The sequence below is a fragment of the Streptomyces sp. NPDC093085 genome (genome assembly GCF_040683935.1).
GTDB lineage: Bacteria > Actinomycetota > Actinomycetes > Streptomycetales > Streptomycetaceae > Streptomyces.
In genome coordinates this window covers 113,524-170,774 of sequence record NZ_JBFBFB010000015.1, presented here as the reverse complement: position 1 = coordinate 170,774, position 57,251 = coordinate 113,524, and the positions used below count along the sequence as shown (strand labels likewise).

Sequence of the window (57,251 nt, the reverse complement as noted above, 5' to 3'; positions counted from 1 at the left end):
GCATTAGGCCCTACCCATCGGTTAGCTGCAGCACGCCTTTGTCGGTCAATGTTGGAGCGAACTTGAGTTGCAGCGTGACCCTTCACTTCCTTTGCCACAGCTGCGGTCCATCGTAGCCTTCCATGATATCGAGTGAGCAAAAGGCGTACTCCCCCAGATATATGACCGAAACAGAGCAATGGTCCCGTGTCAACGACGACCTTTTTACTCGTAGCCGAGGTCCTATTCGATACTGATCTCGGGCTGGGAACAACGCTCATGCTCACATCCCAACCGATGCGATGCGCCCTCGATCACCACGCGAAACCATCGCAGCGAGATCTGGAAGGTCAGACGCATCCTCACGGAGAGCGTACGGCTCATCCGCGAATACAGGCCACGAATCAGGAGCAAGGCGAACACAGTCTTCAAACTCAGCCACGCCATCCTCCTTGTAATCCGCGTCGATGGTGACAACCGGGCGCTCATGAGGGAGCACTTCAACGGGCCCACCATGCAGCGCAGCATATCGCTGCGCAAGTGCCTCGGGGACAGGAAGCGTAGGATCTGCTTCGACAAGTAGATCGTCTACAAGATTCTCCAGGCCGGCTCGCCACCATCGTGGTTCGACTAGACCAAAAAGATGCCCCCGATACAAACATTTACTGATTCGGCGCGCAAGGTCAGAATCAGCATTTTCGAGTATATCCCTGAACTGCGTAACACCAATCTGCAACAGAGTGGCAGCACGCAAATCAGAGATGAGGAACGAAGGGAATGGAAGAACTCGCTGCGTAAACCAGCGCAACCAGGCCGATCCCGACGTGTAACTTGCTACAACATGCTCGGGCGGACGACACACTTGGATCTCCGCCAAAGCCGCCTCCTGCCAAGGAGTTGAAGGTAGACTCAACCATTCAGATCCTTCATTCCAGCCAAATACCGCCTCTTGTGTTAGAAATGGCTCTAGCGCAGCGGTAGCATCAGCCAGTTGTCGAATGTTTCCCGCATTATCGGTTGAACCCTTCTCCAAAATCCAATCGAGACCGCTTTGCGCCGCGAGAAGAGGAACTCGCACCTGCTTCGGCAGGTCTTGAGCCAGTTCCACTACAGCTCCGGTACGAAGCACAACTGAGGCTCGGGTATGCAGACGAGTCAAATGACGCGACATTACGGCGGCAAGGGCGAGCCCGTCGACAGGCCAGTACGCTAGCTGTTCGGGGTGCGGCAGATCAGGCCACTTAAATACGTAGTCGACCGCGACAACATTTGCTTGCTCCAGGTCTTCGGCAGTTACTTCGTGCGGGCGGCGCACAACAACCTTGAGACCTTTTAGCCCCATGGCTGCCGTGTATCCCTGCTGAATTTCGGGCTCATCGTCAATAACGAGAACGACAGGACTAGCCGGCGACTTCATCGACTTCCCTTCCCGGGTGGTAGATTAATCTGCACTGCTGTGGCATAACCAGAAGACGGACGGACAAATCGAACCCGTCCAGAGTATTCAGAGACGATCCTGCGAGTGATTGGCAGACCGAGGCCCATACCTTGTCCAAGTAGAACATCCACCTCGGTAGTAGTCGACTCAAATGGGCGAAACCATCTTTCTGATTCGCTCAAGTCAACAGCGAGGCCGGTATTTTCTACCCGAAATTCAACACCGCCATCCGCCGACGATTTACCGCTGATTAGTATCCTGCCCCCGTCTCCAGCCGCTTTCACTGCATTCGTTAGCAGGTTAGTGAAAATGATGGTGAGTTCTGCAGGAAAGATCGGAGGAGTTTTCACCGTGGGTTCGAAATCTTCTACAACCTCGATGCCCCTCTGTTGGATAGCAGTATCCAAAAGTTGGAGACTCGTCCGTGCTGTGTCGGGCAACGGAATTCTCCTGCGGCGCCGCCGGGCATCGGGACCTACTACCTCTGTTAGGTAGCTGGCCTGTCGAGCCAGGGATTGACACAGAGCATCGCTACTCAGCCTCAAGGGTTTTACCAAGTCTGACGCCACGAGAGGGAGCGCCTCTGCAAGATCCCGTACCTGCTGCGCCTGACTCAATAGTCCATTTACTTCGTGAACAAACGCCGCGAATTGCAGACCCACACCAGCCAATACCTGAAGCATGGCATAGTCCGACTCTTCTTTCTCCGCCGACTCCTTAGCAGCGTCAACAGCTGCTACAGCTTCCTCAACTTGTCGGGTTACAGTCTCGGCGATGGATTTATCAACGCCCTCCAAAGACCCTCGAACCTCTGTCAGCTCAAGGCTCGCCTTCGTCAACGAGTACTTCAGATTTCGTCGACTCACTACACTTGGTGACTCATCCTCTTCCTCGGCCAGTTCACCAGTTGCTGGCGAGTCAGCGACTGGTGAATTAACTGGAGGAGTATTCGGGTTAGGTAGAGTCCCAGAATTGCGCTGTGCACCGGTTCCAGAAACCGCTGCGTCGCGACCCTGTTGTTCTGTAGCAGCCTGAGCCCTGATTAGAAGGTCTACACCGTTACGCACAAGTAGGCGAAGCGTTTCGAATACTTCGTCCTGCAGGAACCCTTCTCGGTTCACTACGGGACGTAGCGCTTCCCCACCTTCGGCAGTAAGAAAAACACCACCGATATACTGCCTATTACCCCGAATCTTGAAAGACTCTTGCTCAACCTCAGGCAAGATGTCCGTAGACCAATCATCGAGAGGGATCTGCGTAAATCCTCTGACCCTTCTGACGTAATCTCGATTCAGGCCAAGCCAGTCATCATGTGGGTCGCCATATGGAACGACCCGGAATCCCTCCATATACATGCGGATTCCAGAATGACGGTCGGCGAAATCCGCCAGGCTTCCTTTTCCGACTACAGGCCCTTCCCTTGAGTAAATTCGCGCAGTAAAGAAGGGCCCCTTTTGAGGGTCGGGGTGTTCACGACGAAGATAGTAGCTCTGCGCTTGCGCGTTACGGTTCAACTCCTGTCGGGTTGGGTGAATAGCAAACCGGACGCCGTCTGCCCGCGCATCGACTTCAAGTAGCCAATTACTCCGATCAATCAACTGCATCCACAGTGGTTCACCAGTATTCAGCTCTCCTTCCATTTTGATTTTAAACCCTGGATCATCAGAATTCTGACTCCATGGTTTGATAGTGCCCAGGGTCCAATGAGGTTCAGCAAAGTTCAGAGATGGAGCATCGAGCAGCTCTGCCGGCGGGAGACAAGAAGAGACCTCCTGGACGAATTCAACCAGTTTTTTCGGAGTCCACTTTCCCCGAATTTTTTTCAAGCTCATAACAGTCCCTGGAGACTGGCTAGCATCCAGGGGAACAGATTCAACCCGTAGTGCTCCACCTACTTGATCGAGCGTCGAGGCATTCTCCTCAAGGGCCCTCCAGTCGATGAAGGCTGACACGCCCTCTGGAGTACTCGACGGAGACGACAACGCCGAAATAGGGTAAGAGTGGACGTGCAACTCCTCAGCGAGTTTATGTGCACTAAGCCTGCCGACTCCTTTAGCGCCGGTATATTTCCTGCTATATACAGGGCTACGACGCTCCCCGGATTCTTTATATCTGCTAGCGATGCGAAGAAATGCTGACTGGAAGATCTCCGGGGTCATCCCGACACCATTATCGGTGACTGTGATCTGACCTTTTCCCCGAATGAGCCCCTCGCCTCGCAGGGTTACTTGCGTCGCGTCGGCGTCATAGGAATTCTTTACAAGCTCGACCAGGGCTGTGCTGTCTCTACCAACCAGTAGTTCACCCAGCTCTCGGAAGAGGTGGGTGTCCACCGTAAACCCAAACTCCGGCGAGTTCATACGATCTTCCTTATGCCTCGATACGGGATGTCCCTCACAGTTTACAAACCTGCTACATGCCGCGGAATAAGGACAGTTGCCAAAGAACCTGGCTCCAACTTCAGCAACCCGTCGCCATGTCGGCGCGCTCGCATACGGAGAGCTTCTTGGCCATCCGCGCTAGCTAGCCAGTCGGCCAGCCTACCAACGGCTCCTTGGACATTCCCGTTTCTGCGCATGCGCATTCCATAGAGCGTATTAGTGGGGACGGCTCCGACTGAATTAACCACGATCCGGAATCCCTGTTTCCCCATTGGGCCAATTAGCAGGTCTGGAGCCACTACTTTTTCAAGCACGAACCAAGGGCTTCTGGTTTTGCAGAGATAACGCTCATGTATCCCATCCCTAATACCTTCTCTGAGCAAAGGAACTACAGATGGATCATTGGCGCTATCCTCTGTTAGAGCCAATAGCCAGCAAGAGACACCTGCTAGGCTCAGCTCCTCATGGGCATCTAGATCTAGAACATTTGAGGAGACATCTCGAAGCCTGCTGATAGCTCGAACCGTTAGATTTGGATCTATCTGCTGGCGCTCCGGGAGACTACGCAGGAAGAATCGGTTGGCGCCAGTAGCTACACCGCGCCTAATATGAACAATCTCTCCGAGTGGAACTTCTATTGCTCGTTGCTGTGGGCGGCCACCGCTACGGTTACTCCAAGAATCCGAGTGGAATGCCGATGGCGGGGCACCTGTTCGCGTCATAGCGTGCGATGTCGAGGTCGAGAACCCATCGGTAAGGTTGCCGGCGACATGATGCATGGTCATGGGTTCTTCCTGCTTCGTCCGCGGCCCCACGAAAACAACCATTGCTCCGACTTGTGCTCCGGGAAAGATTCCTTCTTGGTTGGAGAAGAGGTGTAGCTCGACCTTTCGATTAAGTGCCTTCCAGAGGTAGTTCCGAATTGGTCGCCCATAATCGGCCTCAAGCCAATTGTGGGGGATCAAGAGACAAAGAGAATCCTGAGGACCGAGTGAGCGCAACCCCGCAGCAAGAAAGTACGTTGAGAGTCCGGCCCTCATACCTGGCGCCAGATCAGCGCAGAATTGTTGCGCTTTTGATTTGACACCGGCGCTAAGCTGCTGATGTCGCGTATACGGCGGATTGCCTAGAATTAGACGTGGCCTACCCTCTGAAGGCCAGTGCCGAGTTAGCCAGTCGAGGAAGTCTTGCTGCCTGATCTTAAGTCTTTGCTGACACTCTTTTCCGTGGATGTCACCTTTACCTTTAGGTCGAACAGCCAGGAGCCCTAGAGTTACTAGGTTTACGTCAATCGAATGGATTCTCGCATTTGGCCACCAATTCAAGGCGGCTGTTGTGAATGCCCCTACTCCCGCGCCAGGGTCAACGACAGTAGACGGTGCGGTCGGCAATGAAAGATCGAGAATTCCTTTAATATATTCCAGAACTGACGGCGCGGTGAAGAATGTCCCTAGCTGTCGGCGCCTATGCCCGGCAACGATTCTCTCGTAAATAGATGCAAGCGGATCCACAGAGCCGTCGATACGAGTGAGGAGTCTCGTTGTGAGCTCCGCGGGGGGTTCCGGCCCTTCCATGAGCCACTTGCGCACCTCAACGGGGAGCGCACGACCCATGGTCTGGACCTCAGCCTCTCTCGCCATCGCCCGCGCCATCCCGCCGAGCGCAGCAAGTTGAGACCGCTCTCTGTCGTTCGTGCCAGGCACAGCCGCGGGCGGCAGGGGGTCGGCAGCAACAGCGCGACACCATCGGGCGACGTCGCTGGCAAGGCGTTCGACTTCTGCTTGTGTGCTCGCTACCGACTCCCACAACGGCATCTCAATCTGCTGGCAGAGCTGGGCACCCGGGAGCAAAGCTGCCGAGGCGGTGTCGTCGTACGAGAGCATGCTAGGAAGTCTGCCAGACACTCCCTGCAGCCGACAGCAACTCAGCGTGGTGACCAGTCAGCACGCTGAGTCCGACAGCCTCGATTCGGTCACGGACGAGCTGGCCGCATAAATCCTTTTGGGATCCCTCGCTTTCTAAACGTTTGACGGGGCATGAATTTTGCTTTTTCGTGCTTTACCGCCCTTGAGTAACCGTGCCGAACCATCGAGATCACAGCCTGGGTGACAGCGGGAAGCCACGATGCATGCTGCCGATCCTGGCGGACATCTCGTCAGGGTGACGCGAAAAGGACCGAACGTGCGCCCGCCTCTGGACCGGTCTGAGATCCTGGAGACCGATCGAGAGGGGTCGCAGATATGGAGTGGAAGACGCACGGTGAGCGACAGATCTACACGAACAAGTGGGTGAATCTGTGTCTGGTCGACGTCCAGCAGCCTGACGGGCGCAGGTGGGAGTACCACGTTGTTCGTCTGCGGCACCTGGCCGTGGCCGCCGTGGTCAACGACCGTCAAGAAGTTCTGATGATGTGGCGGCACCGCTTCATCACCGACTCGTGGGCCTGGGAGTTGCCCATGGGCCTGGTCGAGGACGGCGAGACCCCGGAGGAGGCAGCGGCACGCGAAGTGCTGGAGGAGACGGGCTGGCGCCCCGGCCCCATCAAGCCCCTGATCTACGCCGAGCCGGCCAACGGGATCACCGACTCGCAGCACCACGTCTTCCGGATCGACGGCGCGACCTATGCCGGGCCGCCCACGGAGAAGAACGAGTCCGACCGCATCGAGTGGATTCCCCTCTCCGAGGTGCGGGGCATGATCGACCGCCGCGAGGTCGTGAGCAGCGGCTCGCTCGTCGGCCTGCTCTACCTGCTCATGGACGAAGCGATCCGCTGACCGGCGGGAGGAGTTCCCGTAGCCGCGCCTCGAAGGCCAGGGCTACGGGCTCCTGCCTGTGTGGGGCCAACTGGTCGTAGAACTCCCTGAGATGGCCTGACACTCGCTCGGAGGCCACCGCCGACGCCGGTTCCAGTGCTTGCGTGGCGGTATCGCACGCCTGGTCGAGCTTGCCCTGATCCAGTTGTGTACGGGCAAGCCAGAACGAGTGGAACGCCCGGCCGCGCTGGTTGGTGCGGGCCTCGCGCCGCAACGCGTCCGCGATCAGGGGTTCGGCGGTGGCTGCTTCGCCCAGCCGTCCGTGAGCGATCCCCGTGTCCACGATCAGCTTCGTCTCGTCGAAGTACGTCACCCAGGACGGGTCCGGATCGCTCACCCGAATCCGCTCGAAATGGCGGTGCGCCTCCCCTATTGCCTGGTGCGTAGAGTCCCGGTTGCCCAGCGTGGCGTGAGCGAAGGCTTCGCGCATCGACAGCATGGACAGGACCCGTGGGGTGGTGTCGACGGCCGAGCGGGCCTGGTCCTGGGCGGCCATGACGAAGGCCAGCGAGTCAGCGGGCTTGTCCTGGTAAGTGCCCTGCAAGCTCATGCAGGCAAGGACGTTGGCCATGAACTGGCGGTCATCGATTTCCTTGGCCAATTGCAGGGCCTCGGTGAAGTACGCGCGGGCCTGGTTGTACTGGCGGGCGTCGAAGCAGGTCCAGCCGGTCAGGCGTGCCAGCTCGGCCGCGATTCCGTACAGGCCGTTCTGGATGGACGGCGGCCGGTTCTCCTTCAAAAGACCGACGACATGCCGGAGCTGGCCGACGATGGCCGGCCGCAGTGCCTCGCCTCCGTGCTGGTCGTCTCGTCGCCAGTAGTCCTCGATGGAGGAGCGGAAGGCTTCAAGGGTGGCCGCGTTCAGACTCGTTCGCGTGGCCAGGGCCAGGATGCTGTCCACATCAGGGCCAGGTAGGGCCGCGGGAGTCTGCGGTTCGGGCTCCGGCTCCAGAGGAGCCTCTCGCTCGGTGACCACGAGGGCTTGAGGTGTCTCCCACACCCGACGGGCGAGCCCCAGCATGTGTCCTGGAATGCGCAGACCATCCGCGATGCGCTCGATGACGTCCATATGCAGCAACTGGCGCTGTCCGGCAATGACTTCGCCGACACGGCTGGGAGTCAGCTCACAGCGTCTGGCGATCATGGATGGGTAGATGCCCGCCTTCGTCTTCACCAGCCGGAAGACCCTGGCGAAGTCCCGCACTCGACACGCGTCGATCATCTCGGGATCGGTGAGCAGCCTGGCTGGCAGTTCCTGCGGCCGGTCGGCGTCGGGCATCGGCAAGCTCCCACACTGCGAGGGCTACGCAACGTCGCTGGTTCTCTACTTGCCGCGATATTACCCAAGTTGGGTAATCATCCTGACCTTTTGGCAAGGGTCCCCGGATCGCGATGCTCCTCTTCATGGCGAGCAACCAGCAGACCAGACCAGGCATCGGTGAACTGGCGAAGGACAGCGCCCGAGACCGGATCGGCGTCGTCATGGGTGCGGTCGGCGGTCGAGTGCAGATAAGACCGATCTGCGGCGGCACGGAATGGGATGCCATGCCGAACAACGTGGTGGCGCCGAGTCCACGAGAAGAACTGAGCGCGCGCCTGGCCATCAAGAACGGCAACAGTCGGGACGGGCTGTGATCCGCGCTGTCGGCCGGTACGCAGGAGTCCTGTTCGTGATCATGGTCAGCGGCTCGTGCGGCCTGGTGATCGGCATGGCTCTCGCCATGGGCCAGTAGACGGGCCGCCCCGGACGGGTGCCAACTCCCCGGCTCCCCCTTCCCCGTTCGGGGCCGGCCATCCAACCCACGCACCGCCACACACAAGGAGTACTCGCATGACGGCAACAGTGAACGATCTGAAGACCGGTCGCGCGGTGGCTGGTGAGGAGCTGTTCGAGAGCCTCGCCCACTTCGTGGTCGTCCACAACGGGCAGTCGCCCGAGCGCGCCGCGCGGATCGCGGACCAGGCGGTCGCCTTCCTGGTCACCGCAGCCACGGCCAACGTCCCCATGGTCCCGTCCGATGACGTGGACCTCGGCCTGCACGCCCTCATCCTGCACACGAAGGAGTACGCGAGGCTGTGCGAGCGGTACGCGGGCCGCTTCCTGCACCACAACCCGAAGCCGGGCGGCGGGCCCCGCGACCTGCTGATGGTCATCACCGCGGCGCGCGCCATGAAGGCGGCCGGGTTCAAGGTCTTCGACGACCTGTGGACCGTGGACGGCACGAACCTCGCGCAGTGCGACTCGGACTGCGGCCGTCCGTACGGTCAGGACTACCAGGAGTAGGACACGACAGCAGCGACGCGGCCGACCTCGACTCGTGGTCGGCCGCGTTCGCCCGGAAGGAGAACAGACGTTGCCCGGGTCACCCCCTGAACTGCCGATCGTGGTGCTCGACGCGCTCATGCCCACGTCCCAGCGCCTGGTCCTGGACCGCCGGGGCTCCACGGTGTGGGAGGTAGAAAGCCATCGCGGCCACTACGCCGTGAAAGTCGGCTACCCGATCGAGGCTACGGCCGAATGGGCCGCCCAACCCTGGACCGCCCTCGCGCCCGCACGTGAAGGGGCCGTTCTGCTGCGCCTCGGCCTGGTCGACCTCGCGTACGGCGAGTGGGAACGCGGTACCTGGAACTTCCAGCCGTGGCACGAAGGGCCGGACCTGTACCAGCTCTGGGAGCCCTGCCGTAGGCCGGACTCGTCCATCGCACCGCACACCAGCGTGGCGTTGGGCTGCGTCGAGGCGCTTGCCGAACTGCACGCCAAGGGCTGGGCGCATGGTGACGTACAGCCCGCACACTTCATCATCGGCCCGGAACGAACCCACCTCATCGACCTCGCCCTTGCCCAGGGCGGCAACGTGCCAGAGGGGTACGACTTCCCGTTCCGCGGCTGCCTCGTCCACTACGAGGCACCGGAGATCGCCCGCAGCGTGCTCGACACGGGAGAAGCCGAGCCGACGCAGGAAGCCGACGTGTACGCGCTCGGCGCCTCCCTGCTGATCTCCGCTACCGGTTGGCGGGCGATGGAGTACCCGGACGACGCTCCCCGCTCGGTGCAGCGAGAGGCCGTGGCGGACGGTCGGCGCCGGCTCGTGAAGGCGCCCGGTGAGCTGGGCGAGTTGATCGACGCCATGCTCAGCCACGCGCCAGGAGACCGACCCACCATCTACGAGGTGGGCAAGGCTCTGAGCTGATTCCGAAGCGCCGGTTCGTCGGCGCTGCTCGCACGGCTACGGCCGACAACTCAAAGACCGGACCACCCCTCAGCCTGGACAGCATTCCGGGTGGTCCGGTCGCGGAAGCCCTGATCAGGACCCCGGTGCCGATGGTACCGGGGCGGTTGGCGTGCTCGAACGTGGGTGCGGCCGCAACCCCGGCTTCGCGATGTCGAGTTGGAGAGGGTCCTGAGCTGAGCCAGCGAAAGTCAGCCACGACGGCGGGTGTGCCGACTGAGCACCCGTCACGTGTGTTTCCAGCAACCCCGTGCCGTCCTCAGCCACGCTTCTTCCATCGTCACGGGCCGCACCGCGCTCGGACCTGGACGTTGCCGACGCGGCCCGTCCTCTGGGCTCGGGCTGCGGCTCTGTGGGCCATACGGTGGCAAGCGGTGGGCGGTTGGTGGCGTGGTCACGCTTGGTCGGCGTCGGCCTGGTCCTGGTGCTCAGAGTGGTCGAGTTTCTTCCTGCTCTGGTCGTCCGCCTTGGCACGGCTGCGCGCTGAGCGGGTGGGGGCCGCCGGAGCGGTGGCGGAGACAAGGAGCGGCGGCGGCCCCTGGCCGCCAGCGCGCGCGGCCCGCCGTAGGCGGGCCGCCTTGATCCAGTAAAGAAACTCTGAACAGCTCCGCTGCGCTGGGCCCGTGGCCGGTCACACGTCCATGCGCTGGCCCCGCCCCCATCCGTTCCGCTGCTCTGACGCCATATGAACCCATGTTGAGGTATTCATGAGGGTTCGTCCCGACCATCGGCGGAATTTATCCACAGGCTGGGGGCCACATAGTTCTCGAAGCCAACGCAGCAACGCCCAGCGATTGCCGTTATGGATTCGTGATCAGGAGTGCCGTCACATGGGCGCCCCTCCCGCTCCCCTTCTGTGCGTACAGGGGCAGTTCTGGCGAGTGACCCAGGTCACGAAAGGGGGTGTCACACGAGTAGGGGTGCTCGACACCTGTAGCAAGCGAGCGAGAGAGTCCGACCCGAGATGGAGAAGTGGCACGGATCACAGAAACGGGGGTCACACCGATGCGGATTTCGACACCCCTATAGACGATCCCCGATGGACCGAGCCGCGGGGTGTAGCACGGAAGTGCCGGTTACCCAAACCGGCGATTCTCCGGACTATTGATGCTCCCGGCCGACGACTGGAAGGACGAGTGGCATGCACGCACGGAACCGCGGTTTCCCGCCCAGCGGGACGCGAACGAAGGCGCCGGACCAGTTCTGCCCGCCTGACGGGAGCGCGGTGCCGCATGCCTCGTCCGTGTCCGGCCTGGCAGATAGACCTGTCTCAACAGCTGCGGTGACGGCTTGCCGGACGGCACGGGCAAGCCCTGATCCGGGGGCGAATGGCCGCTGGGCAACCCTTCGGACAAGCCCTCGGCGGTTGGCTGAACGCAGTACGCAACAACGGCACAGCAACGAACGGGTGGCCATGACCGAGCACGAGGCAGCACGTATTGCGGCGCGACTCAAGGAGGTGGAGGACAAGGTGATGCGGTTGGAAGAGATAGCGCGTCGAATCGCCGAGAAGGCTCCCGCTACTTCTTCGGCCCGGTAGCTCCGCCGAGTTGCTGAAAGACCTGCAACAAGCTGTCGAGTCTGGCGTTTATGGCATCCAGCCGCTCGGACAGCTCGATGTATTCGGGTGTGGGCATTCGCCCGCCGCTTGCCGCCTCGGGAGTGCCGGCCTTCGCGTCGGCCTCTGAGGGCAGGGGATCGGCGACAAAGTTGCCCCGACCCGGCATGGAGTAGATCAGCCCCTCATCGCGCAGTATGCGTAGGGCGGACCGCGCGGTCATGTTCGCGATTTCGTAGGTCGCTTCGAGGTCGCGTGACGAAGGGACCCGCTCGCCCGGCTTGAGGCGCCCAGAACGGATCTGCCGCCGCAGCTCCTCGGCGACCAGGCGATACGGCGGAGTGTCGGAATCCTTGGGCAACTTCATATCCCGAGGGTAGCGGGCCTAGCCCACCTCGCGCAGTAAGACCCTGATGCACCCCCCGAAATCACCACAGAGCTAGCCCACCCTAGGTGCGATGTGCGCTAAGCGCTTGACGCACCTCGCTCACGTAGTGCACTGTTGATCACGCCCCGCCACCCGGCGGAGCACCTACCGAAAGGACGTAACACCCATGGCTCGTATCCGCGTTGGCCTGCTCCCCTCCGCGTCGTTCATGGTCGGCACCCTGCCGGTGCCGAAGTACTCGGACGCAGAGAAGACCCAGTTCGCGACCGACCGTGAGACCGGCGCGAAGCTGATGACCATCACCCTCTTCTTCATGGAGGAGGACCGCGCCGAGGCCCTGAAGATCACCGTTCCGGAGACCGGTCTTCCCAACGGCCTCAAGCCGGGTCTGCCGGTGATGCCGGTGGAGCTGTTCGCCACCCCGTGGGCCCGGATCTTCAACGGCTCGCTGTCGGACGGCATCGCCTACCGCGCCGACCGCATCGACCTCCTCACCCCCGCTACGGCCGCTGAAGCGGCGTGAGCGGCACCCCTTTCCGGTCCGGCGTCGAGCGCAACTACCCCTTGCCTCACGCCGGGCCGGAGGCCCTGCTCACCGAACCTCTCGTGAACTCGGTGGCGGCCGTACTCGTCGGCTACGGCTTCCCTCGCCTTACCGCCCCGGATGACCGGACGGCTCTCAAATCGGCCCTGGTGGCCTTCCTCTACAACCCTCAGGAGAACGGGACATGAAGGATCTCAACGACACGATGGAAGGGGCCTTCGGCTACGGCCCCCTGGTCGTCGGCGTGGCGCTGGCCGTGCTGGTGGGCTGGTCGGTGTGGTGGGTGGTGCGCTACCTGCGTGCCGACGCGATGACGCGCCAGTCCATCAGGCAGGCCGTTCGGGTCCGGCGGACCTGGAAGCGGCTCGCGCAGATGCTGAACCTGTGCGCCACGGACAAGATGCCGACCGCCATGGCGTCGCTGACGAACACGGACGGCAAGCCCATCAAGCCCCGCGTTCTGGTCCCCGCGCTGAAGGTCACGCACGACGCGTTCGGGGTGATCGCGCGGGCGAACTGCCTGCCGGGCGTCGGTCTGGCGGAGTTCCAGAAGGCCGCTCCCTACCTGGCGGACGCCTGGCGCATGACCCGTGTCTCCGCCCTGCCGGGGGACAGGCCCGGACAGGTCATGTTGCGCGGGGTGCGCGTGGACCCGCTGATCACGCCGACGGTTCACATGCCTACCGGCCGCCCGCCCAAGGAGTACGCGCGGTGGGACCTGGGGGTCGACGAGTACGGCATGCCGGTCTTCGTCCCGCTCAAGGAAGTGCCCGGAGCGGCGGTAGGCGGCCTGCCTGGCTTCGGGAAGACCTCGTGCGTGAACCGGCTGGTGTGTGACTGGGCGCCCTCGCCGGCCATCCAGTTCGCCTTCTTCGACGGGAAGGTCTCCCACGCCTACGAGGGCGACTACGCCGACCTCGTGTATCGGGCGTTCGCGTTCTGCGGTGACGATCTGGAGGAGGCGAACAAGCTGTTCAAGGAGTTGGTGGAGCTGCGCCGCGCCCGCTCCGCAAGCATCCGCAAGGTGCTGAGTGTGAAGAACATGTGGCACGTGGGCCCCTCGGCTGACTGGCCGCTGGTCGTCGTTGTCATCGACGAGGCCCACACCTACTTCCGTGACCACAAGGGCTCCGACCCGGTCACCAAGCGGCTGGCCGCGCTCGCGGCGGAGAACGCCCGCCTCGTGGAGGACCTGGTCAAGAAGGGACGCTCGGTCGGCTTCCTGACCCTGCTCACCACGCAGAAGACCACCGGGGACGCCATCCCCACCTTCATCCGCGACGTGTGCCCGGTCGGCCTGTCCTTCGCGCAGAAGACCGCGGATGCCGCCGTGGCCGCCCTCGGCGACGACATCCGGGAGTGGCCCGACGCGAGCCCGGTCAACCTCCAAGACCCTGCGTACGTCGGTGTCGCGGTCATGTCCCAGCACGGCCGCCCCGGCTTCGTCCGCATCCGTACCCCCTACGTCGCCGACGAGGACGCCGCCCGCGTCGCCGCCGAATCCTGCGATCTGATGCGCCACCCGGCCCGAATTCTGGAGGACCTGACCGGACAGGATGTCGTGGACCTCAGCAAGGACGACTCCGAGCCCCCGTCCATGGCGGCCTGACATGCGCCGCGTCATGAGGATCTACATCCGCCACATGCACAAGGCGATCGCCGTCGGGGACCTCGACCGCGCCGGCCGGATCGGCATCGCCGCGTACCGCGTCGCCAACAGCCACGAACGCCGGGTTTTGGAGACCTACCTCGGCCCGAGCGCGGCCCACATGGCCGGCCTCGCCCCGAAGCCCTGACCCACCCCTACCCAGCTTCCCCGCCGACACCGCGAAAGGAGGTGAACCCCCTATGAGTGAGGACCGGATCACCCAACGCACCGTGACCGTGGTCATGGGCATCATCGCCCTCCTGGCGTTCGTCTTCTCCTTCGGCAACGTCTGGGCCCTGGCCCTGCGCCTGGGCGTCCCCGCCCCCATCGCACCCCTGATCGCCCCCATGGTCGACCTGTCCGTGGTCGGGCTCCTGGTGGCCCTGCGCTACCTCTCCCTGCGCGGAGTCCAGCCCGAGCAGATGAAGGCGGCCACCCGGCTGATGCACGTCTCCGGCCTGCTGACCCTGGCCCTCAACATCGCCGAACCCGTCGTCGCCGGACACTACGGCCGCGCCGCCATCGACGCCGTAGCACCCCTGCTCCTACTGGGCTGGGGAGCGGTCGGCCCGCAGCTCCTCCGCTCGTTCCACACGGTCGCCACTTCGGCAGTCGAAGCAGAGCCCGCGACCGAGACGGAGGCGGCCCAAGAGCCCGCCCCTGCCCCAGCCGAGCCCGCGCATGTCACGGCGGCTGCCCCGTCCGTCACGCCGACCCTGACCCCGGCCCGGGTCATTCCGCTCACCGTTCCTGCCTCGGCTCCGGCGGCGCCTGCGACCAAGGTCCCTGAACCGCTGCTGACCGAAGCACGGTCCATCGCGGCATCGCACCAGGCCGAGCACGGAGAAACGATTACTCCGGCCCAGCTCAAGATGCGGCTGGGCATCGGCCTACCTATGGCCACGGCCCTCCACGCCGCTCTGTAAAGCCGCGCTCTCCCCGCCGGCCTTCCGGCACCACCCACCCTTGCCCGCCCCTGGGTCCGACCTGCCCTGCCTGCGGGCAGCAGCCCGAGCGCTGATCGCTGCTGCCCGCAGGCCCCCACCCTCACGCCAGAACGGAGACCCCGCCACCCATGCGCCGCCCCCTCGACCTGCGCCACGTGATCAGCCCCAGCCTGCGGGACCTGATCGAACTGGCCAACACCCACGACTTCGACCGCGTCAGCGAACAGGTTCGCGACCTGCGCGGCTGCACCAGCCCCGTCAACCTCCACGGCTGGACGGTCACCACCGACCAAGCCACCAAGGAAGTAGTCCGCTCCTACCGCTCCGAAGACGAACCCTCCGGACGCCTGCTGACCACCTGCGGCAACCGCCGCTCCTCCCGCTGCCCCGCCTGCTCCCACGTCTACGCCGCCGACACCTACCACCTCATCAAGGCCGGACTGTCCGGCGGCAAGAACGTCGCCGAAACCGTCCGCGACCACCCCCGTGCCTTCGTCACCCTCACCGCCCCCTCCTTCGGCCCCGTCCACAACCGCAAGACCGACCACGCGGGCAAGGCCCGCTCCTGCGGCTGCGGCGCCCACCACGCCGAGGACGACCCGGCGTTGGGCACCCCACTCGACCCGGCCTCGTACGACTACACCGGCGCCGTGCTCTGGAACGCCCACGCCGGACAGCTCTGGGCACGCTTCACCACCTACCTCCGCCGCGCCCTGGCCGAGCACCTCGACATGACGCAGAAGGCCCTCAACGGCGCCCTGCGCGTCTCCTTCGCCAAGGTCGCCGAGTACCAGAAACGCGGCCTGGTCCACTTCCACGCCGTCATCCGCTTCGACGGACCCGACGGCCACACCGCCGAGCCCCCGCCCTGGGCCACCTTCGACGCCCTGAGCACTGCTGTGGGCCTGGCCGTCGAGCGCGCCCGCCTCACCGTCGAGTCCGACGCCATCGGCGAACGCGTCATCGCCTGGGGCCGCCGGTTCAAGGTCGACCCCATCACCGCCCTGGGCGACGGCGAACTCACCGACGCCCGCGTTGCCGAGTACACAGACGCCAAGGTCGCCGGATACGTCGCCAAGTACGCCACCAAGAACGCCGAAGGCACCGGCACCGTAGACCGCACCCTCATGTGCCGCCCATGCACTGGACGCGGCTACGTACGCGGCCCGGACGGCTTCCACGACCGGTGCACCGACTGCGACGGCACCGGACAGGCCGAACCCATCGCGGCCCTGCCCATCCAGCAGCACGTGCGGCAGATGATCCGCACCGCCTGGGCTCTGGGCCACCTGCCGGAATTCGCCGAACTCAAGCTCTGGAAGTGGGCTCACATGCTCGGCTTCCGCGGCCACTTCTCCACCAAGTCCCGCGCCTACTCCACCACCCTCAGCGCACTCCGCGACGTACGCCGCGCCTGGCGCCTCGCCCAGGCCGAAGCCGCCCGCGCCCGCGCCGGCCTCCCCACCACCGACGAGAACACCACCCTCGTCACCGCCTCCTCCTGGAGCTACCTCAGCAGTGGCTACCGCCCCGGTGAGGAACTTCTCGCCGCTCAGGTCCGCCACGACATAGCCCACACCGCACGCCTCAAGCACGAAGGGTTGGTGCCCGCATGACGACCGCCGTGCTCACCGTGGACCAGGTCGCCGAGCGTCTCGGCATCAGCCGCTGGAAGGTCCACGACCTGATCCGCTCTCGCGAACTCGTCTCCTTCAAGATCGGCCGCTGCCGCCGTATCAGCGAATCCGCCGTGCACGCCTACATATCCCTCCAGACCGAACAGGAAGCCGCCTGATGGCCGCCAAGCCGAAGAAGAACCCGAACAACGAGGGCACCATCTACGAGCGCAAGGACGGCCGTTGGGAGGGTAGCGCATACGTCCTGACGACCGACGGCACGTACAAGCGGCGCAGCGTCTACGGCAAGACCTGGGACGAGGCTCACGAGAAGCTGACCAAGCTCAAGGCCGACTCCCTCAACGGCCTCCCGGTCGCCACCAGCAAGATGACGATCGCCGAGTACCTGGCGTACTGGCTGACGAATGTCGCCAAGGGCAAGGTCCGCAGGACGACCTACGTCAACTACGAATCCCTCGTCCGCAACTACGTCACCACGGAGTTCGGCAAGAAGAAGCTGGTCCGGCTCACCGCCCGCGATATCCGCGCCTTCCTCGCGAAGACGGCGGTCACCTGCCAGTGCTGCGCGCAGGGCAAGGACAGGAAGCGGCCGGAGCACAAGCGGCGCTGCTGCGCCCTCCGGAAGTGCTGCAAGAAACTCCCGTCTGACCGGACCGTGCGCTTCCTGCTGGTGATCCTGCGCGCCGCTCTCCAGCACGCCGTACGCGAAGACGAGTTGCCCCGCAACGTGGCCCGGAACGTGGAGCTGAGCATGGGAACCAAGCGCGAGATCGAGCCGCTCACCGCAAAGGAGGGGCGTCAGCTCCTGACGGCGGCCAGGGACAACAGGCTGTGGGCCGCGTACGAACTGGCGGTCCGCATCGGCCTCCGGCGCGGTGAGCTGCTGGGACTGCGCTGGTCGGACGTGGACCTTCACGAAGGCGTCCTCACCGTTCGGCAGGCCCTACAGCGCGTCGGCGGTGAGCTGCTGATCGTCGCGCCGAAGACTCAGCGCTCGGCCCGTCGCGTGGCCCTGCCCGCCGAGTGCGTCACGGCGCTCCGCGCCCAGCGTGCCCAGCAGATCGCCGACCGGAAGGGTGCGGGGGACAACTGGAAGGGCACGGGTCATGGCCTCGTCTTCACCACCAAGAACGGGACCCCCATCGAGCCGCGCAACCTGAACCGCTCCTTCGAGGTGCTGAGCGTCCGCGCCGGCGTCCGCAAGGTCCGCTTTCATGACCTACGCCACACCTGCGCCTCGCTCCTCCATGAACAGGGCGCCGACGCTCGCATGATCATGGAAGTCCTCGGCCACAGCTCGATCCGCGTGACCATGGACATCTACACCTTCGTCCGGCTCGACTCCCAGCGCTCCGCCTTCGATCGCGTCGGCGACGCGCTGAGGGGTGACGGCAACGATCCGGACGACGATGACGGCGCGGCCGGTGTCCCGGTAGCCGTCTGATCGGCCTCCGAATCCGGTTGCCGTCAAACACTGCCGTCAAGGCATAAAGCAGAGGCCCTGTGGATCACTCCACAGGGCCTCTGACGTGCTGTGCACTCGGCAGGATTCGAACCTGCAACCTTCTGATCCGTAGTCAGATGCTCTATCCGTTAAGCTACGAGTGCTTGGCGTTCCGGGCTTTTCTGCCTGGTCGGCGTTGCGGGAACAACATTACATGACCTGCGGCGTCAGGTGAAATCCATTGGCCGCACCCCTTCTGAGCTGCGTAAACAGCGGTCGGAGCGGGGAAGGGGGCAGGAAGCGCCGAAGCCCCGGCCTGGGAGAGGGCGGGGCTTCGGCGGGTGGGCGGAGGCGGAGGGATTTGAACCCTCGATGGGCTTTAAGACCCAAACCGCATTAGCAGTGCGGCGCCATAGACCGGACTAGGCGACGCCTCCAGCGCTCCGTGTCGCGCGGGCGCGAAACGTTGCGAGCCGATGATGACACAGCCAGGTGGGCTGCCACCAATCGCTCCTCACGGTACTAGGCGGGCGGGGTGCCGGGCAAAGGACATAGCGGAGGACAGAGCGGGGGACAGAGCGGGGGGCATGGCCGAGGACAGAGTGGGCGCAACGGTACGGGCTCGGGCGCGTTAGGCAGGGGGCCGGGGCGTCGGGTCCCGGGGGTGGCCGGGTGTACGGCCGCTCGGGTGCCCGGGGGTTCCGGGCCGTTGTCAGGAGTCTCATGTCGTCTCGGAGTCCGCGCCGCCCGTGCCTTCGTCCGCGTCCGCGTCTGCGTCCGCCTCTGCGTCTGGGGCTGGCCGGGGCCGCCGTGGCTGCCGTTCTGGTCGGTGCGCCTGCCACCGCGGCCCCGCTCGCGCCCGTACCCCTGCCTCTTGGGGAGGAGGTATGGCCTCAGGAGCACCAGGAAGCGCCGGGTGATCAGCTCAGCGTCACCGTGGCCGACTCCGGGGTCGCGGGGGCGGACGGTACGTACCGGCTGACCTGCCGGCCCGTCGGCGGGACGCATCAGCAGGCGCGTGCCGCCTGTGACCGGCTGGCGGAGCTCGCCGCCGGGGCGCGGGATCCCTTCGCGCCGGTCGGCCGGGACACCCTGTGCACCCTCCAGTACGGCGGCCCCGCCACCGCCCGGGTGCGCGGGACCTGGCAGGGGCGGTCCGTCGACGCCGCCTTCGACCGGAAGAACGGATGTGAGATCTCCCGCTGGCGGACTCTGGAGCCTGTGCTGCCGCACGCCGCCGGGTAGGGAGAAGGGGTGGGGTGGGGAGGGGCGGGAAGGGGGAAGCGGGGAGAGGTAGCACTCATCGCCGCCGCCGGGGGGCTCCCAGCCCTTAGACTCCCATCAGTGACAGGCCGGGAGCCGAGAGGCAAGATGGGTCCGGCCGTCCGCAAGGTGCAGTGGTTCAGGGAGGAAGCGTCGTCGTGAGCAGCAGGCCATCCCGAGGCGCTGCTCGCCTCGCGGCGATACTCGACGCACTCCCCGACGGTCTGGTGCTCGTCAACGCCAACGGCACCATCGTCAACGCCAACACCATCGCCCTGGAGATGTTCGAGGCCCCGGGCACCGCGCTCGTCGGCCGGGGGCTGCTCGACCTGCTGCCCGAGTTCGATTCGAAGTTGATCCCCGGCTCGATGCGCCGCCCGGCCTCCGCCGACGCCCGCGGCCGTACGAAGCCCACCCGGATGATGGCGCGGCGTACGGACGCCGGCTCGTTCCCCGCCGAGGTGACCAGCGCGAGCCTGGAGGACGGCCGGGACGCGTACAACGACTCGCACAGCTACACCGGCGACGAGCTGCTGATGCTCGTCGTACGGGACCTGTCGGGGACCATGGACACCGAGGCCGAGCTGGCGCGCTCGCAGCGGCAGACCGAGATGATCCTGCGGGCCGCCTCCGAAGGCGTCGTCGGTACGGACACCGAAGGGCGGGTCGTCCTCGTCAACCCGGCCGCCGCGCAGATCCTCGGCCACCGCGCCAGCGACCTCGGCGGCCAGGAGCTCCACCCGCTGATCCTGCACTCCCGCGCGGACGGCGAACCGTTCCCGTACGAGGAGTCGCCGCTCGCCGACACCCTGCGCTCCGGCCGCAAGCACCGGGTGCGCGGGCAGGTGCTCTGGGCCAAGGGCGGCAAGAAGGTGCCGGTCGACCTGACGACGGCCCCGGTGCGCGACGGCGATCAGCTCGTCGGCGCCGTGATGACCTTCACCGACCGGCGCCCGTACGACGAACTCACCGAGCAGCACGCCGCCGAGCTCGCCGCCGCCGAGGAGCGCCGCGCCGCCGAGGTGGCGGAGAGCGAGGAGCGCCGCGTCGCCGAGGTGACCGAGAGCGAGGAGCGGCGTACCGCCGAGGTGACCGGGACGACCGACCGGCTCACCGCCGAACTCACCGCCGCCGAGGAGCGGCACGCGGCGGAGCTGGCCGACCGCAGCGACCGGTACGCGGCCGAGATCGAGGAGCTGACGGAGCGGTACGGGGATGTCGCGGGCCGGCATACGCAGCTCACCGCCGTGCTCGGCGAGGCGCTGCGCGGGCCGCTGGAGGAGCTGCGCGGCGAGCTGACCACCCTCGCCGCCGACCCGGCCGGACACCTCTGGCCCGAGGCCAACCAGATCCTGCACCATCTCGCCGCCGGGTACGCCCGGATGACGACGCTGGTCGACAACGTCCTCGGCTACCAGCGCCTCGACGCCGGTGCGGAGCAGCTCACCCGGGCGAAGACCCTGCTCGACGGGGTGGTGGCGGCCGGGGTCGAGGGCGCGGTGGAGCTGATCGGGCCCGGCCGGGCGCAGTTCGCGGTGCACGCGCCGCCGATCGAGGCCGAGGTGGACGGCGTACGGCTGGCGACGGCGCTCGCGCATCTGGTCGCCGACGTGGCCGGGGTCGACTCCACGGGACGTACGAAGGCGGTCGCGAACGGCGGCGGGTACGTCGACTCGACGATCGTGGTGGCCGCCGCGCAGCGCGGGGATGTCGTACGGATCGAGGTGCGCGGTCCTTTCGCGGGGGGCGACCCGGTGCACGAGCCGATCGTGCGCGGGATCGTCCGGGCGCACGGCGGGGTGCTCCAGACACACGAGGTGCCGGGGACGAACGGCAGCGCGTACGTGCTGGAGCTGCCGCTCGGCGAGGGCTCGGGCGCGGTGCCGTCCCCGGCGGCCGCGCCGCAGTTGGAGCAGGGTCCGGGGGCCGGAGCGGGATCGGGGGCGGGGTCGGCCCCGGAGCAGGGTCCTGTGACCTCGGGCGGGGGGCGGCGGCGGGCCCGGCGGGCCACGACCGACGCGTTCCTGGAGTCCCCCGTGGAGGAGACGGGCGGAGCGGCGGAGCAGCGGCAACAGGCGGAGCAGCAGCAGGCGGAGGGCGCGCGTGCGGCTGCTTCCGGGCCCGCGGCCGCGGCTGCTTCCGCGGCTGCTTCCGGGCACGCGCTCGCGCCCGCGCCTGCTCCGGCGCCTACGGGGCGGCGGCGTGCTCGGGCCATTGAGGCGGGACCTGCGGGCGCTGCCGCCCCTGGGGGAGACGTTGCCGGGGGTGTTGGTGCTCCTGGTGAACCCGGTGGGGTCGGTGGTGCCGGTGGTGACGGTGGGACCGACGGAGTCGGCGGTACGGGTGGAGCCGGTGGTACGGGCGGTGGGGGTACGGGGCGGAGGCGCGGGCGGCCCAGCCCGGCCGAGGACGTACCGCCGGGTGCCGGGAACGCCGTAGCGCCGCCCGGTGGCGTGCCCTCCGAGGGCGCGGTCGTCACGGCCTCCGAGGGGGCGCGTCCGACCGGGCTGCCGGCGCTCGGGCAGGCGGTACCGCCGCAGGGCGTGCCCGTCGAGCCGGGCACGGGGCGGCGCGCGCGCCACAGCGGGCCGCAGAGGGCGCTTCCCGCGCTCCCCTCCGGGCCGACGGGCCCCGCTCAGGCGCCCGCGCCCGCACCGGTGCCTCCCGCGCCCGTTCCGGCGGCTGCGGCTGTTCCTGCTCCGACTCCTACTCCTGCTCCTGCTCCTGCTCCTGCTCCCACTGCGGCGGCCCCCGTGGCCCCTCCTGTCCTGCCTGCCGCTCCGGCCTCTCCTGTCGCTCCTTCCTCCCGTGTCGCACCCGCCTCTCCGGTCGCTCCGGTCGCCCCCGTCCCGTTGGGCGCGGCGGGGGCCGGGGGGCCCGCCGCGTCCGCGCAGCCGGTGGCGGCCCAGCAGAACCCGGGGCGCCGGGCGCGCCGGGCGCTCGCGCCCGCGCAGGACCGGCGCGTACCGCCGCCGGGCGAGGCCGGGAACGACGCCCGTGACGCCTTCGCGCTGCCCCCCGCCGACGCCGACCGCCGGATGCCCCCGCCCATGAGCGAGGTGCCCGGGGGCGTGGCCGGACCGGTCCGGGGCGGGGGCGCCCCGGGGCAGCACGACGCCGTACGGACGGCGCCGGACGAGGACCACACCCCGCCGCAGCCGCACCCCCTCCCCGCGACGGCCCGGCGCCGGGCCCAGCCGGGACCCGTCCCGGGGCCGGTCCCCGGGCCCATCCCGGCCCCCGCTCCCGCGCCCGCCGCCGAGTCGGCCGCCGCCCCGGACCCCGACGGCTGGGGCAGCCCCGTACCCGCCGCCCCCGTCAGCGCGTTCCCGCGCCAGAACACGGGCCGGCAGGCCGGGGCGACCAACGGGCAGGGGGGGGAGACGACCTCCGGCTTCGGGTTCATGGCGCCTCCGCCGGGGTGGCCCGACGAGTCCGCCCCCGCCGAGCCCCCGGCGCAGGCCCAGCCGCCTGCCCCCGCCGCCCCGGCGCCCCAGCCCGTACCGCCTCAGGCCCCCGTGCCCGTCCCGGCGCAGGTTCCCGCGCAGGCGGCGCCCGCGCCCGCTGCCTCCGTCGCCGCTTCGGAGCCGTCGGCCGAGTCCTCCGTACCGCACCCCCGGCGCGGTGCGCACCAGCCGCTGCCGCCCGCGCAGCCGCTGCCCGAGGAGGCGCCGATGGCACAGGCGCCCGCCCTGCCGGCGGACTCCACCCAGGGGCGCGCCTTCAATGTGCGCACGCTCGGCCAGGGCGTGCCGTTCGCCCAGCAACTCCCCCAGCAGGGACAGCAGCAGCCCCAGCAGCCCCAGCCCGGGCAGCCGGCCGCGTCCCCGCCCTCCGGGCGCCGCCGCAAGCTCGGCACCCCGCCCACCGGCACCGAGCACCCGGACCTGACCGCCACCGGCGCCGCGCCCCAGCTCCCCCAGCAACCCCGGCAGCCCCAGCCGCAACCGCAGCCCCCGCGTCACCCCGGGCAGCAGCCCCAGCACCAGACCATGGGGCGCCTCGCCACCGGCCAGGTCCCCGCCGGCGCCACCCAGGGCGGCGGCCTGCGCCTCCCGGCCGCCCCGGCGGCGGGGCGCTCGTACGCGATCGGCGCGCCCGACGAGGGCGCCGAGGGCCCCGAGCCGCTGGACGGCCCCGGCGGCGCGGTCGAGGTGACCAACCGCCCGCAGCCGCAGCCCGTCGACGACGAACTCCCCCCGGAGCCGCTGGACAACCCGCGCCGGCTGCTGGTCTGGCCCGCGCCCGACGTGCAGACGCAGCAGGCGCTGAGCGACCGTGGCTACCGGCCGGTCGTCGTGCACTCCCGCGAGGAGGTCGCCGCCCAGATCGCCGCCTTCCCCGCCGCCCTCTTCGTCGACCCGCTGACCGGCCCCATCACCCGTACCGCCCTCCAGTCGCTGCGCCAGGCCGCCGTCGCCGCCGAGGTGCCCGTCCTGGTGACGGCGGGTCTCGGCCAGGCGACCCGGGAGGCCGCGTACGGCGCCGACCCGGCCGTCCTCCTCAAGGCCCTCGCCCCGCGCGACAGCGAGCAGCACCCCTCGCGCGTCCTGGTGATCGAGGAGCACGAGGAGATCGCGCTGGCCCTGACGGAGACGCTGGAGCGGCGCGGCCTCCAGGTGGCGCGGGCCGCCAACGACAACGACGCCGTCAACCTCGCCGCCCAGATGCGGCCGAACCTGGTGGTCATGGACCTGATGCAGGTACGGCGGCGGCGTGCCGGCATCATCGACTGGCTGCGCGCGAACGGCCAGTTGAACCGGACCCCGCTGGTCATATACACCTCGGCCGGTATCAACCAGGCGGAGCTGCCCCGGCTCGCCTCCGGCGAGACCGTCCTCTTCCTCGCGGAGCGCTCCACGAGTACCGAGGTCCAGGACCGCATCGTCGACCTCCTCGCCAAGATCGGCACCAACTGACCGGAGCCACCCGCTACAGCTTCGTCACCTCCAGTTCGCCGTCCGCGTACCGCTTGCGGATCACCTTCTTGTCGAACTTCCCGACGCTCGTCTTCGGCACCTCCTCCACCAGCGCCCACCGCTCCGGCAACTGCCACTTCGCCACTCTCGCCGCGAGGAACTCGCGCAGTTCCGGGTAGCCGACGCTCGCGCCCTCCTTGAGGACGACCGTCGCGAGCGGCCGCTCGCCCCACCTCTCGTCCGGTACGGCGACGACCGCGGCCTCCGCCACATCCGGGTGCGCCATCAGCCCGTTCTCCAGCTCCAGGCTGGAGATCCACTCGCCGCCCGATTTGATGACGTCCTTCACGCGGTCGGTGAGCGTGAGATAGCCGTCGGGGCCGATGAACCCGACATCGCCGGTGCGCAGCCAGCCGTCCGGGCTGAACTTGTCCTCCGGCCGGAGCGGTTGGCCGTCCGCGCCCCCGTAGTAGGCCGCCGCGATCCAGGGGCCGCGTACCTCCAGTTCACCGGCGGAGGCGCCGTCCCAGGGCTGGAATCCGCCGCCGGGCGCCGCGATCCGCGCCTCCACGCCGGCCGGGAAGCGGCCCTGGGAGAGCCGGTAGGGCCACTCCTCCTCGGCGGTGAGCCCGGCGGGCGGGTGGGCCATCGTGCCGAGCGGGGAGGTCTCCGTCATGCCCCAGGCTTGGCAGAGCCGTACGCCGAGCTTGTCGTACGCCTCCATCAGCGACGGCGGGCAGGCGGAGCCGCCGATGGTGACGGTGGCCAGGGAACTCAGGTCGCGCGGGCGGGCGGTGACCTCGGCCAGGAGGCCCTGCCAGATGGTGGGGACGGCGGCGGCGTGGGTGGGCCGCTCGCGTTCGATCATCTCGGCGAGCGGCCCGGGCTGGAGAAAGCGGTCGGGCATCAGCATGTTGATACCGGTCATAAAGGTCGCATGGGGCAGACCCCATGCATTCACATGGAATTGGGGCACGACCACCAGGGTGGTGTCCCGGTCCGTCAGCCCCATCGACTCGGCCATGTTGACCTGCATCGAGTGCAGATAGAGGGAGCGGTGCGAGAAGACGACGCCCTTGGGATCGCCGGTGGTGCCGGAGGTGTAGCACATCGCGGCCGCCGACCGTTCGTCCAGCTCGGGCCAGGCGAAGTCGCCGAAGGAGGTGGGACGGCCGGCGATCAGCTCCTCGTAGTCGTGCACCCGCACGGGCGCGCCGGCCGCCGTGCGCGCGGCCACGGCGGCGTCCAGCGCCGCGCGGTCGCCGGGGCCCGCCAGGACGACGTGTTCGACGGTGGGCAGGTGCGGGAGGAGCGGGGCGAGCAGCGGCAGGAGGGAGCCGTTGGCGATGATCACGCGGTCGGCGGCGTGGTTGACGATCCAGACGAGCTGCTCGGGCGGGAGGCGGAGGTTGAGCGTGTGCAGCACCGCGCCCATGGCCGGGATCGCGAAGTACGCCTCCACATGGAAGGAGTTGTTCCACATGAGCGTCGCGATCCGCTCGTCGCCGGTGACGCCGAGCTCGTCGCGGAGGGCGCCCGCGAGCTGGACGGCGCGCCCGCCGGCCTCGGCGAAGGTGCGGCGCTGTGGCTCGCTCTCCCCGGTCCAGGTGGTCACGTGCGAGGCCGCGTGGATGGTCATCCCGTGGCCCAGGATGCGGGTCACGGTCAGTGGGGCGTCCTGCATGGTGCTCAGCACGGCTCGTCCTCCCGGTGGGCGTGGCATCGCGGTCACGTCGCGGTCCGTCGCGACGCGGTCTCGCCGCACAGATTCTGCGTGCATACCGCGTGGTATGTCACTACCCGTGCGACCCCCGCTTACCCGGGGTTCCCAGACGATCAGGGAAGACTCGGGGAAACGACGGAGGGCGTCTCAGGGACCGGCCCTAGGGGAAGGAGGGGCGGGTGGGGGTCAGCGGCCGGGGGAGAGTTCCGGGTCCTCCCGGAGTTTGCCGAGCGCGCGGGAGACGGCGCTCTTGACCGTGCCGACCGAGACCCCGAGGACCTCGGCGGTCTGGGCCTCGCTGAGGTCCTCGTAGTACCTCAGGACGACCATGGCCCGCTGGCGGTCGGGGAGTCTCAGCACCGCGCGCCACATCGCGTCGTGCAGCACCTGGCGTTCGGCGGGGTCGGGCTCCGGCGTGCCGGACGGCTCGGGCAGCTCCTCGCAGGCGAACTCGTCGACCTTGCGCTTGCGCCACTGCGAGGTGCGGGTGTTCACCAGGGCCCGGCGGACATAGCCGTCCAGGGCGCGGTGGTCCTCGATCCGGTCCCAGGCGACGTAGGTCTTGGTGAGCGCCGTCTGGAGCAGGTCCTCCGCGTCGGAGGGGTTGGCGGTCAGGGAGCGCGCGGTCCGCAGCAGCACGGGCCCCCGCGCCCGTACGTACGACGAGAAGGAGGCGTAGGGGCGGTGCGCCGGGGGCGCCGCGTGGGCCGGGGGCGCCGCGTGGGGTGTGTGGGGCGTGTGGGCGGCGTACGGCGGGTGGTTGGCGTACGGCGCCTGGGCGGCGTACGGCGGGCGCTGCGCGGCCGGCTTGGCGGCCGGCTGGGCAGGGGGCCGGGTGATCGGCTGAGCCGTCGGCTTGGCGGCTGTGGAAGCGCTCGGGCAGACAGTCGTGGTCATGGCTCCACGCTAGAAGTGGGGCGTGTCCAGGGGATCGGCCCCAGGTCCCGAAGGCGTCTCCCCCTCAGGGTGTAGGGAGGGGAGGGGCTCCACCTCCTGAAGGTGGAGAGAAGCGTGCGCGAACGGTAGGGGACGCCCCTGGGGGCCGTACCCCCGCCGTACGACCGCCCCCGTCTCCGGCGCCGGACATACCGCTGCGCGACGGTGCCGGAGCACCGCCGCGCAGCGAGCATTCACCCCTCAGTCACGCCCCCCGTCGGGCCGCGTCACCACCAGAGGCCGTGGAAGTTCACCGCGATGTTGTGGTTCGACTGGTCGATCGAGGTGAAGCCCGAGCCCACCACACTCGCGGTGTTGTTCTGGTTGGACGCCCCGGCCCCCGTCGCCACCTGCTGCGTGGTCGTCGAGTTGCCGAAGTTGTGACCGCCCACCCCGCTGCCGCTGAGCGACGCCGCGCTGGCGTTCGACCCATTGTTGGAGAGAGCGCCGTTGTCGGCCGAGGCGACCCCGGTGAAGAGCGCGGCGGCCAGGGGCAGCGCGGCGACAGCGGCGAAGGCACGGGCGGTACGGAAGCTTGCCATGTCATTTCCTCCAGGAACCAGAAGTACGGCGGGAAGTGCTTGTCGAACCGGGGCAGTTGGCCGACCCCCCGGTCGTGGTGGCGACGTCGCGACCTCAGAATTGCCCAGCGAATCCCCCCGGAACCACCCCGGAGGACCCGATTCCCTCGCAAGCGTGATGACAAGTCGCTAAACCCGCAATGCGCCCCCAAAGCCCCGTACCGCCAAGCCGGTTCGCGACCGGCTCCGGCGCCCGCCCGCCGGAGCCCCCGCGCCGCAAGAGGTGAAGCGTTTCTCCACCCGCTCAGGACCGGTCGCGGAGGGGACGAAATCGGGGGCCCGGGCATGCGCCGGGGACGGCTCGAACCGCCCTCCCCCTTCCTTTCTTCGAACACTTGTACGAACATGGAGCCATGGCCACCACCGTCCGGCACACCGCAACCCTGGCCCTCGCACACGCCCTGTCCGCCGCCGAGCGCGGGCTCCCCGTCTTCCCGCTCTCCCCCACCAAGCTCCCCGCGGTGCGCTCACCGCACCGGGACGAGCCCGGGCCCGTCACCTGCCACGGCGCGTGCGGGCGCCCCGGCCACGGCGTGCACGACGCCACCACCGACCCGGCGGAGGTGCGCGCGCTCTTCGCCGCCGCGCCCTGGGCCACCGGTTACGGGATCGCCTGCGGCCGGGCGCCGCACCACCTGATCGGCATCGACCTCGACGTCGCCCCGGGACCGCACCCCCACGGCCAGCACGACTCCGGCCAGCACGACTCCGGCCCGTACGACTCCGGCCCGTACGACTCCGGGGCCGCGCTCCGGCAGCTCGCCTTCCAGCATCTCTTCACGCTGCCGGAGACCGTGGTCGTGCTGACGCCCAGCGGGGGCCGGCACATCTGGCTGACCGGTCCTTCGAACGTCGTGGTGCCCAACTCCGCGGGCCGCCTCGCGCCCGGTATCGAGGTGCGCGGCGCCGGCGGCTATCTCGTGGGCCCCGGCTCGGTCACCGCGCGCGGCGCCTACCGGCTCGCTGCGGGCGCGGAGGGACGCCCGCCCGCCCCCTGCCCGCGCGCCCTGCTCCGGCTGCTCACACCGCCGCCCGGGCCCCGTCACGCCCAGGAGGCGCCCACGCGCGGTCACGGGCTGGTGCGGTTCGTGCTCGCCGCCCACGAGGGGCAGCGCAACACCCGGCTGTTCTGGGCCGCTTGCCGGGCGTACGAGCACGGCTTCGGCGACGCGCTCACCCGCGACCTGGTCGAAGCGGCCGTACGGACCGGCCTGCCCGAGCACGAGGCGCGCGCCACGATCGCCTCGGCGGCCCGCCTCACCACCCGCCCCTGAGGCGGCGCACAAGAGCGCGGGGCAGGACGGACCCCGGCGGCCGGGCCGGGTTCGCGAAATGAAGAATGGAATTCGTACATCCATACGGCAGTGCCAGGGGTCTTCTTCCCGGATCCCTTTCGCGAACCCGGAGTGTTTCCTTGATAACCAGCCACCCGCGCGTGCGCAGGTCCGCCGTGATCGCCGTCAGCGCCGGCACCCTGCTCTCCGTCGTCGCCCTGGCCGCGCCCGCGCAGGCGGCCGCCGCGCCCACCGTCACCGCCAAGGGCGCGTTCCTGCTCAACAATGCGTCGAGCGCCACCGTCTACAGCAAGGCCGCCGACACCCGGCGCCAGATGGCCAGCACGACCAAGATCATGACGGCCGCCGTGGTCCTCAGCACCAAGAACGTCGATCTCAACCGCAAGGTGACCGTCAAGCAGGCGTACCGCGACTACGTCACCAAGCAGGGCGCGAGCACCGCCGACCTCCGTACCGGTGACAAGGTCACCGTCCGCCAGCTCCTGTACGGGACGATGCTGCCCTCGGGGTGCGACGCGGCGTACGCCCTCGCGGACACGTACGGTACGGGTTCCACCAACGCGGCCCGTACGAAGTCGTTCATCGCCAAGATGAACGCGAAGGCCAAGGAACTGAAGCTCACCAACACCAGGTTCGACTCGTTCGACGGCATATCGGGCGGCGGAAACAACTACACGACACCGCGCGACCTGGCGAAGCTCGCGCAGTACGCCATGAAGAACGGTGCTTTCCGGGCGGTCGTCAAGGCCACCTCGTACAAGAGCACCGCGCCCACCAGCAACGGCGGGACACGTACGTACACCTGGTACAACACCAACAAGCTGCTCGGCTCCTACCAGGGCGCCATCGGCATCAAGACCGGCACCGGCACCGCCGCAGGACCCTGCCTGGTCTTCGCCGCGACGCGCGGCGGCAAGACGCTCGTGGGTGTCGTCCTGAACGGTTCCGACCGCTACAAGGACGCGGGCAAGATGCTCGACCACGGCTTCGGCTCCTCGTCCGCGAAGACGATGAAGCTGCGCTCGCTCCCGGCGGACGCCCAGCGCGACTGACCGGCCCCGGCCCGCGCGGCCGGCGGACAGGACGCGGGGACACGCGGACATGACGCGGGGGACGGCCGCACCAGCCCGGTGCAACCGTCCCCCACGGCGTGTGCCCTGCCGCTACGCCCAGGTGATCAGGCGCTTCGGCTGCTCCAGGATCTCCCCCACGTCGGCGAGGAACATCGAGCCCAGCGCGCCGTCGATCAGCCGGTGGTCGAAGGAGAGCGCCAGGGTGGTGACCTGACGCGGCTTGACCTTGCCCTTGTGGACCCAGGGCTGCGGCTTGATCGAACCGACCGCCAGGATCGCGGACTCGCCCGGGTTCAGGATCGGCGTCCCCGTGTCGACGCCGAAGACGCCGACATTGGTGATGGTCACGGTGCCGCCCTGCATCGCCGCCGGGGTCGTCCTGCCCTCCCGGGCGGTGGTGATCAGCTCGCCCAGCGCCCTGGCGAGCTGCGGCAACGTCTTGTCCTGCGCGTCCTTGATGTTCGGGACGATCAGACCGCGCGGGGTCGCCGCCGCGATGCCCAGGTTCACGTAGTGCTTGAGGACGATCTCCTGGTTGGCCTCGTCCCACGCCGCGTTGACGTCGGGGTGACGCTTGAGGGCGATCAGAAGCGCCTTGGCCACCAGGAGGAGCGGACTGATCCGCACACCCTCCATCTCCTTGTCGGCCTTGAGCTCCTCGATCAGCTTCATGGTGCGTGTCACGTCGACGGTCAGGAACTCCGTGACATGCGGCGCGGTGAAGGCGCTGCCCACCATGGCGGCGGCCGTGGCCTTCCGTACGCCCTTGACGGGGATACGGGTCTCCCGGGCCCCGGGAGCGGCCTGCACGGCCGGTGCGGGCGCCTCGGGGGTACGCGGCTCCTCGGCGACCGAAGGGGCCGGGCCCGGGGCGACGGCGGGGGCGGGGGCGAGCGCCGCGTGGACGTCCTCGCGGGTGATGATCCCGTCCGGGCCCGACGGCGTCACCGTCGCCAGGTCCACCCCCAGGTCCTTGGCCAGCTTCCGTACGGGCGGCTTGGCCAGCGGGCGCGCGGGCCCGCCGAGCGCCGTACCGCCGTGGCCGTTCAGCTGTCCGGGCACGGAAGGCACGGGCACGGAGGGCACGGAGGGCACCGACACCGTCGGCGGCACGACGGGCGGGACGGGCGCCGGGGCCACCGGCGGCGGCGTGACGGCCGCGGGAGCCGGTGCGGGGGCCCCGGGGGCCACCGGAGCCGCCGGGGCGGCGGAGCGGCGCGGACGGCGCTTCGTGGGCGCCTCCGCGACCCCGTACCCGACGAGCACCGGCGTACGGCCGCCGCTCGGGGCCTCGGGAGCGGGCGCGGAGGACGGCGCGGCGGCGGACGCGGGGGCGGGCGACGGTGCCTCGCCGCTCCCCGGCGCCACGTCCACCGTGATGATCGGCACGCCGACATCGACCGTGGTGCCCTCGGCGAAGCGCAGCTCGTGCACCACCCCGTCGTACGGAATGGGCAGTTCCACGGCCGCCTTCGCCGTCTCCACCTCGCAGACGACCTGGCCGTCCGTGACGGTGTCGCCCGGCCGTACGTGCCACGTGAGGATCTCCGCCTCCGTGAGCCCCTCGCCCACGTCGGGCATCTTGAACTCCCGGTACCGGGCGGAGATGTCAGCAGTCATGGTCACGGCACTCCTCAGTACGCGAGCGAGCGGTCGACGGCGTCGAGCACCCGGTCCAGACCCGGCAGGTACTCGTCCTCCAGCCGGGCCGGCGGGTACGGGGCGTGGTAGCCGCCGACCCGCAGCACGGGGGCCTCCAGGTGGTAGAAGCACCGCTCGGTGATCCGGGCGGCGATCTCCGCGCCCGTGCCGAGGAAGACCGGCGCCTCGTGCACCACGACCAGCCGGCGCGTCTTCTCCACCGAGGTCTGGATCGTGTCGAAGTCGATCGGGGACATCGACCGGAGGTCCACGACCTCCAGCGACGTGCCCTCCTCGGCGGCGGCGCCCGCCGCCTCCAGGCAGACCTTCACCATGGGGCCGTACGCCACCAGGGTGAGGTCGGTGCCCTCCTTGGCGACGCGTGCGCCATGGAGGGGGCCCGGGATGGCCTCCGGGTTGACGTCACCCTTGTCCCAGTAGCGGCGCTTGGGCTCGAAGAAGATCACCGGGTCGTCGCTCTGGATGGCCTGCTGCATCATCCAGTACGCGTCCGACGCGGTGGACGGCGAGACGATCTTCAACCCCGCGACATGCCCGAAGAGCGCCTCCGGCGACTCGCTGTGGTGCTCGACGGCGCCGATGCCGCCGCCGTACGGGATCCGCACCACGACCGGCAGCTTGATCTTGCCGAGCGCGCGGGCGTGCATCTTGGCGAGCTGGGTGACGATCTGGTCGTACGCCGGGAAGACGAACCCGTCGAACTGGATCTCCACCACCGGCCGGTAACCGCGCAGCGCCAGCCCGACGGCGGTGCCGACGATGCCGGACTCGGCGAGCGGGGTGTCGATGACCCGGCTCTCGCCGAAGTCCTTCTGGAGGCCGTCGGTGACCCGGAAGACGCCGCCGAGCTTGCCGACGTCCTCCCCCATGACGAGGACCTTGGGGTCGGTTTCGAGCGCCTTGCGGAGCGACTCGTTGATCGCCTTCGCGATCGGGAGCTTCTGTACGGCGTCCATGATCAGTTGCCCCCCTCGAAGGAGCCCGTTCCGGCCCCGGTGTCCGCGAACGACGCCTGGTACGCGGCGAACTGCGCGCGCTCCTCGTCGACGAGGGCGTTCCCGTCCGCGTAGACATGGTCGAAGATCGCCATGGGGTCCGGCTGCGGCATCCCCCGTACCCCGTCGCGGACCCGCTTCCCGAGGGTCTCGCTCTCCTCGTCCAGCTCCGTGAAGAACGCCGCGTCCGCGTGGCCGTCGCGCTCCAGCAGCCGGCGCAGCCGCAGGATCGGGTCCTTGGCCTGCCAGGCCTCCGTCTCCTCGGCCGCGCGGTACTTCGTCGGGTCGTCGGAGGTGGTGTGCGCGCCCATCCGGTACGTGAACGCCTCGACCAGCATCGGGCCCTCGCCCCTGCGCACCCGCTCCAGGGCGGCGCGGGTCACGGCGAGGCAGGCGAGGACGTCGTTGCCGTCGACCCGGACACCGGGGAAGCCGTACCCCTGCGCGCGCTGGTAGATGGGCACCCTGCTCTGCCGCTCGGTGGGCTCGGAGATCGCCCACTGGTTGTTCTGGCAGAAGAAGACGACCGGGGCGTTGTAGACCGCGGAGAAGGTGAACGATTCGGCGACGTCGCCCTGGCTGGAGGCGCCGTCCCCGAAGTACGCCAGTACGGCCGAGTCCGCGCCGTCCTTGGCGACACCCATGGCGTACCCCGTGGCATGCAGGGTCTGCGAACCAATGACGATCGTGTAGAGGTGGAAGTTGTTCGCGTTGGGGTCCCAGCCGCCGTGGTTGACGCCGCGGAACATGCCCAGCAGGTTGATCGGGTCCACCCCGCGGCACCAGGCGACGCCGTGCTCGCGGTAGGTCGGGAAGACGTAGTCGTCGTCGCGGAGCGCCCGCGCCGAGCCGATCTGCGCGGCCTCCTGGCCGAGCAGGGAGGCCCAGAGCCCCAGCTCGCCCTGGCGCTGGAGGGCGGTGGCCTCGGCGTCGAAGCGGCGGGTCAGGACCATGTCGCGGTAGAGCCCGCGCAGGGTCTCGGGGGTGATGTCGGAGATGAGGTCCGAGTACTCGGGGTGGTCCAGGCGCTCGCCCTCGGGGCTGAGCAGTTGGATGAGCTGCGGCTCGGCGCCCGTACCGGAGGCGGAGGCCGAACCGGAACCGGTCCTGGTCCCCTTCGGTTTCGCCGCCGTCTTCTTCGCCGCCGTCTTTTTCGCGCTCGCGCGCTTGGTACCGGTACCGCTGCTCCGTCGCGGTGTGCGAGCGGCAGTGCTTTCCACGGTCACGTGCGTGCTCCTCCGTCTTTCCGGCCCCCGGGATCCGCCGGGAACCAGTGCGGCTCGTCTGTCACCGCCCGCACGCACGGGGGTGGGTGCGACCAGGTCGGGACAGACGTGACAGGTGCCCCGGCGAGTGCCCTGTCACAGGCACGTTACCCAGTAGGAAGCATTACCGCGAAACCCCATCTGACCTGCAATTTTGCTTGGATTTCCAAGTAAATCGGCAAAGTCTGGAACAACCACTGGTCACAGCCTCGCAGGGCGCCGGAACAACGGCACGTTATCCCGCCGGCCCACGGCAGGGAAGGGGTGAATGTGTGAGACTGAATTCTGTGCAAGAAGAAGGAAAAATCACAGTATTCCTGCTTGATGACCATGAGGTGGTCCGCCGGGGAGTCTTCGAACTCCTCTCGGTCGAGGACGACATCGAGGTGGTCGGCGAGGCGGGCACCGCGGCCGACGCGATCGCCCGGATCCCGGCGACCCGTCCGGACGTGGCGCTCCTCGACGTACGGCTCCCCGACGGAAGCGGCGTGGAGGTCTGCCGGGAGGTCAGATCGCGGGACGAGTCCGTCAAATGCCTGATGCTCACGTCGTTCGCGGACGACGAGGCGCTCTTCGACGCGATCATGGCGGGGGCCTCGGGTTATGTGCTGAAGGCGATCAGGGGAAGCGAACTGCTGACGGCCGTACGGGACGTGGCGGCGGGGCGCTCGCTGCTCGACCCGGTGGCGACCGCGCGGGTGCTGGAGCGGCTCCGTACGGGCAACGCCCCCAAGGGCGACGACCGGCTGGCCGGCCTCACCGACCAGGAGCGCCGGATCCTCGATCTGATCGGCGAGGGGATGACCAACCGGGCGATCGGGGAGCGGCTGCACCTCGCCGAGAAGACGATCAAGAACTATGTCTCCAGCCTGCTCTCCAAGCTGGGGATGGAGCGCCGCTCCCAGGCGGCGGCGTACGTGGCGCGGCTCCAGGCCGAGAAGCGCTGACGCCGCTGGTGGCGCTGACGCCGCCGTGGTGCCACCGACGCCGCGGGTGGCGCTGGTGGCGTTGACGCCGGCACCGGCTGTACCGCGGCACGCCGGGTCCTAATCGGGACCAACGTCCCGGGGTTCAGGGGCCGCCTCCTCTGTCGGCGGTGGCCCCGCGTGACGGAGAGTGGACTCCATGTCCACCGAGGAAATCCGCGCCATCGACCTGCTCACCCGCGTGCCGTACGGGCGCGTGGCGACGAGCATGCGGGCCATGCCGTTCGTGGCCCCCGCCCGCCATGTGGTGTCGGGGGGCGCGGTGCTGCTCCAGATGCACGCGGGGCACGGATACCACCAGGCGTGCGGCGGGGGCGTGGTGGCGTACGGCGCGGACAACTACGGCAGTGACGCGGAGGACATCTGGTCGGTGCAGTTCACCGGGACGGCCGAGTTGATCGAGCCGACCCCCTCGGAAATCGAAATGTTTGGCGCCGGACCTCACCATGTGGACGGTGAACCGTTCGACCCGGTGTATATGCGGCTTACACCCCAGTTCGTAACCGTACACACGCTCGACCGAGGCGATGAGCGACCAGGTCAACACGTAGCGTGTTCTAACATCTGACAAGTGCCGCGCTCATATGAACTCGCTGTGCCTGCCGCGACCGCCGTCATCCCCCGGCCCGCCGCTCGTGCCAGCCACATCGCTCCGCCCGTTACCGCCCCCGGCTCCACTCCGGCCCACGCGCCCGCGCCCGCGCCGGTCTCCGCCCCCCGCATCGCCCCGCACGCCCCGGCCCCGCCCGTACGGCTGCTGCTGCGGCGCTACCGGAACGCGGGCGAGCCGTTATCGTGCGAGCCCGTCGCCCAGGGCCTGCTCAACCACAGCTACCGGCTCCGCACCACCCGCGGCGCGTACTTCCTCAAGCACCACCTCGACGGCGACCCCGCCGCCATCGTCCACCAGCACCACGCCACCCAGCGGCTCCAGCGGCTCGGGGTCCCCGTGGCACCCCCGGTCGAGAGCGCGAGCGGGGAGACCGTCGCCGTCATCGGCGGAAGCTGCTACGCGCTCCACCCCTGGATCGAGGGCAGCCACCGCCACGGCACCCAGCTCAGCGCCCGCGCCTCCCGCCGCCTGGGCGCGCTGCTCGGGAAGGTCCACACCTGCCTGGGGTGGGTGCTGGAGCCGGGCCCGGGGGCGCTCGCGCAGGTCACCCATGTCAGCCCGGACCCCGCGGAGACCTTCGCGCTCATCGACGACCTGCTCGCCCTCGCCCGCGACCGGGCCCGCCCCGACCCCTTCGACCTGCTCGCCGAGCACCGGCTGGTGGAGCGGAGGGCGCTGCTGGAGCGCCACGCGCACCGCCGCCCGAGGCCCGGCACCGAGCCCGCCACCGGGTGGGTGCACGGCGACTTCCATCCGCTGAACCTGCTCTACCGGGGCGCCGAGCCGGCCGCGATCATCGACTGGGACCGGCTCGGCCTCCAGCCGCGCGCCGAGGAGGCGGTCCGGGCCGCCGCGATCTTCTTCGTCCGCCCGACGGGCGAGCTGGACCTGGCGAAGGTACGGGCGTACGCGCGGGCCTACCGCGAGGCGGCCGGAGCGGACCCCTGGGAGCTGGCGGCGGCGGTCCACCGGGTCTGGTGGGAGCGGCTCAACGACTTCTGGATACTGCGCTGGCGCTACCAGCTCGACGACCGGAGGGCCGACCCGCTGTTCTCGGCGGTGTCGGCCCTCGCGGTGTGGTGGACGCGGGAGTACGAGGCGGTCTGCGAGGCGTTCACGGAGTGACCGGGGCGAGTCCCCGGACCGGGACGGACCGCCGGACCGGGGCGGACCGCCGGACCGGGGCGGACCGGACCGGGGCGGACCGGACCGGGGTGGACCGGACCGGGGTGCTCCGCTTCGAGCCCCCGGCCGCCTCGCCCCGTACCCCGTCGGACCGTCAGCCCGTCCCGCCCCCGTTGTCGGTGTTGCCCCCGACGAGGCCGGTCCCGGCGTCCGTACCGGCCGAGTTGCCCGCCGAGTTGGAGCCGGGCCCGCCCGGGTCCGTACCGCCGCTGTCGTCGGTCGGCGTGACGGGCGTCTCGCCCGTCGGGTCGCCGGTGTTCCCGCCGTCGGAGGTGCCGCCGTCCGCCGTGCCCGTGTCGGGCGAGGAGGGGGTGTCCGACGGCGTGTCGGACGGGGACGGCGTATAGGCCGGCTTCTGGGAACGCTGGTAGTCCGGGTAGCTGTTGCCGCCCGAGGAGTTGTCCGTGCTGGCCTCCTCCGAGGACTCCGACTCGGAGGGGCTCGCGCTCGGGCTCGACTCCTCCTGGCTCGGGGAGTGCGTCACCGGGTTCTTGGTGTCGTTCCCGTCGTCCGTCGTGGTCATGGAGTTCAGCGCGTACGCGACCCCCGCGATGATCGCGACCACCGCGAGCGCGACGAAGAGCAGAAGCTTGCCGCGCCCGCCGCCGCCGTTGTCGTAACGGCCGCCGTTGTACCCCGCGCCGTACCCGCCGTTGTACCCGCCGTCGTTCGGGTTCGCCGGCGGCAGTATCGGGCCCGCGGCGGTCTCGCCGTGCGGCGGGTGGCCCATGGCGGTCGTCGCCGCCATGCCCATCGCCGGGGTGTTGCCGCCCATCATGTGGGCGTCGACGGGGCCGGTGTTCCACGTACCGGTGTGGCTGCCCTGCTGCTGGATCATCTGGAGCCCGTACTGGACGAGTCCGCGCATCTCCTCGGCGCTCTGGAACCGGTCGTCCGGCTCCTTCGCGAGCGAGCGCATGACGAGGCCGTCCAGCTCCGGCGGGGCGCCGTCGGTGACCTCGGAGGGCGGTACGGCGGTGTCCTGGACGTGCTGGTAGACCACGGAGAGCGGGGTCTCGCCGGTGAACGGGGGCCGCAGGGCGAGCAGTTCGTAGAGCAGGCACCCCGTGGCGTACAGGTCGCTGCGGTGGTCGACCGCCTTGCCGAGGGCCTGCTCCGGCGAGAGGTACTGCGGCGTGCCCATGACCATGCCGGTCTGGGTCATCGTCGACTGCGCGCCGTGCAGGGCGCGCGCGATGCCGAAGTCCATGACCTTGACCGCGCCCGTGTCCGTGATGATCACGTTCGCGGGCTTGATGTCGCGGTGCACGATGCCGTGCTGGTGCGAGTAGGCGAGCGCCTCCAGCACCCCGGAGACGATGATCAGGGCCTGCTCCGGCGGCGGGGCGTCCGCGGAGAGCAGCAGGTCACGGATGGTGCGGCCCTCGACCAGCTCCATCACGATGTACGGCACGGTCTGCCCGTTGACGGTGTCCTCGCCGGAGTCGTACACCGCCACCACCGCATGGTGGTTGAGGCCGGCGACCGACTGGGCCTCCCGCGTGAAGCGGGCCTTGGAGACCGGGTCCTCGGCGAGATCGCCCCGCAGCAGCTTCACGGCGACGATGCGCCCGAGCCGTACGTCCTCGGCCGCGAACACCTCGGCCATGCCGCCGCGGCCGAGGCGGTGGGTCATCCGGTAGCGGCCGTCGCCGACCGTCCCCCCGACCAACCCGTTGTCGCCCCAGGAGTCCGCCGCATCCGACACTCCGCCGCCTGCTTCGGGTTCGGGTGCCATCAGTCCTCGCCGTCGTATCTGTCCGCGTGGTGACGCGCCGCGCGCGCGGTCCGCGGGTGGTCTGTGTGTCTCGGGGTTGGGTCTCGGGGTTGGCTATGGCACATCACGCTACAGCCTCTGTGTGACACGCCGGTCCAGGATGGACCGGCCATGAAACCCGCAGCCGCGCGGACCATGCAAATTACGTGCTGTTCCTGTAACGCTTCCGAGACGCTTGTTGTGTCTACGGTCACGGAACGGGCACCCCGCTTGACGTGTCAGTGCCCTACGGCAGACTTGGCCAGTAATAAACGGGATCATCGCGCCAGTATCGCCGCGAGACCGGAGCGAGACCGCCGCGCGAGTACGACCGCTTCACCGCGCGCCGATGGGGGAGGACAAGGCATGAGCCACGACGGCGCGCAGGGCCGTTATGCGGGCGGTTCGGTCGCGGGCGGCCGGTACCAGTTGCGGGATCTGCTCGGCGAGGGCGGCATGGCGTCCGTATACCTCGCGTACGACGCGGCGCTCGACCGGCAGGTCGCGATCAAGACACTCCACACGGAGCTGGGCCGCGAGCAGTCCTTCCGGGAACGCTTCCGCCGCGAGGCGCAGGCTGTGGCGAAGCTGTCACACACCAACATCGTCTCGGTCTTCGACACGGGCGAGGACACGCTCGACGGCGCGTTGATGCCGTACATCGTCATGGAGTACGTCGAGGGGCAGCCGCTCGGCTCCGTGCTCCACCAGGACGTCCAGCAGTACGGCGCGATGCCGGCCGACAAGGCGCTCAAGGTGACGGGCGATGTGCTGGCCGCGCTGGAGACCAGCCATGAGATGGGCCTGGTCCACCGCGACATCAAGCCCGGCAACGTGATGATGACCAAGCGCGGCGTCGTGAAGGTCATGGACTTCGGTATCGCGCGGGCCATGCAGTCGGGTGTCACCTCGATGACGCAGACGGGCATGGTCGTCGGTACGCCGCAGTACCTCTCGCCCGAGCAGGCGCTGGGGCGCGGCGTGGACGCCCGCTCCGACCTCTACTCGGTCGGGATCATGCTCTTCCAGCTCCTGACGGGCCGGCTGCCGTTCGACGCGGACTCGCCGCTGGCGATCGCGTACGCGCATGTCCAGGAGGAGCCGCCGGCGCCGTCCAGCATCAACCGGTCGGTGACACCGGCGATGGACGCGCTGGTCGCGCGGGCGCTGAAGAAGAACCCCAACGAACGCTTCCCGAGCGCGGACGCCATGCGCGAGGAGTGCCTGCGGGTGCTCACGGCGGGGCAGACCGGCGCCCCGGCGATCGTGCCGGGCTCCGCACAGCCCGGAGCGAGCGGCTCCGGGGTGGGCGCCGCGGTCTTCCCGCCGGTCGACCAGACGGGGCAGCCGCAGAGCGCGGCAGGCGTCCAGACGCCGTACCAGCCGCAGCCCGCGCCGAGCCCGTACGGCCCTCCGACGCCCGCCCCGGCGTCCCCGTACGGCGCGGTGCACACCCCGCCGCCGACCCACCCGCAGGGCCAGGGGTACGGCTACCCGCAGGCGGCCCCGTCCCCCTATCAGAGCGCGCAGACGGCGCCGCAGGCGTACGGCATCTCGCCGCAGGGCGCGGCGGGCGGGAGCGGCGGCGGCTCGGGCGGCAAGCGGAACACCCCGGTGATCGTCGGCGCGATCGCTGTCGCGGTGCTGGCGATCGGCGGCCTGATCACGGCCCTCGCCCTGAACAAGGACGACTCCACCGACAACAAGGCCGACCCGTCGAGCAGCGGCAGCGCGTCGGTCTCGGCGGACCACCGCCCGCCGGAGCGGAACCGGACCATCGAGGCCGACAAGTGCACGGACGCCTCCACGGACAGCCTGGACCCGGGCAAGGTCCGCGCGCCCGACCTGCGGTACAAGGACATCATCTCGGTGAAGGACTGCCTGCGGCAGGCGGGCTGGACCTGGAAGGAGCCGAAGAAGCAGAACGACGGCTCGCAGGCCGAGGACATCGTCATCAGCCAGTACCCGGCCCCGAACACGGCGGTCCTTCCCAAGGACCAGGAGTTCGAGCTGACCATCTCCACGGGGGATCCGGGGTAGAGGGCCTTCCCGGCGAGGCCACCGGGCCGGGGGGCACATCCCGGTGGCCCGTCACGTCACGTCACGTCACGTCACGTCACGTCACGTCACGTCACCGCACGGATGGCGTCACATCACCGGACGAAACGTCACATCACAGCACGGATGGACAGGCACCGGAGAGGCATACGGCACCGGCTCACTCGTTGTGGTGACCGCCGTCCGATCGCGCCCGCACGGTCCGGGATGCCCGTGAGACTCGCGCTGTGGCCGAGAGCAGAGCGACCCCGCCCACGACCCGGGGCGGGCTCGCGCGGGCTTTCGGACGATTCCGCAAAAGAAGTCCCACCTGCAAGGACGGAATACTTTGCGTATCGGCATCCCGGCGCTGTACGCCCCTTTCCCCTACCGGAGGCAGCCCGTCTATCGAGCACTCGAAGAAGCGTGCACGGATTGGCTCGCGAGCTTAAATCCGCCTCTCGACGACGAACAGCGGAAACTTCTCGCGAGCTGTAATTCCAGTGCGGCGAGCCGGGTGTTCTGCTCCGACATTCCCACTGAATTGCTTCAGCCCTTCCACGACTGGGCCGTGGTGGCCACCTTTTTCGACAAGGTGATCCTCGGCACTCCGCCGGTCAGCCGCGACATCGCGAAGATGGCCGAGATCGTGGACACCGTGATGACGGCGATGGAGTCCCCGCTCGGCAAACCCGCCGGCGAAGATTTCTTCATCACCGCCTGGAAGTCGCTCGCCGACCGGATCCGTTTACACGCCGCACCGTCCGTCATGACCCGCTGGCTCGAAGGGCATCGCCAGTTCTTCCTGGGCCACCTGCACCAGCAGGCACTCGCCCTGGCAGGACGCCAATGTGATCTCGACACCTATGCCTGCCTCAGAAGGAAGACATTCTGGGCCCCCGTCGTACCGCCGGCCATGGAAATGTCCCGGGGTGACGACCTGTCCGACGCCTATCTGAACCACCCTGAACTCCAGGCGATGTCGCAGGCCGCCCAGTTGCTGTGGGCATGGGACAACGACATCTTCTCCTACGGCCGGGACTTCCCCGGATGTCTCGGCGGTCCGGAAATCCGCGAGGGGCAGGAGGTGAACCTGGTGGAGATCATCAGGACCACCTACCGGTGCGATCTCCCGGAAGCCTTCGAGCGCGCCGTCCGCCTGCGTAATCAAATCATGGTGCTCTTCACCCGCCTCAGTGAGGAATTCACCCCTCACGACGATGCGGTACGCACCCATATCGGCGACCTCGGCAGATCGGTCAGCGGAAATATCGCATTCCATCATGCCCACGATACGGATTGGTACTGCTGCGCCGGACACACATCGAGCACCCGCCCGCAGATCACCCTCGGAAGCAGCATCACGGACATCTCCCCGCCCGAGGCAGGCGATCCACTGCCCTGGCGGTCCATCGGCTGGTGGTGGGAGCTGGTCCCGTCCGTGCCGGCCGGCCGGAACGCCGACTGAGCGGGGCACCGCCCACCCCCGGCCCGGGGGCGGGTGGAGGGAAGGTCCGAGATGCCGGTTCCGGTGGGGCGTGTGACGCTGATTCGGTGAGTTCGACTCCCCCGCTCCGGGTCTCCGGGGTGACCGTGGTGGCCGTCGCGGCGCTGCTGATGGGTGCGCCCGCCGTGCCGGTCGCGTACGGCGCGTCTTCTGCCGTACGGGTGGAGGCGGCCGGGGAGGCGGTCGTACGGGCGGAGGCGGCCGAGGAGTCCGGGAGGTTCGGGGCGTCCGGGGAGTCCAGGGAATCCGGGGCACCCTTCGCGCCTTCGGCGCCCTCCGCGCCCTCCGCGCCCCTCGTGGCGCCGGGGGGCGTTCCTACGCCTGCGGCCGTGGAGCCGCCCCGGCCCGTACGGCCCGTACACCCCCCGAAGGGCGGGGACGCCGAGGAGTCGTCCGCCGACGGGCCCGCCAAGGGGCTGGAGGGCAAGGAGGGCAAAGGGCTGGAGGGCAAGGGGGTGGAGAGCGGTACCGGAGCCGCGGCTTCCGGGGCCGCCACGGTGCCTTCGGTCCCGCCCCGCGCTTCCGGGTCGGCGTCGCCCTCGGCCGTACCGTCCGTCGAGGCGGCGCGGCCCGCGCGTACGGCCGCGCCCGCCGCTCCGCGCGTACGGGAGGACGGCGCGGGCGAGGAGGCGGGCGCCGCCGACGAGGCGCTGCCCGAGGAGGTCGCGCCGATTCCGGAGGAGTCCGCCATCCGCCCCCCGGCCACCGACACCGTGCACGAGCGGGACCCCGCCTTTGTCACAGGCGCGTCCCGACGTTCCCTCTCCGTGCTCACCCTGGGGACCGGTATCACGCTGGTCGGGCTCGGGTTCGGGTTTCTCGGGCTCCGACTGCGACACCGCTGACCTGCGGCTTCGTGGGCATCGTCGGCGTCCGTCACCTCTTGCGCACCCCTTGAGTAGTCCTTGAGGAGGACGTTCCACGTCACCCTGAGGTCGCTTGCAGGCCACGACATACTCGGTATAGATACTGAGTATGTCGATTCGCCACGGGCTGCTGGCCCTCCTGGAACAAGGCCCCCGCTACGGGTCACAGCTCCGTACGGAGTTCGAGTCACGTACGGGGTCCACCTGGCCGCTCAACGTGGGCCAGGTCTATACGACCCTCGCCCGGCTCGAACGGGACGGCATGGTCGTCCAGGACGGCGAGGACGCCGCCGGGCACGCGCTCTACGCGATCACGGACGCCGGCCACGCGGAGCTGGGGGCTTGGTACCGCACCCCCGTCGACCGGGCCAGCCCGCCCCGCGACGAGCTGGCGATCAAGCTCGCCATGGCGGTGGGCGCGGCCGGGGTCGACATCAGGGAGGTCATCCAGGCGCAGCGCCACCACACGGTCAAGGCCATGCAGGACTACACCCGGCTGAAGACACGGGCGCTGGACCCGGCGCCGGCCGACCGGGACGAGGTGGCCTGGCTGCTCGTCCTGGAACAGCTGATCTTCCAGACGGAGGCCGAGGCACGCTGGCTCGACCACTGCGAGGCCCGGCTGATCCGTCTCGCGCAGAAGGCGGAGGCGGACCGGGGGAAGGCCGGGGACGCGGGGGCCGCGGGGACGGCAGGGGACACGGGGGCGGCGGGGGCGGCGGGGGCGGCGGGGGAGACCGGGGCAGCCCCAGCGGCGCCCGAGGCCTCGGGCCGTACCGGGGGCGGCGCGCGCGAGGGCCTCTCCAGGCTGGTGTCCGCCAAGCCCGCGCGCCGTTCGGGCGGTCGCCCGTAACCCCGTAACCCCGTCGCCTCACCCGCCGCTCCGGCACCTCACGCCACTACCGCACCCATCACATCCCTAGGGGGACCCATGCCCAGCGAGTCACATCAGCCACACCAGCCCTACCGGCAACAGCGGGACGCCGACTCGGGCCGGAGCCCCGTCCTGCGGCTCCAGAACCTGACCCGCGTGCACGGCAGCGGCGCCACCGAGGTGCACGCCCTGCGCGGGATCAACCTCGATGTCTTCCCCGGTGAACTCGTCGCCGTCATGGGCCCCTCGGGCTCCGGCAAGTCCACCATGCTGACCATCGCGGGCGGCCTCGACCTGCCCACCTCCGGCAGCGTGATCATCGAGGGCACCGACATCACCACCGCCGACCGCAAGACGCTCTCGGCCCTGCGCCGCCGCAGCGTCGGCTACGTCTTCCAGGACTACAACCTGATCCCCGCCCTCACCGCCGCCGAGAACATCGCGCTCCCCCTCGAACTGGACGGGGTCTCCGCCCGCAAGGCGCGCGTCCAGGCGCTCGCCGCGCTCGCCGAGATGAACCTCGGACAGCTCGCCGACCGCTTCCCCGACGAGATGTCCGGCGGCCAGCAGCAGCGCGTCGCCCTCGGCCGCGCGCTCGTCGGCGAGCGGCGTCTCGTCCTCGCCGACGAGCCGACCGGCGCCCTCGACTCCGACACCGGCGAGGCCGTGCTCGGGCTGCTCCGGGCCCGCTGCGACGCCGGCGCCGCCGGGGTCCTGGTCACCCACGAGCCGCGCTTCGCCGCCTGGGCGGACCGGGTGGTCTTCCTGCGGGACGGCTCCGTCGTGGACCAGACCCTGCGCAGCGACGCGGACTCGCTCCTCTCGGGTCAGGCGGCCGACCGGTGAACGCCTGGTACCACTCCTGGCGCGCCGCGCTCCGTATCGCCCGCCGCGACGCCGTACGCCACAAGGGCCGCAGCGTCCTTGTCCTGGCCATGATCGCGCTGCCCATCCTCGGTGTGTCCGCCCTGGACCTGACCGTACGCAGCTCCGAGCTCTCCACCGCCCAGACCATGGACCGGGAGCTGGGCGCCGCCGATGCCCGCCTCACCGCCGGATACGGCGACGCCGCCATTTTCCAGAATCCGGCCGGCGACAATTACCAACCGGCGAAGGGAAAGGAAGAGGGCGGCCTGCCGGAGGAGGACCAGGAGACCGACATCCTGAAGGCCCTGCCGGCCGGTGCCACCGCCGTGCGGGACGACCAGGGGACGGGGAAGTTCCGTACCGAATACGGCTCGCTCAACGCGAACATCCGGGAGCTGAAGGCCACCGACCCGGTCGCCCGGGGCATCATGACCCTGGTCAAGGGCCGCTTCCCCGAGAAGAGCGGCGAAACCGCCGTGACCACGCGCTTCCTGGAGGAGAGCGGGCTGAAGGTCGGTTCGAAACTGGCCGCCCGCGGGCTGGACGCCGAGTACCGGATCGTGGGCTCGTACGAGCTGCCGAGCGACCTGCACAGCAGTGAGGTCAACGCTCTTCCCGGCGCGCTGCTGGAACCGCTGGACCAGGCGCTGAAGGCCGAGAGCCTGATGAGCTGGGGCATCACGCGCAGCTACCTGGTCAGTCTGAAGGGCTCCGGTACCGGTGGCTCCGCCGGCTCGGACAGCAACGCCGGCTCGGCTGGTTTCACGTGGAACATGGTCAAGGAGGCGAACACCAAGGGCGTCCTGGTGATATCGCGGGCCGTGGCCCTCGACCCCCCGGCCGACTCCGACGTCCCGCTGTACCAGGTCGACGGGTACGCCGACTACAGCGGCGGCGGCCTCGGCCAGGTCGAACTGGCCATCATCGGCACCGTCGTCGGCCTGGCGATGCTGGAGGTCTGTCTGCTGGCGGGCCCCGCCTTCGCGGTCGGCGCCCGGCGCTCGCGCCGTCAGCTCGGCCTGGTCGGGGCCAACGGCGGCGACCGGCACCACATCAGGGCCATCGTGCTCAGCGGCGGTCTGGTGATCGGGGTCGCCTCGGCCGTCATCGGTACGGTCCTCGCGCTCGGCCTCACCTTCGCGCTCCGCCCCGTGCTGGAGGAGTACATCGGCAAGCGGTTCGGCGGCTTCGAGATCCGGCCGCTGGAGCTCTTCGCCATCGCACTGCTCGCCGTGGTGACCGGGCTGATCGCCGCGCTCGTCCCGGCGATCACCTCCTCCCGGCAGACCGTCCTCTCCTCGCTGACCGGCCGCCGCGGGGTCCGTAGATCCAGCAGGGTGCTGCCGGTCATCGGGCTGATCGCGATCGCGGGCGGCGCGGCGATCGCCCTGTACGGGTCGATGGTGTCCGAGTCGTTCGTCATCGTCGCGGGCGGCAGCGCCCTCGCCGAACTGGGTGTGGTCGCGCTGACCCCGGCCCTGGTGGGGCTCTTCGGCCGGATCGGCCGCTGGCTGCCGCTCTCGCCGCGACTGGCGCTGCGGGACGCCGTACGGAACCGGGGGCGCACGGCCCCCGCCGTGGCCGCCGTGCTCGCCGCCATCGCGGGTACGGTCGCGGTCTCCACGTACGCCGCGAGCAGCGACGCCGAGGCGGAGGCCGGGTATGTGGCCCAACTGCCGGCCGGTGCGATCAGCCTCTCGGTCGCCGAGGGCAACGGGCGGGAGGTGCCCGCGCTGCGCACGGCCGTCGAGAAGAATCTGCCCATCGACGTCCGGGCCGACGTGGACCGCGTCAACATCGGCAAGCCCACCTGCTCGCAGTACGGCGAGGAGAAGGGGTGCGGGCAGTTCGAGATCCTCGTCCCCGAGGCCAACCGGTGTCCGCTGTGGGAGGACGACACGGAGGACAAGTTCACCACGGCCGAGCGCCGCAAGCTCGCCAAGGACCCGCGCTGCGCGCTGAACGACTACTACATGGCCGCCGCGGGCAACACACTGGTCGGCGACGCCGCGGTGCTGAAGGTGCTCGGCATCGACGACCCGGAGGCGGAGAAGGCGCTGGAGGAGGGCAAGGCCGTCTCCTTCGACCGGCGGAACGTCGCCCAGGGCGACAAGGTCGACATCCGGGTGATCAACGACGTCCAGGCCTACCGGAAGGCGCAGGACGAGCGGAGCAAGGAGCTCCCCGGCGACATCACGTCCGTGCCGGTGCACCAGGTCCGCGACGGCGTCAACGCCTATGGCCTGGAACTGCTGATGACCCCGGCCACCGCGAAGGCCGCGGGGCTCGGCACCGCCCCGTACGGCGCGTACTACACCACCAGCTCGAAGCCGACCAGCGCCCAGGAGCAGAAGCTCAACGCCGAACTGGACAAGAGCGTCTCCGAGGCCGACCTGCGGATCGAGGCGGGGTTCGTCCCCGAGCACGACATCGTCCTGCTGGCGCTGACCGTCTTCGCCGGTCTCGTCACCATCGGCGCGGCCGGCATCGCCACCGGCCTCGCCCAGGCCGACGCCGAGGCCGACCAGCGGACCCTGGCGGCGGTCGGCGCGCCGGGACGGGTGCGCAGGACGCTCAGCGGGTTCCAGTGCGGTGTGGTCGCGGCGATGGGGGTGGTCCTGGGCTCGGTGGCCGGGGTGCTGCCGGCCGTCGGGCTCCGCCTCACCGAGCTGCGCGAGCGGGAGGGGTGGTACCAGGAGGCGCTGAACAGCGGGTCGAGCCAGAGCGCGCCGTACGTGCCGATCGTCATCCCGTGGTCCACGCTGGCCGCCCTGCTGGTCGTCATCCCGCTGGGTGCGGCGCTGCTGGCGGCGCTGGTCACCCGCTCGCACCGGACGCTGGGCCGCAGGGAAGCCACATGACCCGGGCGCGCCGGGACGCGTAGCCCTGGCGCGCCGGGATCCCTGCCCCGGCGCACCGGGACGCGTGCCCCGGGCGGCACCGGCCGCGTGACGCCGGGCCACCCGGCCGTGCCCCCGTACGGAGACCGTCCGTCTCCGTACGGGGGCACGCGCGTGCTGACGCACTTGTGCGAGACAATGGACCGCATGGAGATGCCGAGGAACGAACGGTCGCAGGAGAGCCCCCATGTCCTGGTGGTGGGACAGGACGGGATGGCGCTCGGCGGCGGCGGTGGGGCCGATGCCGAGGCGCGTGAGATCCCGGTGACGGACATGGTGGAACAGCCCGCGAAGGTCATGCGCATCGGCAGCATGATCAAGCAGTTGCTGGAGGAGGTGCGCGCGGCTCCTCTGGACGAGGCCAGCCGGGTGCGGCTCAAGGAGATCCACGCCGGTTCGGTCAAGGAGCTGGAGGACGGGCTCGCCCCCGAGCTGGTGGAGGAGCTGGAGCGGCTGTCGCTCCCCTTCACCGACGAGGCGATCCCCTCCGAGGCGGAGCTGCGCATCGCGCAGGCCCAGCTCGTGGGGTGGCTGGAGGGCCTCTTCCACGGGATCCAGACGGCGCTGTTCGCCCAGCAGATGGCGGCCAGGGCCCAGTTGGAGCAGATGCGGCGCGCGCTGCCGCCCGGCACGGTCCCGGAGGACGAGGCCGAGCCGGGGCACGGGGCGGTCCGCTCGGGCCCGTACCTCTGAGCCGTACCCCCCGGGGTCACGGTCCGGCGCACCACCGCGCGCCGGACCGCGCCCTCGTACGCCCCCTGTAGGCCGCGCGGTCCCGTACACCCCGCAGGCCCGCACGCCCCGCAGGCCCGTAGGCCCCGTACACCCCGCAGGCCCCGTGGGCCCCGTACGCCCCACGGGCTTCAGGCGGTGACGAGCAGCACCTTCCCGATATGGGTACCGCTCTCCAACGCCCGGTGCGCGTCCGCCGCCCGCTCCATCGGCAGCGTACGGTCCACCACCGGCCGGACCTGGCCGCGCGCGATCAGCGGCCAGACATGCTCCCGTACGGCCGCGACGATGGCGGCCTTCTCGGCGAGCGGGCGGGCGCGCAGCGAGGTCGCGGTGATCGCGGCCCGCTTGCCCAGCAGGGCGCCGAGGTCGAGTTCGCCCTTCACCCCGCCCTGGAGGCCGATCACCGCGAGGCGGCCGTTGACGGCGAGCGCCCGTACGTTCCGCTCCAGATACTTGGCGCCGACGATGTCGAGGATCACATCGGCCCCCGCGCCCTCCGTGGCCTCCTGGATCTCCGCCACGAAGTCCTGCTCGCGGTAGTCGATCAGGATGTCCGCGCCCAGCTCCGCGCAGCGGGCCAGCTTCTCGGGGCCGCCCGCCGTGACCGCGACCCGCGCGCCGACCGCCTTGGCGAGCTGGATCGCCATCGTGCCGATGCCGCTGGCGCCGCCGTGCACGAGGATGGTCTCGCCCGGCCTGAGGTGGGCGATCATGAACGCGTTGGACCAGACCGTCGTGGCCACCTCGGGCAGCGCCGCCGCGGTGGCCAGCTCCACCCCCTCCGGTACGGGCAGGAGCTGCCCGGCGGGTACGGCCACCCGCTCGGCGTAGCCGCCGCCCGCCAGCAGGGCGCACACCTCGTCGCCCACGGCCCACCCGGCGACACCGGGCCCCACCTCCGTGATCCGGCCCGCGCACTCCAGCCCGGGGTAAGGGGAGGCGCCGGGCGGCGGGTCGTAGAAGCCCTGACGCTGGAGCAGGTCGGCGCGGTTGACGGCGCCGGCCACCACCTCGACCAGCACCTCCCCCTCGGCGGGTACGGGGTCGGGGACCTCGGCCCAGACGAGCGCGTCGGGGCCACCGGGTTCCGGAATCGTGATCGCATGCATGGCCGCGAGGCTACCCCTGAGGCCGGGAGGCCACCCCTGAGGCGGGCGGGAGAGGCGGGACCTCATGGCCGGGAAGGGCGGCCTCCTCCGCTCAGGAAGGGAGATGCGACTCCGTAGGGCTCGTCGCCCGGACGATGGTGATCAGACGGTCGGTGAGCTGGAGCGGGCTCGCGGCCGGGTCGTCGTACCCGAGCAGCCGGTGTCCGCGCAGCACGCTCACCACCAGGTCGTCCGTCTCCCGTACGTTCCGCCCCACCTCGGCCTTTATCACCGGGCGTTCGACCAGGTCGAGACCGCTGCCCTGCTGGATCAGATCCTCCATCACCGTACCGGCGCTGGGGCTGAGCACGGAGAGCCCGAGCAGCCGGCCGGCGGCGCTCGCGCTGGTGATCACGGCGTCCGCGCCGGACTGGCGCAGCAGCGGCGCGTTCTCCTCCTCGCGCACCGCCGCGACGATCTTCGCCCCCCGGTTGAGCTGACGTGCGGTCAGGGCCACCAGCACCGCCGTGTCGTCGCGCTGCGTGGCGATGACGACCTGGCGGGCGCGCTGGAGTTCGGCGCGCAGGAGCACATCGCTCCGGGTGGCGTCGCCGACGACCCCCACGAAACCCTCCGCGTTGGCCGCGTCGATCACCTTGTTCGACGGGTCGACGACGACGATCTGTTCCTTCTTCAGCCCCGTGGCGCAGAGCGTCTGTATCGCGGAGCGCCCCTTGGTGCCATATCCGACGATGACGGTGTGGTCACGCAAGTTGGACCTCCAGCGGTTCAGCCGCCACTCCTCGCGGGTGCGTTCCGTGAGGACTTCGAGAGTGGTTCCGACCAGGATGATGAGGAAGCAGACCCGCAGCGGGGTCACGAGCAGGATATTCACCAGCCGGGCGCTGTCGCTGTACGGGACGATGTCGCCGTACCCCGTCGTGGAGAGCGTGACGGTCGCGTAGTAGACGGAGTCGAGGAAGTCGACGGACTCGTCCGCGTTGTCGTGGTAGCCCTCCTTGTCGATGTAGACGAGGAAGACCGTCAGCGCGAGCACGAAGAGCGCCATCAGCAGGCGCCGGGTGACCTGGCGCAGCGGAGCCACCGCTCTGCGACGCGGCAGCTTCACCCGGGCGGTGATCAGATACTCGTCCGCACGCCGGGCCATCGCATCCTGGCCGGGAAGTTTCACGTGAAACACCCTCCATCGACCGATGCCGTGGCGTTCCACGGCAGGTCGAGCACTTCCAGATCGTCGCCCGGCCGCGCACCACCGGGCTTCACCACCGCGAGCCCGTCCGCGACGGCGATACCGCGCAGCATGGCCGGACCGCTGAATCGCAGCGGTACGAGTCCTTCGTCCCGGTGGGCGAAGGGGATCAGCCGGGTGTCGGACGGGTGCCCGTGCACCGCGTCCCGTACCGGTACGTGGTACGGCGTCCTCGGCGCCCTGCCCGCGAGCGCGCGGAGCACCGGCTCGACCAGGGTGAGGAGCCCGGAGACCGCGGCGAGCGGGTTGCCGGGGAGCCCGACGAAGAGCCGTCCCGGCGCCCGCCGCGCCAGCAGCATGGGGTGGCCGGGGCGTACGGCGACCCCGTCCACCAGGGGTTCGGCACCGATGCGCTGAAGCACCGTATGGACATGGTCGACAGGACCGGCGGCCGTGCCCCCCGTGGTGATGACCAGGTCGGCCGTGGACCTGGCGACGGCGCGGCGCAGGGCTTCGGCGTCGTCGCGGAGCTGGCGGGTGGCGGTGACATCGGCGCCGAGGGCGCGCAGCCAGGGCGCGATCAGGGGGCCGAGGGCGTCGCGGATCAGCCCGTCGTGGGGGAGCCCTTCGGCGAGCAGTTCATCGCCGAGGACCAGCACCTCGACGCGGGGGCGCGGGATGGCGGGCACATCGTCGTATCCGGCCGCCGCCGCGAGGCCGAGCACGGCGGGGGTGATCACGGAACCGGCCGGCAGCAGGCGCTCGCCGGAGCGGCACTCCTGACCGCGCGGGCGGATGTCCTGGCCCTGGGTGACGGCGCGCCGGGCGTGGAGATACCCGGCGGCGTCGGTACGGGCGTGCTCGCTGCGGACCACGGCGGTCGCGTCGGGCGGGATACGGGCGCCGGTGGCGATCCGTACCGCGGAGCCGTCGGGGAGCCGCGCGTCGGAGACCTGGCCCGCGAGCAGTCCGTGCCCGCCATCGCCGTCACCCCGTACCCCCCAGGGCCCGGGCCCGGCGACCGCCCAGCCGTCCATGGCCGAGGTGTCGAAGGGCGGCAGATCGGTGAGCGCGACCAGCGGCTCGGCGAGCGCACGTCCGAGCGCACGCTCCAGGGAGACCCGCTCGACGCGCCCGGACACCCCCACAACCCGCCCCGCGAGCGCCCGGGCCTCGGCCCAGGCCATTCCTCGGTGCCGGTTCACGGAACGCCCCTCCGCGGATGCGGCTGTTCCGGCAGCGCGCCCGCCACCGCTCTCCCCCCGCCTCCGAGACGCCTCACGGCCCCGATCCCGACCGACCAGGGCCAGGACATCATCGACCCCGTCGATTCCGCCCTCGGTGCGCGGGCCGGATCCCGGGACAGCGCCCCGCCCGGCCGCCGAGCCCGCGTCGGCCCCGGCGGCCCCTTCGGCCCCGGCTTTCCGGGACGAGCCGGTACGGCCCGTACGTGTGCCCTGATCGGCCTGGTCGGTGCGGCAGCCCGCAGCGCCTGCGGGGCGGTTGCGGCCGACCAGGTTCAGGGCGTCGTCGCTGCCGTCGTCGGCCTCGGGGGCCGGGGCATCGTCGGGGTCGGGGGCCGGGGCATCGTCGGGGTCGGGGTCCGGGGCCGTCTCCGGGGCGGGCTTGCGGGGGCGGGGGGAGCGGGTGGCCCGGGGGCGCTTCGCGGGGCCGGGGCGCTCGCGGTCATGGGCGGTCATCCTGCGTCGGCCCCCTTGGCGCCGCCCGTGTCGTCGCCCGGGGTCGCGGCCTCGGCCGCCCAGCGCTGGGCCAGCGCCGCGGCCTTGCGGGCGGCTTCCGCGACGGCTTCGGGGCCGTCTCCGCCGGCCTTGGCCGCCGCGTAGCCGACCAGGAAGGTCGTCAGCGGGGCGGCGGGCCGGGCGACGCCGTGCGCGGCATCGCGGGCGAGGTCCAGGAGGACCTTGACGTCGACGTCCAGCTCGATGGCGAGTTCGTCCTTGACTGCGGTGATCCATTCGTCCAGCACGGTCCCATGCTCCCTGATCCGGGCCCGCGCCGCGGAGACGTCCTCCCAGGTGTCACAGTCGAAGGAGGCGAGCGGCCCCGCGTCGACCCGGGTCAGGCCGAGTTCCTGGGCGAGCAGCCGCAGCGGGAGCCCGCCGAGGCTGCCGTACTCCGTGGCGAGCAGGGCGATCTCGCGGCGCAGCGGCTCCGCGCGGTACGCCGCCACCAGCGGCTGGTCCCGCCCGTCCGCGTCGGTGAGCAGCGCCGCCTCCGCGCCGCTCCCGTCGAGCGCGTCGACCAGCCGCCGCACGGTCGCCCGGGAGAGGAACGGCAGGTCGGCGGAGAGGACGACCACGGTCCGGGCATCACGCCGTACCGCACGCACCCCCGCGTCGAGCGCGGCGAGCGGCCCGCCGCCCGGCGGCTCCTCGCGCGCCCAGCGGACCGGCCGGGCCGTCGGGCGCCGCCCGCCCACGACCACCGTGTCGGCGGCCCCGTCGCACGCGGCGAGCACCCGGTCGAGCAGCGCCCGGCCGCCGACCCGTACCCCGGGCTTGTCGACGCCGCCGAGCCGTCTGGCGGCGCCTCCGGCGAGCACGATGGCGTCATACGCGGAATACGCGGTCATGGCTGCATTATGTGCCGTGCCCACCAGTTCGCGGCACGGCAGGTCGCCGTATCTTCTTCGCCGGCCGCTTCCCCGCCTGCGCCTGTGGCGGCCCCGGACCCAGGCCCGGGCCCAGGCCCGGGGCCGGGCCTGGGTCCGGGGCCGGGGCCGCCACCGTCCGGGCGCGCTCCGGGCCGGCGCCCCTGGTGGCCCCGTACCGACCGGTCCCGCCCCGCTACAGCGCGCGCAGCAGCACCGCCGGCTGTTCGACGCAGTCCGCCACGTACCGCAGGAAGCCGCCCGCCGTACCGCCGTCGCAGACCCGGTGGTCGAAGGTGAGCGAGAGCTGGACGACGTGACGGACCGCCAGCCCGCCCTCGTGCACCCAGGGTTTGGGGGCGATACGGCCGATGCCGAGCATGGCCGCCTCGGGGTGGTTGAGGATCGGCGTGGAGCCGTCGACGCCGAAGACCCCGTAGTTGTTGAGCGTGAACGTGCCGCCCGTCAGCTCCCGGGGCGTCAGCGCACCGGCCCGGCCCGCCTCCGTGAGCCGCGCGAACTCCTCGCTCAGCGACTCCACGGAGCGGGTGTGCGCCTCCCGTACGACCGGGACGACCAGCCCCCGTTCGGTCTGCGCGGCGAAGCCGAGGTGCACCTCGGGCAGCCGCACGATCTCCCGCGCGGCCGTGTCCACGGTGGAGTTCAGCTCGGGGTGCCGGGCGAGCGCGGCCGTGCAGATCCGGGCGAAGAGCGCGATCAGCGAGATCCTCGGCCCGCCCGCCGCGTTCATCGCCGTACGGGTCGCCAGCAGCTCCGTGGCGTCCGCGTCGACCCAGCAGGTGGCGTCCGGGATCTCCTGGCGGCTGCGGGTCAGCTTCTCCGCGACCGCGCCCCGTACCCCCCGCAGCGGCACCCGCGTGGCACCGGGCGCCACCACGGAGCTCCGCGCCCGCGCGGGCGGCCGCGGCGCGGCGGCGGGCGGCGCCACGGGCCGCGGCGGCACGCCCGGAGGCGCGGGGGCCACGGAGACCACGGCGGCCACGGGGACGCCGTCCCGTATCGCGCGTTCGACATCGCACCGCAGGATCAGCCCGTCCCGGCCGGTACCGGTGAGCGCCCGCAGATCGACGCCGTGCTCCCGGGCGAGCCTGCGCACCAGCGGCGAGACGACCGCGACCGGCCCCGCCACCGCCGCCCCGGCCGCCCCCGGCCCGTTCGCCGCCCCGCTCGGGACGGCGTGCGGGCCGGTACGGACGTCGCCCCACGGCCTGACCCGGCGCCTGCGGGCGGCCGGCGCGCCCGTGCCGTACCCGACGAGCACGTTCCCCGACGCCCCGTCCCCGCCCGAAGAGGCCGAGGAGGCACCTGAAGAACGGGAAGCAGAGGGAGAGGAAGGGGAAGAAGGAGAGGCGGGCGGAGAGGCGGCCTGAGAAGGGCCCGCGGAGGGGGCCGGAGAAGACGCGTCCGCCCCGGATTCCGGCGCGCCGACCGCCACCGTCAGCAGCGGCGCCCCGACCGGCAGCTCCGTCCCCTCCTCGCCGAAGCGCGCCGTCACCACGCCCCCGTAGGGGCAGGGCACCTCGACCATCGCCTTGGCGGTCTCGACCTCCACGACCGGCTGATCGACGGCGACCACATCCCCCACCGACACCAGCCAGTGGACGATCTCCGCCCCGGTCAGCCCTTCACCGAGGTCAGGCAGTTTGAATTCCAGCACCTGCGCCATCAGCTCTCCGTCTCCCACTGGAGCCGCGCTACCGCGTCCAGCACCCGGTCCACTCCCGGAAGATGGTGCCTCTCCAGCATGGGCGGCGGATACGGAATGTCGAATCCGGCCACCCGCAGGACCGGCGCCTCCAGATGGTGGAAGCAGCGCTCGGTGACCCGCGCGGCGATCTCCCCGCCAGGCCCGCCGAAGCCCGTCGACTCGTGGACGACGACCGCCCGCCCCGTACGGCGCACGGATTCCGCCACCGTCTCGTCGTCGAACGGCACCAGCGAGCGCAGGTCGACGACCTCCAGGTCCCACCCTTCCGCACGGGCCGCCTCCGCCGCCTCCAGACAGACCGGGACCGAAGGACCGTAGGTGAGGAGCGTGGCGCTGGAGCCCCGGCGCCGGACGACGGCGCGCCCGATCGGCCCGACGGCCGCCGGCGCCTCCGGCGACCACGCCGCCTTCGACCAGTAGAGCCGCTTGGGCTCCAGGAAGACCACCGGGTCGTCGGAGGCGATGGCGGCCCGCAGCAGCCCGTAGGCGTCCTCGACCGTGGCGGGGGTGACGACATGGAGGCCGGGCGTCGCCATGTAGTACGCCTCGGAGGAGTCGCTGTGGTGCTCGACCCCGCCGATCCCGCCCCCGTACGGCACCCGCACCGTGATCGGCAGCGGCAGCGCGCCCCGCGTACGGTTGCGCATCCTGGCCACATGGCTGACGAGTTGTTCGAACGACGGATAGGCGAAGGCGTCGAACTGCATCTCCACGACCGGCCGCAGCCCGTACATCGCCATCCCGACGGCCGTCCCCAGGATGCCCGCCTCGGCGAGCGGCGTGTCCGTGCACCGCTCGTCCCCGAATTCGGCAGCGAGCCCGTCGGTGATCCGGAAGACCCCGCCGAGCGTGCCCACGTCCTCGCCGAGGACATGGACCGCCGGATCCTCGGCCATCGCGTCGCGCAGCGCGCGCCGGAGCGCCTGCGCCATCGTCGTGGGGGCCGCTGCGACGGCGGCCCGCTCGGCAACTGTCCCGGTCATCGCCGCTCACCGGCCCCTTCGCCGGCCGCGTCCGACTCCGCGGCGGCCTCCAGCTCGGCCCTGAGCTGGGCCTCCTGCTCGCGGAGTTGCGCGGTCCGCTCGGCGTAGACGTGCGCGAACAGCTCCATCGGGTCGAGCACCGGGTCCTCGTTCATCCGCTCGCGCAGCCGCGCCGCCATCGTCTCGGCCGACTCCGCCGCCCTCCTGACACCCTCCTCGTCGAGCACCCCGCGCCCCGTCAGCTCGCGCTCCAGCAGCCGCACCGGGTCGTGCGCCCGCCAGCTCTCCACCTCGTCCCGCTCCCGGTAGCGCGTCGCGTCGTCGGCGTTCGTATGCGCGTCGAGACGGTACGTGACCGCCTCGATCAGCGTGGGGCCGCCACCGGAGCGGGCTCGGTCCAGCGCCTCGCCGACCACCTCGTGGACCGCCACCACGTCGTTCCCGTCGACCAGGCGGCCCGGCATGCCGTACCCGACCGCCTTGTGGGCCAGGGAGGGCGCCGCGGTCTGCTTGGCGAGCGGCACGGAGATCGCGAAACCGTTGTTCTGGACGAGGAAGACGACCGGGGCGCGCCATACGGCGGCGAAGTTCAGCGCCTCGTGGAAGTCGCCCTCGCTGGTGCCGCCGTCGCCGACCAGGGCGAGCGCGGCGACCTCGTCGCCCTGGAGCCGGGCGGCGTGCGCGAGCCCCACGGCGTGCGGCAACTGGGTGGCCAGCGGGGTGGAGAGCGGCGCGATCCGGTGCTCACGCGGGTCGTAGCCGGTGTGCCAGTCGCCGCGCAGCAGCGTCAGCGCCCGCACCGGGTCGAGCCCGCGCGCCACGGCGGCGAGCGTGTCGCGGTAGCTGGGGAAGAGCCAGTCGCGCTCCCGCAGCGCGAGCGCCGCGGCGACCTGGCAGGCCTCCTGGCCGGTGCTGGACGGGTAGACGGCGAGCCTGCCCTGCTTGGTCAGCGCCGTGGCCTGCGCGTTGTACCTGCGGCCCCGTACCAGCTCGGTGTAGAGCCGCAGCAGCAGCGCGGGGTCGGCCCCGGCCACGGCGTCCGTACCGAGCACACGGTACGGCTCGGGGTCGGGGAGCAGCGGTGCGGGATCGGTCCGCGGCCGCCAGGCCGGTGGCGGAACGGGCGGACGGGCCGCGGCGGCGGGCAGTCCCTGGACCGGCGTGTCCTGAACCGGTGTGCCCTGGACCGGTGGTGTGTCCTGGACCGGCATGCTGCTCTTCTTCACGCGTGCACCTCCTCGTCGGGGCGAACGGGCGGAGCGCGCCGGATCGCGGCGCCCCCCTCTCCCTACCGATTGTTCGGTCGTCGGGCCATTTTGGCTACACACGCCTCCAGCCTGTGGACAAACGGTTCTCCACGGCCTGGGATGGACGCAGGCCGTCCATGGCGGGGAGCCCGGGAGACAGGGGAGCTGAACAAATGGCCGACGGCACGGAACGGCCCGCCGAGCAGGAGCCGCCGCCGCGTCCGCTGGACGCCATCGACCGGGACATCCTGCGGATCCTGCAAACGGACGGCCGTGCCTCGATACGGTCGGTCGCCGAGCGCGTCCATGTCTCGCGCGCCAACGCGTACGCGCGGATC

At 70.0% G+C, this 57,251-nt stretch carries 46 protein-coding genes and 2 tRNA genes (1 of these 48 running past the window's edge); 27 read left to right on the top strand and 21 right to left on the bottom strand.

All coding sequences use genetic code 11. The features are described 5' to 3' along the window. Positions 1 to 262 precede the first annotated feature (262 nt). The 3 genes from AB0O07_RS30985 to AB0O07_RS30975 are packed head-to-tail and all read right to left on the bottom strand — an operon-like array spanning position 263 to position 5,372. Entirely contained in the window at positions 263 to 1,396 is a 1,134-nt protein-coding gene (locus AB0O07_RS30985; protein ID WP_365639542.1) for a hypothetical protein, read from the bottom strand. Beyond that, positions 1,393 to 3,777, bottom strand: coding sequence for an ATP-binding protein (locus tag AB0O07_RS30980; RefSeq protein ID WP_365639539.1), 2,385 nt, complete (start codon positions 3,775 to 3,777; stop codon positions 1,393 to 1,395). Before AB0O07_RS30980 ends, AB0O07_RS30985 begins: the two co-directional genes overlap by 4 nt. 41 nt (positions 3,778 to 3,818) lie before the next feature. Next, the gene (locus AB0O07_RS30975; RefSeq protein WP_365639650.1) at positions 3,819 to 5,372 is read right to left on the bottom strand and encodes an Eco57I restriction-modification methylase domain-containing protein; all 1,554 of its coding nucleotides are present in this window, start codon (positions 5,370 to 5,372) and stop codon (positions 3,819 to 3,821) included. A 666-nt stretch (positions 5,373 to 6,038) separates the two neighbouring features. Between AB0O07_RS30975 and AB0O07_RS30970 the strand changes: the two genes are divergently transcribed. Continuing rightward, on the top strand, positions 6,039 to 6,572 hold the full coding sequence (locus AB0O07_RS30970) for an NUDIX hydrolase (protein ID WP_365639537.1): 534 nt from the start codon (positions 6,039 to 6,041) through the stop codon (positions 6,570 to 6,572). On the opposite strand, the gene AB0O07_RS30965 is transcribed toward AB0O07_RS30970, so the two are convergent. Next, on the bottom strand, positions 6,550 to 7,890 hold the full coding sequence (locus tag AB0O07_RS30965; protein ID WP_365639535.1) for a hypothetical protein: 1,341 nt from the start codon (positions 7,888 to 7,890) through the stop codon (positions 6,550 to 6,552). The two genes, AB0O07_RS30970 and AB0O07_RS30965, sit on opposite strands and share 23 nt — an antisense overlap. A 113-nt stretch (positions 7,891 to 8,003) precedes the next feature. Between AB0O07_RS30965 and AB0O07_RS30960 the strand changes: the two genes are divergently transcribed. The 3 genes from AB0O07_RS30960 (at position 8,004) to AB0O07_RS30950 (ending at position 9,802) form a co-directional block, all read left to right on the top strand. After that, positions 8,004 to 8,246, top strand: coding sequence for a hypothetical protein (locus AB0O07_RS30960; protein WP_365639533.1), 243 nt, complete (start codon positions 8,004 to 8,006; stop codon positions 8,244 to 8,246). Positions 8,247 to 8,442: 196 nt separating this feature from the next. Next, positions 8,443 to 8,895, top strand: a complete 453-nt coding sequence (locus tag AB0O07_RS30955) for a hypothetical protein (protein WP_093721053.1) — start codon at positions 8,443 to 8,445, stop codon at positions 8,893 to 8,895. Between the two features lie 70 nt (positions 8,896 to 8,965). Continuing rightward, a complete protein-coding gene (locus tag AB0O07_RS30950) occupies positions 8,966 to 9,802 on the top strand; it encodes a protein kinase (RefSeq protein WP_365639531.1) in 837 nt (278 codons plus the stop codon). A 1,559-nt stretch (positions 9,803 to 11,361) separates the two neighbouring features. Here the strand turns inward: AB0O07_RS30950 and AB0O07_RS30945 are convergent. Next, positions 11,362 to 11,766 carry a GntR family transcriptional regulator gene (locus tag AB0O07_RS30945; RefSeq protein WP_365639529.1) on the bottom strand — a complete coding sequence of 135 codons (405 nt, stop codon included), beginning with the start codon at positions 11,764 to 11,766 and terminating at the stop codon, positions 11,362 to 11,364. A 187-nt stretch (positions 11,767 to 11,953) separates the two neighbouring features. Here AB0O07_RS30945 and AB0O07_RS30940 point away from each other — a divergent pair, with 187 nt between their 5' ends. The 8 genes from AB0O07_RS30940 to AB0O07_RS30905 all read left to right on the top strand — a co-directional run bounded on the left by AB0O07_RS30940 (position 11,954) and on the right by AB0O07_RS30905 (position 18,007). Then, positions 11,954 to 12,310, top strand: a complete 357-nt coding sequence (locus AB0O07_RS30940) for a hypothetical protein (protein WP_365639526.1) — start codon at positions 11,954 to 11,956, stop codon at positions 12,308 to 12,310. Then, positions 12,307 to 12,519: a hypothetical protein gene (locus AB0O07_RS30935; protein WP_365639524.1), complete on the top strand. Its 213-nt coding sequence runs from the start codon at positions 12,307 to 12,309 to the stop codon at positions 12,517 to 12,519. The genes AB0O07_RS30940 and AB0O07_RS30935 overlap by 4 nt, the downstream gene beginning before the upstream one ends. Continuing rightward, the gene (locus AB0O07_RS30930; protein ID WP_365639523.1) at positions 12,516 to 13,940 is read left to right on the top strand and encodes a cell division protein FtsK; all 1,425 of its coding nucleotides are present in this window, start codon (positions 12,516 to 12,518) and stop codon (positions 13,938 to 13,940) included. Before AB0O07_RS30935 ends, AB0O07_RS30930 begins: the two co-directional genes overlap by 4 nt. A 13-nt stretch (positions 13,941 to 13,953) precedes the next feature. Beyond that, on the top strand, positions 13,954 to 14,127 hold the full coding sequence (locus AB0O07_RS30925; RefSeq protein WP_365639520.1) for a hypothetical protein: 174 nt from the start codon (positions 13,954 to 13,956) through the stop codon (positions 14,125 to 14,127). 52 nt (positions 14,128 to 14,179) lie between these two features. Then, on the top strand, positions 14,180 to 14,905 hold the full coding sequence (locus tag AB0O07_RS30920) for a DUF2637 domain-containing protein (protein WP_365639518.1): 726 nt from the start codon (positions 14,180 to 14,182) through the stop codon (positions 14,903 to 14,905). Between the two features lie 149 nt (positions 14,906 to 15,054). After that, positions 15,055 to 16,542: a replication initiator gene (locus AB0O07_RS30915; RefSeq protein ID WP_365639517.1), complete on the top strand. Its 1,488-nt coding sequence runs from the start codon at positions 15,055 to 15,057 to the stop codon at positions 16,540 to 16,542. After that, positions 16,539 to 16,721 carry a helix-turn-helix domain-containing protein gene (locus tag AB0O07_RS30910; RefSeq protein ID WP_365639515.1) on the top strand — a complete coding sequence of 61 codons (183 nt, stop codon included), beginning with the start codon at positions 16,539 to 16,541 and terminating at the stop codon, positions 16,719 to 16,721. The genes AB0O07_RS30915 and AB0O07_RS30910 overlap by 4 nt, the downstream gene beginning before the upstream one ends. Beyond that, positions 16,721 to 18,007 carry a tyrosine-type recombinase/integrase gene (locus AB0O07_RS30905; RefSeq protein WP_365639512.1) on the top strand — a complete coding sequence of 429 codons (1,287 nt, stop codon included), beginning with the start codon at positions 16,721 to 16,723 and terminating at the stop codon, positions 18,005 to 18,007. Before AB0O07_RS30910 ends, AB0O07_RS30905 begins: the two co-directional genes overlap by 1 nt. A gap of 91 nt (positions 18,008 to 18,098) precedes the next feature. On the opposite strand, the gene AB0O07_RS30900 is transcribed toward AB0O07_RS30905, so the two are convergent. Together AB0O07_RS30900 and AB0O07_RS30895 are read right to left on the bottom strand one after the other, a co-directional pair. Further along, positions 18,099 to 18,171 (bottom strand) — tRNA-Arg (locus tag AB0O07_RS30900). 182 nt (positions 18,172 to 18,353) lie between these two features. Then, positions 18,354 to 18,444, bottom strand: a tRNA-Ser gene (locus AB0O07_RS30895). Positions 18,445 to 18,817: 373 nt separating this feature from the next. Here AB0O07_RS30895 and AB0O07_RS30890 point away from each other — a divergent pair. Then, a complete protein-coding gene (locus tag AB0O07_RS30890; protein WP_365639510.1) occupies positions 18,818 to 19,252 on the top strand; it encodes an SSI family serine proteinase inhibitor in 435 nt (144 codons plus the stop codon). Between the two features lie 176 nt (positions 19,253 to 19,428). Beyond that, the gene (locus AB0O07_RS30885) at positions 19,429 to 24,189 is read left to right on the top strand and encodes a PAS domain-containing protein (protein ID WP_365639507.1); all 4,761 of its coding nucleotides are present in this window, start codon (positions 19,429 to 19,431) and stop codon (positions 24,187 to 24,189) included. A gap of 13 nt (positions 24,190 to 24,202) precedes the next feature. Here AB0O07_RS30885 and AB0O07_RS30880 read toward each other — a convergent pair whose 3' ends face one another. The 3 genes from AB0O07_RS30880 to AB0O07_RS30870 form a co-directional block, all read right to left on the bottom strand. Then, positions 24,203 to 25,885, bottom strand: a complete 1,683-nt coding sequence (locus AB0O07_RS30880) for a long-chain fatty acid--CoA ligase (RefSeq protein WP_365639504.1) — start codon at positions 25,883 to 25,885, stop codon at positions 24,203 to 24,205. Positions 25,886 to 26,098: 213 nt separating this feature from the next. Then, positions 26,099 to 26,752, bottom strand: a complete 654-nt coding sequence (locus AB0O07_RS30875; RefSeq protein ID WP_365639647.1) for a SigE family RNA polymerase sigma factor — start codon at positions 26,750 to 26,752, stop codon at positions 26,099 to 26,101. Between the two features lie 323 nt (positions 26,753 to 27,075). Continuing rightward, the gene (locus tag AB0O07_RS30870; RefSeq protein WP_365639502.1) at positions 27,076 to 27,390 is read right to left on the bottom strand and encodes a hypothetical protein; all 315 of its coding nucleotides are present in this window, start codon (positions 27,388 to 27,390) and stop codon (positions 27,076 to 27,078) included. 392 nt (positions 27,391 to 27,782) lie between these two features. On the opposite strand from AB0O07_RS30870, the gene AB0O07_RS30865 reads away from it, so the two are divergent. Both AB0O07_RS30865 and AB0O07_RS30860 read left to right on the top strand, forming a co-directional pair. Further along, complete coding sequence (locus tag AB0O07_RS30865) at positions 27,783 to 28,703, top strand: bifunctional DNA primase/polymerase (RefSeq protein ID WP_365639499.1); 921 nt, start codon at positions 27,783 to 27,785, stop codon at positions 28,701 to 28,703. A 161-nt stretch (positions 28,704 to 28,864) separates the two neighbouring features. After that, on the top strand, positions 28,865 to 29,776 hold the full coding sequence (locus tag AB0O07_RS30860) for a serine hydrolase (protein ID WP_365639496.1): 912 nt from the start codon (positions 28,865 to 28,867) through the stop codon (positions 29,774 to 29,776). A 111-nt stretch (positions 29,777 to 29,887) separates the two neighbouring features. On the opposite strand, the gene AB0O07_RS30855 is transcribed toward AB0O07_RS30860, so the two are convergent. The 3 genes from AB0O07_RS30855 to pdhA (AB0O07_RS30845) are packed head-to-tail and all read right to left on the bottom strand — an operon-like array spanning position 29,888 to position 33,680. After that, positions 29,888 to 31,417: a dihydrolipoamide acetyltransferase family protein gene (locus AB0O07_RS30855; protein WP_365639493.1), complete on the bottom strand. Its 1,530-nt coding sequence runs from the start codon at positions 31,415 to 31,417 to the stop codon at positions 29,888 to 29,890. 14 nt (positions 31,418 to 31,431) lie between these two features. Next, a complete protein-coding gene (locus AB0O07_RS30850; protein WP_365639490.1) occupies positions 31,432 to 32,415 on the bottom strand; it encodes an alpha-ketoacid dehydrogenase subunit beta in 984 nt (327 codons plus the stop codon). 2 nt (positions 32,416 to 32,417) lie between these two features. Continuing rightward, positions 32,418 to 33,680 (bottom strand): pyruvate dehydrogenase (acetyl-transferring) E1 component subunit alpha, encoded by a 1,263-nt coding sequence (gene pdhA / locus AB0O07_RS30845; protein WP_365639489.1) that lies wholly within the window; start codon positions 33,678 to 33,680, stop codon positions 32,418 to 32,420. 326 nt (positions 33,681 to 34,006) lie between these two features. Between pdhA (AB0O07_RS30845) and AB0O07_RS30840 the strand changes: the two genes are divergently transcribed. The 3 genes from AB0O07_RS30840 to AB0O07_RS30830 all read left to right on the top strand — a co-directional run bounded on the left by AB0O07_RS30840 (position 34,007) and on the right by AB0O07_RS30830 (position 36,443). Then, a complete protein-coding gene (locus AB0O07_RS30840) occupies positions 34,007 to 34,666 on the top strand; it encodes a response regulator transcription factor (protein ID WP_365639645.1) in 660 nt (219 codons plus the stop codon). 178 nt (positions 34,667 to 34,844) lie between these two features. Further along, on the top strand, positions 34,845 to 35,273 hold the full coding sequence (locus tag AB0O07_RS30835) for a pyridoxamine 5'-phosphate oxidase family protein (protein WP_365639486.1): 429 nt from the start codon (positions 34,845 to 34,847) through the stop codon (positions 35,271 to 35,273). 189 nt (positions 35,274 to 35,462) lie between these two features. Further along, positions 35,463 to 36,443, top strand: coding sequence for a phosphotransferase (locus AB0O07_RS30830; RefSeq protein ID WP_365639643.1), 981 nt, complete (start codon positions 35,463 to 35,465; stop codon positions 36,441 to 36,443). Between the two features lie 154 nt (positions 36,444 to 36,597). On the opposite strand, the gene AB0O07_RS30825 is transcribed toward AB0O07_RS30830, so the two are convergent. Further along, positions 36,598 to 38,241: a protein kinase gene (locus tag AB0O07_RS30825; protein ID WP_365639483.1), complete on the bottom strand. Its 1,644-nt coding sequence runs from the start codon at positions 38,239 to 38,241 to the stop codon at positions 36,598 to 36,600. A 384-nt stretch (positions 38,242 to 38,625) separates the two neighbouring features. Between AB0O07_RS30825 and AB0O07_RS30820 the strand changes: the two genes are divergently transcribed. From AB0O07_RS30820 to AB0O07_RS30790, 7 genes are all read left to right on the top strand, one after another. Further along, complete coding sequence (locus AB0O07_RS30820; RefSeq protein WP_365639481.1) at positions 38,626 to 40,299, top strand: protein kinase; 1,674 nt, start codon at positions 38,626 to 38,628, stop codon at positions 40,297 to 40,299. A 346-nt stretch (positions 40,300 to 40,645) separates the two neighbouring features. Beyond that, positions 40,646 to 41,764 (top strand): terpene synthase family protein, encoded by a 1,119-nt coding sequence (locus AB0O07_RS30815; protein WP_365639478.1) that lies wholly within the window; start codon positions 40,646 to 40,648, stop codon positions 41,762 to 41,764. An 86-nt stretch (positions 41,765 to 41,850) separates the two neighbouring features. Beyond that, positions 41,851 to 42,648 (top strand): hypothetical protein, encoded by a 798-nt coding sequence (locus AB0O07_RS30810; RefSeq protein WP_365639476.1) that lies wholly within the window; start codon positions 41,851 to 41,853, stop codon positions 42,646 to 42,648. 130 nt (positions 42,649 to 42,778) lie between these two features. Continuing rightward, the gene (locus AB0O07_RS30805) at positions 42,779 to 43,522 is read left to right on the top strand and encodes a PadR family transcriptional regulator (RefSeq protein ID WP_365639474.1); all 744 of its coding nucleotides are present in this window, start codon (positions 42,779 to 42,781) and stop codon (positions 43,520 to 43,522) included. A gap of 78 nt (positions 43,523 to 43,600) precedes the next feature. Next, complete coding sequence (locus tag AB0O07_RS30800) at positions 43,601 to 44,389, top strand: ABC transporter ATP-binding protein (protein WP_365639472.1); 789 nt, start codon at positions 43,601 to 43,603, stop codon at positions 44,387 to 44,389. After that, entirely contained in the window at positions 44,386 to 47,271 is a 2,886-nt protein-coding gene (locus AB0O07_RS30795) for an ABC transporter permease (protein WP_365639470.1), read from the top strand. Before AB0O07_RS30800 ends, AB0O07_RS30795 begins: the two co-directional genes overlap by 4 nt. Before the next feature lie 186 nt (positions 47,272 to 47,457). Next, positions 47,458 to 48,003, top strand: a complete 546-nt coding sequence (locus tag AB0O07_RS30790; RefSeq protein ID WP_365639468.1) for a bacterial proteasome activator family protein — start codon at positions 47,458 to 47,460, stop codon at positions 48,001 to 48,003. Between the two features lie 170 nt (positions 48,004 to 48,173). On the opposite strand, the gene AB0O07_RS30785 is transcribed toward AB0O07_RS30790, so the two are convergent. The 7 genes from AB0O07_RS30785 to pdhA (AB0O07_RS30755) all read right to left on the bottom strand — a co-directional run bounded on the left by AB0O07_RS30785 (position 48,174) and on the right by pdhA (AB0O07_RS30755) (position 56,877). Beyond that, positions 48,174 to 49,154 carry an NAD(P)H-quinone oxidoreductase gene (locus AB0O07_RS30785; protein WP_365639465.1) on the bottom strand — a complete coding sequence of 327 codons (981 nt, stop codon included), beginning with the start codon at positions 49,152 to 49,154 and terminating at the stop codon, positions 48,174 to 48,176. Positions 49,155 to 49,245: 91 nt separating this feature from the next. Then, a complete protein-coding gene (locus tag AB0O07_RS30780) occupies positions 49,246 to 50,301 on the bottom strand; it encodes a potassium channel family protein (RefSeq protein WP_365639641.1) in 1,056 nt (351 codons plus the stop codon). A 20-nt stretch (positions 50,302 to 50,321) separates the two neighbouring features. Beyond that, entirely contained in the window at positions 50,322 to 52,043 is a 1,722-nt protein-coding gene (locus AB0O07_RS30775; protein ID WP_365639462.1) for a molybdopterin molybdotransferase MoeA, read from the bottom strand. Beyond that, a complete protein-coding gene (locus AB0O07_RS30770; RefSeq protein WP_365639460.1) occupies positions 52,040 to 52,936 on the bottom strand; it encodes an NTP transferase domain-containing protein in 897 nt (298 codons plus the stop codon). The genes AB0O07_RS30775 and AB0O07_RS30770 overlap by 4 nt, the downstream gene beginning before the upstream one ends. A 214-nt stretch (positions 52,937 to 53,150) precedes the next feature. After that, positions 53,151 to 54,641, bottom strand: coding sequence for a dihydrolipoamide acetyltransferase family protein (locus AB0O07_RS30765; protein WP_365639458.1), 1,491 nt, complete (start codon positions 54,639 to 54,641; stop codon positions 53,151 to 53,153). Beyond that, a complete protein-coding gene (locus tag AB0O07_RS30760; protein WP_365639456.1) occupies positions 54,641 to 55,666 on the bottom strand; it encodes an alpha-ketoacid dehydrogenase subunit beta in 1,026 nt (341 codons plus the stop codon). The genes AB0O07_RS30765 and AB0O07_RS30760 overlap by 1 nt, the downstream gene beginning before the upstream one ends. Continuing rightward, a complete protein-coding gene (pdhA, locus tag AB0O07_RS30755) occupies positions 55,663 to 56,877 on the bottom strand; it encodes a pyruvate dehydrogenase (acetyl-transferring) E1 component subunit alpha (protein WP_365639638.1) in 1,215 nt (404 codons plus the stop codon). Before pdhA (AB0O07_RS30755) ends, AB0O07_RS30760 begins: the two co-directional genes overlap by 4 nt. Before the next feature lie 209 nt (positions 56,878 to 57,086). Here pdhA (AB0O07_RS30755) and AB0O07_RS30750 point away from each other — a divergent pair, with 209 nt between their 5' ends. Then, a protein-coding gene (locus AB0O07_RS30750) for an Lrp/AsnC family transcriptional regulator (protein WP_365639454.1) crosses the window boundary here: on the top strand, positions 57,087 to 57,251 show its 5' portion. It continues 378 nt past the right edge of the window; only the first 165 of its 543 coding nucleotides appear in the window; the start codon lies at positions 57,087 to 57,089; its stop codon lies beyond the right edge, outside the window.

What these genes read in the sequence shown, in the direction of transcription:
- AB0O07_RS30975 (WP_365639650.1), bottom strand. Translation starts at nt 5,372, where the DNA reads ATGGAAGGGCCGGAACCCCCCGCGGAGCTCACAACGAGACTCCTCACT.
- AB0O07_RS30920 (WP_365639518.1), top strand. Translation starts at nt 14,180, where the DNA reads ATGAGTGAGGACCGGATCACCCAACGCACCGTGACCGTGGTCATGGGC.
- AB0O07_RS30790 (WP_365639468.1), top strand. Translation starts at nt 47,458, where the DNA reads ATGGAGATGCCGAGGAACGAACGGTCGCAGGAGAGCCCCCATGTCCTG.
- AB0O07_RS30850 (WP_365639490.1), bottom strand. Translation starts at nt 32,415, where the DNA reads ATGGACGCCGTACAGAAGCTCCCGATCGCGAAGGCGATCAACGAGTCG.
- AB0O07_RS30965 (WP_365639535.1), bottom strand. Translation starts at nt 7,890, where the DNA reads ATGCCCGACGCCGACCGGCCGCAGGAACTGCCAGCCAGGCTGCTCACC.
- AB0O07_RS30825 (WP_365639483.1), bottom strand. Translation starts at nt 38,241, where the DNA reads ATGGCACCCGAACCCGAAGCAGGCGGCGGAGTGTCGGATGCGGCGGAC.
- AB0O07_RS30870 (WP_365639502.1), bottom strand. Translation starts at nt 27,390, where the DNA reads ATGGCAAGCTTCCGTACCGCCCGTGCCTTCGCCGCTGTCGCCGCGCTG.
- AB0O07_RS30945 (WP_365639529.1), bottom strand. Translation starts at nt 11,766, where the DNA reads ATGAAGTTGCCCAAGGATTCCGACACTCCGCCGTATCGCCTGGTCGCC.
- AB0O07_RS30960 (WP_365639533.1), top strand. Translation starts at nt 8,004, where the DNA reads ATGCTCCTCTTCATGGCGAGCAACCAGCAGACCAGACCAGGCATCGGT.
- AB0O07_RS30930 (WP_365639523.1), top strand. Translation starts at nt 12,516, where the DNA reads ATGAAGGATCTCAACGACACGATGGAAGGGGCCTTCGGCTACGGCCCC.
- AB0O07_RS30865 (WP_365639499.1), top strand. Translation starts at nt 27,783, where the DNA reads ATGGCCACCACCGTCCGGCACACCGCAACCCTGGCCCTCGCACACGCC.
- AB0O07_RS30775 (WP_365639462.1), bottom strand. Translation starts at nt 52,043, where the DNA reads ATGACCGCCCATGACCGCGAGCGCCCCGGCCCCGCGAAGCGCCCCCGG.
- AB0O07_RS30980 (WP_365639539.1), bottom strand. Translation starts at nt 3,777, where the DNA reads ATGAACTCGCCGGAGTTTGGGTTTACGGTGGACACCCACCTCTTCCGA.
- AB0O07_RS30915 (WP_365639517.1), top strand. Translation starts at nt 15,055, where the DNA reads ATGCGCCGCCCCCTCGACCTGCGCCACGTGATCAGCCCCAGCCTGCGG.
- AB0O07_RS30805 (WP_365639474.1), top strand. Translation starts at nt 42,779, where the DNA reads ATGTCGATTCGCCACGGGCTGCTGGCCCTCCTGGAACAAGGCCCCCGC.
- AB0O07_RS30785 (WP_365639465.1), bottom strand. Translation starts at nt 49,154, where the DNA reads ATGCATGCGATCACGATTCCGGAACCCGGTGGCCCCGACGCGCTCGTC.
- AB0O07_RS30820 (WP_365639481.1), top strand. Translation starts at nt 38,626, where the DNA reads ATGAGCCACGACGGCGCGCAGGGCCGTTATGCGGGCGGTTCGGTCGCG.
- AB0O07_RS30985 (WP_365639542.1), bottom strand. Translation starts at nt 1,396, where the DNA reads ATGAAGTCGCCGGCTAGTCCTGTCGTTCTCGTTATTGACGATGAGCCC.
- AB0O07_RS30770 (WP_365639460.1), bottom strand. Translation starts at nt 52,936, where the DNA reads ATGACCGCGTATTCCGCGTATGACGCCATCGTGCTCGCCGGAGGCGCC.
- AB0O07_RS30955 (WP_093721053.1), top strand. Translation starts at nt 8,443, where the DNA reads ATGACGGCAACAGTGAACGATCTGAAGACCGGTCGCGCGGTGGCTGGT.
- AB0O07_RS30800 (WP_365639472.1), top strand. Translation starts at nt 43,601, where the DNA reads ATGCCCAGCGAGTCACATCAGCCACACCAGCCCTACCGGCAACAGCGG.
- AB0O07_RS30760 (WP_365639456.1), bottom strand. Translation starts at nt 55,666, where the DNA reads ATGACCGGGACAGTTGCCGAGCGGGCCGCCGTCGCAGCGGCCCCCACG.
- AB0O07_RS30925 (WP_365639520.1), top strand. Translation starts at nt 13,954, where the DNA reads ATGAGGATCTACATCCGCCACATGCACAAGGCGATCGCCGTCGGGGAC.
- AB0O07_RS30970 (WP_365639537.1), top strand. Translation starts at nt 6,039, where the DNA reads ATGGAGTGGAAGACGCACGGTGAGCGACAGATCTACACGAACAAGTGG.
- AB0O07_RS30940 (WP_365639526.1), top strand. Translation starts at nt 11,954, where the DNA reads ATGGCTCGTATCCGCGTTGGCCTGCTCCCCTCCGCGTCGTTCATGGTC.
- AB0O07_RS30910 (WP_365639515.1), top strand. Translation starts at nt 16,539, where the DNA reads ATGACGACCGCCGTGCTCACCGTGGACCAGGTCGCCGAGCGTCTCGGC.
- AB0O07_RS30835 (WP_365639486.1), top strand. Translation starts at nt 34,845, where the DNA reads ATGTCCACCGAGGAAATCCGCGCCATCGACCTGCTCACCCGCGTGCCG.
- AB0O07_RS30765 (WP_365639458.1), bottom strand. Translation starts at nt 54,641, where the DNA reads ATGGCGCAGGTGCTGGAATTCAAACTGCCTGACCTCGGTGAAGGGCTG.
- AB0O07_RS30780 (WP_365639641.1), bottom strand. Translation starts at nt 50,301, where the DNA reads ATGGCCCGGCGTGCGGACGAGTATCTGATCACCGCCCGGGTGAAGCTG.
- pdhA (WP_365639638.1), bottom strand. Translation starts at nt 56,877, where the DNA reads ATGCCGGTCCAGGACACACCACCGGTCCAGGGCACACCGGTTCAGGAC.
- AB0O07_RS30855 (WP_365639493.1), bottom strand. Translation starts at nt 31,417, where the DNA reads ATGACTGCTGACATCTCCGCCCGGTACCGGGAGTTCAAGATGCCCGAC.
- AB0O07_RS30905 (WP_365639512.1), top strand. Translation starts at nt 16,721, where the DNA reads ATGGCCGCCAAGCCGAAGAAGAACCCGAACAACGAGGGCACCATCTAC.